The organism is Amedibacillus sp. YH-ame10 (assembly GCF_053848885.1).
Window position 1 is genome coordinate 1 of record NZ_JBSPFA010000019.1, and the last position, 57,671, is coordinate 57,671.

Consider the following 57,671-nt stretch of genomic DNA (forward strand, 5'->3'; position numbering starts at 1 on the left):
AAAGGAACGTCCCATTAGGGTGCGTTCCTTTTTGTATTTCTTATGCTTTTTCTTCAGAATTTAAGAACTTCCAAACGATTGCCGCAATAGCAGCTCCAACTAATGGTGCTAAAATAAACACCCAAACCTGAGCTAATGCTTCTCCACCAGCTAATAAAGCAGGCCCTAAGCTTCTTGCAGGGTTTACAGATGTTCCAGTGAATGGAATACCTAAAATATGAATCAAGGTTAATGTTAACCCAATAACTAATCCCGTTGTAGATGCATTTTCGCTTTTACTAGTAACTCCAAGGATTGCTAGAATAAAAGTAAATGTTAATACAATTTCTACTACGAAGGCTACCATCATTTCCGTATTTAATGCACTAGCAGCTCCAAATCCATTGGTTCCTAATGAAGCATTTGAACCAAAGAAGAAACATAACAATCCAGCACCAGCAATACCACCAAGTACTTGCGCAACAACATAACCAACGAAATCTTTGGCATCTAGTTTTTTAGAAATAAACATTGCTAGAGATACCGCAGGGTTGATATGACATCCAGAAATATTCCCAATAGAATACGCCATTGCGACAATGGATAAACCAAATGCAAATGCAATCAATAACGTTGATAATGCCAAAGGTACCTCCGTACCAATTTTTGAAACTAGAGTATTGGCAGCCACTGCACTACCACAACCAAATGTGACCAAAACAGAAGTACCAATAAATTCAGCTACATATTTTTTCATACATAATCCTCTTTCTTTCTATTCATCATGTATCATGACGAAAACAATATAGCACACAATTTCACATAAATGTAAAATTCTTAAAAAAAAGATCTTTCACAAGATCCTTTACTTAAAACATTTCCCTACCATTGCTTTCCCCGCTCCATTAAAGAACGATTTGGCATCACTTTTCGCTTTCCCTTCCATCTGTATTTCATCTACTATAATAATTCCTTGCTTTGCTCCAATTGCAAAGCCATTCTCTTGATACCCTAATACTTCCCCTGCCTTTTGCATTTTATCATTTTTCATCATTCGTACTTTATGAAATTTGACTTTTTTTCCATCCATAAGCGCATATCCACATGGCGTTGGTATTAAACCACGGATATGATTGTATACATCTTGTACATTCCTATGGAAATCGATCCATTCCTCTTCTTTTTGAATGGTATATGCAAAACTTGCCTGCTCTTCATCTTGTTCCACAAACACTGCACTTCCATCTATAATCAAAGGGATACTTTCAGACAATAAAGCAGCTCCAGCAACTGCTAGTTTCTCATATAGAGAGCCCATTGTATCCTCTTGTTCGATTTTCACACGACATTGAGACATTACGGCACCAGCATCCATTTTCGCTACCATGCGCATAATGGATACTCCACTTTCCATATCGCCATTGATAATTGCTTTATGAATAGGAGCGCCTCCTCTTAACTTAGGTAATAAGGATGCATGTACATTGATACTTCCAAAGGTAGGCATTTGTAAAAGTACATCTGGAATAAATTGTCCATACGCACACGTCACAATTAAATCTACATCCAACTTCATAAGCATTTGATAATCATCTCTAATTTTTATTGGTTGATACACTGGTATGTTATGTTCAAGGGCAACTTGTTTTACTGGAGACATTTGATATTCTTGTTTACGACCAACACGTTTATCTGGTTGTGTAACCACTCCAATTACTTCATATTCATCCTTCATCAATTGCTCAAACATAGAAACCGCAATCTCAGGAGTACCCATAAATAATATTTTGATTGACATTTCACTCACCTCAGCAAAAATTATAACATGTTTTTGTCAGAAAGGTGCGCTAATTTATAATTCCATCAAAGACTTCAGAAAAGGTCACCACAGTTCCTTTAATCGCATCTACCACAAACTCACTGCTTTTCTTTGCCAATTTCCCTGCAGCATTATCTTCAATATCATTTAATGTGCCACTATTTCTTTGGGTGTTGATTTCCTTTTGTAAGGCAATATCATCTTCAAATTGATCCACTTGTTTCTTTAGGTCATCTTGTGTAGGCGAATCATCCTTATGAAGCATATACGAACCAATTGAAACAAGCAAACAAATTAATAATGCATCCGCTAAAAATCTTTTCATAAGTATCCCTCCTAGTTTAAAAGATCATGGATTCCATCCGCAATATATCCAAGGGTATTGCTCACTTCTTCAAACGTATTTACATCCCCACCAACTTCCATAAGCACAACATTTTCATGGACTTCTTGATTATAAAACGCCTCTCTTGTCATTACTGACCTCATTATACCATTCAACTTTGTGTTCATAATGTCAGTTAATGTCGTTGAAGTTTTGGTAACATGTTCCGCATTTTTACCAAGCCCTCCCACCACCATCATGGCAGTCGCATATTGTTTTCCGTTCGCTTCGATATAACTAGCGGATCGTGGAATGCTATCACGATGCAAATCGATGCATAAATCAAATCCACCATAATTCACCAATGCATCATTCAAATATTTATAAGAAACAACATAGGACTTATTATAATCCAATCCTAAAGAATCTCTATATTTTACAAAATCATTCGTTTCTAAAATCACTTTAAAACCTTTATCTTCAAGGTGCTTTGCTAGAATGGCGCCTGCATCTAGTACTGTTTTACCACCTTCATACCCTTCTTCTTGATGCGTGTTATAAATATATATTTTCTTTTGGTTCGTCGTATCGCTATTGTTATCCTTCTCCGGTGTTTGCGTTGGTGGTGTAGGGACAACGGGTGGATTATCTTGCGTTGTTTCTACCTCGATATCTTCTTTTGGGATAGTCAAATTAGAATTGTAAGATAACACGTTTAAATGATCTTTCAAAGAAATGCTTTGATCCATGGTTTTTTGATGATAAACAAGTGAGTTCAACCAATCCTTCGAACTTACAAAGGTGCTTTTTAAACCATTCATAAAAGGTGTTAAACAAAGGAACAAAAAAATTACACATACTTTTATTATAATTTTTACTGATGATTTCAAAAAAACACCTCCCTTTTCCATCGTATGAAAAGGAAGGCTAATTCATTCTTATGACTACATTACAAAAATCGACATTAGAGGTTTTCGTAATCTGGATGAAGGAAATAATTCAAGCTTTCTGAAACAATATAAATCAAGTGTTTTAATTCATCATCCATTGTTTTTGGTGTTACTACAAGATCTAAATGCTTTGCATCATACAACAAATCCAGTACCCCTTCTTCTTGTATGTCACTTTCTTGTAATGCTTCTTTGATAATTGCCCCAACGCTTGTGACAGTGGCAACTCCAATGGCAATCACAGGAACATGCAACGTTTTTTCATCTAGTGAACGACGATGATTTCCCACACCACTTCCTGGTTGAATTCCAGTATTGTTAATTTGAACAACACGATTGATTCTTCCAATATTTCGCGTAGCCAATGCATCGACCGCAATAATTAAATCTGGTTGAAACTGCGTCGCAACACTTTCTATAATGCGACTAGATTCCAATCCTGTTTGTCCCATAACTCCAGGCTGTAACACCGCAACATTACGTGTTCCTTTTAATGTTTCATGATCTTCATTTTCATACAGATGTGCTGTAACTAGTATTTCATTCGCAACTCCTGGTCCTAGTGCATCAGAAGTAATAAAACGATTTCCTAGTCCAACAATCAATATTTTTTGAAGATTGATGTTCATATGATCCACCAATTCATGAAGACTTTCATCTATCGCTTCAATCATATGTAACCTTGCACTATGATCATTCAAATTTTTACATTCAATGGATACATAGTCACCTTTGCTCTTATGAAGCTCATTTTCTTCTTGTAAGACTTTAATATAATTACTTTTCACAAAATCATTTTGCTTTTCGATATGTTCAAATGTTTGTGAACGTACATCTTGCGTGATAAATTCATCCGCAAAATCGGAACGAATCTGATATTTATTCATCATTCTTTAACACCTCTTCCATAGTATGGATTTTTTTATAGTTATTATTGCTTTTTTAAAATGTTTTTGCTATAATTTAAAGGCAATTGAAAATTAGGAGGTGCGATATGCCACAGATCCAATCACAGAAGAAACGTGTAAAAACTAATAACAAAAGAAATTTGGTTGTAAGTGCTCAGAAGTCTTCATTAAAAACTGCTATCAAAGCTGTACTTACTGCTGTTGAAGCAAAAGATGCCGCTGCTGCTGCCACTGCCTTAAACAACGCAAATTCTAAATTAGATAAAGCAGTTGCTAAGGGTATTCACCACAGAAACTACGCTACAAGACAGAAATCACGTTTAGCGAAAGCTGTTAACGCGTTAGCTGCTTAATAAGCAATAAAGAAACAGGACGTTGTTCTGCTTTTTTTATACCCGCTCAAACAAAAACAAGCACGGTATTATTCGTGCTTGTTTTTTTAAAATAATCTAGTAATATCATTCCATGTCGCAAACAACATGATGCCTACTAACAAAACCAATCCTGCCATCATAACGGCATTTTGAACTTTTTCATTTAGCTTTCTTCCAATCACTGCTTCAATGAGAAGAATGAAGATACGTCCTCCATCCAAAATTGGAATTGGCAATAAATTAAATATTCCGACATTCACAGATAATAAACCTGTTAAAGCCACAATAGATAAGAATCCTTCTTTCGCAACATCTGCAGTTACCTTAAAGATTCCTACAGGTCCACTTAAGTTATTTAAGCCGATACCTTGTATCAATTTACCCAATGCCTCAAAAATCATAGAAACACTTGATACCATTTTTTCCGTACCATAAGGTATAGACTCTAATAATGTAATATCTTTTACAGTATAACTATTAGGATCTTGTAGTACACCCATCATATATTGATTGGTTTCTTTATCTAAATATGGAGTAAGCTTGAGTTCCACTTGTTTTTCATTACGTTCAACTGTGAAGGTCATTTCACCTTGATAATACACCAAGAATTTCGTGACATCACTCCAACTTTCAGGTGTTTCTATTTCATCTCCTTGTTGGATTTTAATGATTCGATCGCCTTCTTTGAATCCTGCTTTTTCAGCAGGTTTCCCTTCACTAACACCAGCTACTACCGGTTGTCCAGGAACAGATACTTGTCCTTGATAAGCAGTGATTCCAACAAATATCACCCATGCAAGTACCACATTCATAAATGCACCAGCAGCCATTACAACAATTTGTTTCCAACGCTTGATACCATTAAGGGTACGTTCATAAGGAATATTTAATTCTTCATCATCTTCCGTACTATCTTCACCTGCCATCGCAACAAAGCCACCAATTGGCAATACACGTAGCGACCAAGCAGTCTCTCCTATTTGTCGTTGCCACAACACAGGTCCCATACCAATTGAGAACTCTTTACAGTATACTCCAAAACGTTTTGCGGCAATTAAATGTCCTAATTCATGAACAATAATAATGGCGCTCATAATCAATACAAATACTATAATACTTATCACATTACCCATACTTATTTAAAACCTCCTTTTGATGCTTCTTTTACATATTCCCTCGCATTGCGATCACTTTCAATCAAATCATCCAAAGTAGGATTTTCTATAAAAGTTGCTTGTTCTACCGCTTCTATAACATATTTTTCAATATCTAAAAATGCAATTTTTTCTTGTAGGAACAAAGAAACCGCCATCTCATCAGCACCATTCATTACAGCACCCAGATTACCACCTTTTCTACCTACATGATATGCTAATTTCAACAAAGGATAGAACTCAAAATCAGGTTTTTCAAAATGCAACGTTGCATAATCACTAAAATTGAACGGTGTAGCATCATACATCGTTAGACGTTGTGGATAAGAAAGCGCATATTGAATCGGCAATCTCATATCTGCTGTTCCTAGTTGTGCAATAATCGCATGATCACGATATTGTACCATAGAATGAATGACACTTTCGCGATGTATTAACACATCAATATCATCGTAATCAATGTCAAACAAATAATGTGCTTCCATTACTTCAAATCCTTTATTCATCATCGTAGCACTGTCAATGGTAATACGGCCTCCCATATTCCAGTTTGGATGTGCCAAAGCTGCCTTAACAGAGACATTCTTCAAATCACTACGTTTCATATCTCGAAAGGAACCACCACTTGCAGTTACTATCAATTTATCAATCTCATGATGCGCATTTCCTTGTAAACATTGAAATATTGCGGAATGCTCCGAATCAATTGGATAAAGTGAAACTTGGTGTTTTTTTAGCGCTTCTTTTACCAATACTCCACCTGCTACTAAGCTTTCCTTATTTGCTAAAGCCACGCATTTATCATGTTCAATTGCCGTTAAGGTTGGAACTAGACCACGAAACCCTACAATCGCATTCACAAAAATATCATAGTCCTTCAAAGAAGCAAGTTCTTTTAACCCTTCTTCTCCAAAATAAAATTCAATATCTTGGTATTGATTTTGTAACTGTTCCATATCTTCTTTATCAGCCACACAAATGTGCTTTACATGAGGCATTCTTTTGATCAATTCATGAAGCATATCTATATTATGTCCAATACTAAACGCAATAATTTTAAATTCATCACAATGATGCTCAACTACATTTATAGTTTGTGTTCCAATAGAGCCACTTGCTCCTAATAATACTAAACGTTTCATAGAGATAACACCACCAATATCATATTAAAACATATAAAATTAAAGACTAAAGAATCTACACGATCCAATACACCACCATGTCCTGGTAACAAATCAGAAAAATCCTTTATATTGAAACTACGTTTGATAGAGCTAAATGCCAAATCTCCGATTTGTCCAGTCACACACATCAAACAACTTCCTAAAAGAATACTCATAACACTTAAATCAGGAATTAAGAAGTACGCAAAAGCAAAGGAAGCAATCGTTCCAATAAACCATCCTCCAATTGCACCTTCCCATGTTTTCTTAGGAGAAATGCGTTCATTAAGCTTATGTTTTCCAAGGAATCTCCCACAAAAATAAGCTCCTGTATCACATCCATAAGTAGCAATAATAATATACCATACCAACAATTTATTTGTTGTAAAAATATGAATAAATGCACTTGCTATTGCATAAAAAAACACAATATAGGCAATGCATAGAAACCCATCTTTCGCATGGAATTTCTGTGTAAACACAGGAATTGAAAGAAATATTAAACAAGCAAATCCTAAAATAGGAAATAAAAGCTTTCCTTGAAAGTATAGCATTAGAAAGACGAATAGAATTGCTAGTGGCTTTGCATAGATTGGCCACTTTCCTTTGTTCTCGCTTAATCCTAACAATTCAATCCCACCAGCAATCACAATGAATGCCAATAAGACTTTAATGAGCCATCCCCCATACACCAAAGGAGGCACTACACAGGCAATTATTAAAAGTGCCGTAATAATCCTAGTCTTCATGTTACAACCCTCCAAAACGTCTGTTTCGTTTGTTAAACTCATCAATGGATGATTGTAATTCAGCTTCTGTAAAATCTGGCCAAGCAACAGGAGTAAATATAAGTTCTGCATACGCTAATTGCCATAACAAGAAATTACTAATACGTTCTTCCCCACTTGTACGAATCATCAAATCCAAAGTTGGCATATGAGAAGTCATCAAATATTGATCAAATTCTTTCTCATCCAAATCATTTTCACGTTTGCCATCAAGAACCTCTTGTGCATACGTACGGGCTGCTATTGTAATCTCACGTTGAGAACCATAATTTACCGCTAAACACAAGATAAGTCCTGTATTCATTTTTGTTTTCTCAACAGCAGATTCAATTACATTTCTTACTTCATCTGGAAAACGTTCAATTTCTCCTAAAAATGTAACCTTGATATTATTCTTAATAAGTTCCGCTAGATATCTGTTAAAAAATAGTTTCGGGAGTTTCAAAAGATAGCTCACTTCATCCTCAGGACGTTTCCAATTCTCTGTGGAAAAAGCATAGCAAGTTAATGCTTCAACTCCTAAATTATTAGCTGCAATTGCAATGCGTCGAATATTCTCTGCACCTTGTTTATGTCCTGCTGTTCTAGGCAATCCTCGTTTCTTTGCCCAACGACCATTGCCATCCATGATGATTGCAATATGGCGAGGTATGACTCTATCTTCCATATATGAACGCCTCCTAATAAGCTATATTTTATATAATAACATTACTATTATACCATAATTTAACTTATGTTAAATAACATGCGTATAAAAAAAGAGGTATTTTATACACCTCTTCCTCATTGTCTTAAACTTTTAGAATCTCAGCAGATTTAGAAGCGACAGCATCATCAATTTTCTTACCATATTTATCGGTAATTTTTTGAATTTGATCTTGCATATCTTTACGATCATCTTCTGTTAATTCTTTATCTTTCTTCACTGCTTCATTTCCATCACGTCTTACATTACGAATCGCAATTTTTGCTTCTTCACCCATTTTATGAGCTTCTTTCGCAAGTTCTTTACGACGATCCTCTGTAAGAGTAGGCACATTCAAACGAATGCATTCTCCATCACTTTGTGGCACTAAACCAATATCAGACATTGCGATTGCACGTTCAATATCTTTTAAAGTTCCTTTATCATATGGAGTCACCATCAATTGGCGCCCTTCTACAACTTTGATTGCAGCCATTTGATTGATTGGTGTTGGACTTCCATAATATTCAAATGCAATATGTTCAAGAATAGCAGCATTTGCCATTCCTGTACGAATGGTTTTTAAATCTGTTTCTAGAACTTCAATTGCCTTGTCCATCTTATGTTGTACTGTTTCCATTACTCCCATGAATTATTTACCTCCCTTTGATATTACTGTTCCCGTAATATCTCCACTAACTGCCTTCAAAATATTACCATGTTCATTCATATTGAATACAACTAAATCAATATCATTATCCATACACATACTTGTAGCAGTTGTATCCATTACCGCAAGACCTTCTTGAATCAAATCCATATATGTGAGTGTATCATATTTCGTAGCTTCTGGATGAGTTTTTGGATCTGCATTATACACACCATCTACTCCATTTTTAGCCATCAAGATTACATCCGCATTGATTTCACTTGCACGAAGTGCAGCTGTTGTATCGGTTGAGAAATAAGGGTTTCCTGTTCCTGCCCCAAAGATTACAACACGTTTCTTTTCTAAATGACGATTTGCTCTACGAACAATGAATGGTTCCGCAACTTTCTGCATTTCTATCGCTGTTTGTACACGTGTAGGAACACCTTCTTGTTCCAACGCACTTTGTACAGCCAATGCATTGATAACTGTTGCTAGCATTCCCATATAGTCAGCTTGCACACGTTCAATACCCATCGTTTCAGCCATTTTCCCACGAATGAAGTTTCCTCCACCAACAACAATTGCCAAATCTACTCCTAATTCATGAACCTCTTTCAATTCTTTTGCTAAAGAAGCTAGAATTTTTGGATCAAATGAATTCCCTGGTGAAGATAATGCTTCACCACTTAACTTTAATAATACACGCTTATACATAGTCACGACCACCTTTTTTTATTTACTGTATATGCTACAGCCCTATCCTCTATATTATAAAGAAAAACCTATAAAAAAGGAAGAGTTAATGCAATTATTTTGTCATATAATGCTAGAAAAAAGGACACATAAGTGTCCTAGTTACCAAATGCTTGGCTCATTACTTCTTCAGCAAAGTTATCTTCACGTTTTTCGATACCTTCACCTACTGCATAACGAACGAAAGAAACTACATCAGCACTGCTTTCTTTTAAGTACTGAGCAATTTTTTGATCAGGGTTCAAGAAGAATTCCTGTTCAACAAGACATAAGTCTTTTAAGTTTTTAGAAACTTTTCCTTCAATGATACCAGCTAATACTTTTTCTGGTTTGTTCGCAAGTTTTTCATCGTTCTTAACGATTTCTACTTGAACTGCTCTTTCATGCTCAACAACTTCTTTTGGCATTTCATCACGGTTCACAAATTGAGGGTTCATACTAGCAACTTGCATTGCTAAGTCTTTCGCAACTTTTGCATCTTCTTTTCCTTTTAATACTACAAGTGCAGAAATTTTTCCACCCATGTGAATGTAAGAACCGAAGAATTCATCATCTGCTTTTTCAACAACTGCGATACGACGAAGAGAAATTTTTTCTCCGATTGTAGCAGTTGCAGTTGTTACGATATCCGCAACGCTTGTTCCATCTACTGTACAAGCTAATGCAGCATCTAAATCTGCAGGTTTCTGAGTTAATAAAACATTCTGTACAGTATCTAATAAACCTAAGAACTGTTCGTTTTTAGCAACGAAGTCAGTTTCTGAGTTTACTTCAAATACAACACCGACGTTTCCATCAGTAGCCACGCGAGACAATCCTTCTGCAGCAATTCTATCGCTTTTTTTAGCAGCTTTCGCAATACCTTTTTCACGAAGCCAGTCGATTGACTTTTGCATATCTCCATCACATTCAGTCAATGCTTTTTTACAATCCATCATACCTGCGCCAGTTGTTTCGCGCAGTTCTTTTACTTGTTGTGCTGTAATCATGTATATATCCTCCTATTTCTTATTCTGCTGATTCTACTGCAGGAGTTGCTACAGGTGCAGCAGTTTCTTCATTTGTTTTTACTTCAGCAGCAGGTCTAACGTTTTCACGTTTTTGGTAAGGAGCTCTAGGACCGTTTCCACGAACTGGACGGTTTCCCATAGGACGACGGTTACGACGTTCTTCATTTCTCTGACGACGACGTCTTTCGTTTTCAGCGATTTGTTCTTCAACGTTAACGATAACATCTGCCATTGTAACATCTGTTTCATTTTCATCGATATTGTGAGCAACGCTTAATAATCCACCTTTTGCTTCAACGATAGCATCTGCCATCAATGTAGTGATCAATTTTACTGAACGAATAGCATCATCGTTAGATGCGATTGGGAAATCTACAGTTTCTGGATCACAGTTAGTATCTACCATTGCAAATACAGGAATACCTAATTTCTTAGCTTCTGCAACTGCATTGTGTTCTTCTTTTGGATCGATTACGAAGATTGCATTAGGCAATTTCTTCATTTCTTTGATACCACCAAGGAAGTTTTCAAGACGAGCTTTTTGTTTCTTAACTTGTGCAATTTCTTTCTTAGGGTATAAATCTAAAGTTCCGTTTGCTTCCATTTCTTCAATTTCAACCAAACGTTTTACACGTTTTTGAATTGTACGATAGTTTGTTAACAATCCGCCTAACCATCTCTGGTTAACGAAGAATGAACCTGAACGTAGTGCTTCTTCCACTACAACAGCTTGCGCTTGTTTTTTCGTACCAACGAACAATACTTTACCACCTTTTTCTGCGATATCTTTCATTGCAGCATAAGCAGTATCGATTTGTTCCATAGATTTTTCAAGATTGATGATATATACACCATTTCTTGAAGCGTAGATATTTGGTTTCATTTTAGGATTCCATCTACGTGTTTGATGTCCAAAGTGCACACCAGATTCCAATAATTTTCTCATTGTAACTACTGACATTTTAAAGTCCTCACTTTCCGTTACGCCTCCATCATTTCTAACAACAGCAACTTATCATCGACGCTTTCAACGCATCTAAAGCACGGGCTGATGAATCCATGATGTGTGTAGTATGCGCGCATTGAATCGCGCACCGTAAAATATTATAACACAAAACTATACAATTACAACCGCTTTTCTTAAAAAACCAAATATAAAACACACCCTTAAGCTTTATTCATGAGCTCTTGGGTGTGCAGTTGTATACGCTTGTTTCAAACGTTCTTGTGTAACGTGTACATAAATCTGTGTAGTTGATAAGGAGGAGTGTCCAAGAAGTTCTTGTACTACTCGTAAATCTGCTCCATTATCTAACAGATGTGTCGCAAAACTATGACGAAACATATGTGGATGAATATGCACATGCAAATTACATTCTTGTGCTGCTTTATCCATAAGGTATTGTACTCCCCTTGTGGTGAGTTGTGTTCCTCTAGTGTTCACAAACACATAGCTATGGGATTCTTGTTTCACCCAAACACCACGCACATGGTCAATGTACTGTAATACCAAATTCCCTGCTGTGTGATAAAAAGGTACAAGTCTTTGTTTATCCCCTTTTCCCACAACACGAAGAATTTGATCATGAAAATCAATATCTTGAAGTTGTAAATTCACAACTTCACTCACACGTAAGCCACAGGCATACATAAGTTCAAACAAAGCACGATTGCGCAACCCTTCCATTTCATCCAAGGAAAAGGAACTTAAAAATAAATCCATTTCATCATAGAATAAAAATTCTGGAATACGTTTTGATTGTTTTGGTGTTTTAAAATATAAGAACGGATTATTTCTAACACCCACATATTCATTAAGGTATCGATAAAACGAACGAAGAGAAGATAACTTTCGAGCGATTGTAGAATTTTTTAATTCTTTCACCATACCCGTACGTGAACGAAGTTCACTTATGAAATTCATCACAACTGTACGATCAACAGAATCAAAATCATCAATCCCCTCTTCCTTTATAAAATCTATGAACTCTTGTATATCACGTTGGTACGCATCTTTTGTATGTGCACTTCCACTGTTAATTTGTGATATATAATTCAAAAAGCGAGTTAATAGTTCTTCCATAGTTAACTGAATTGAGCTGCGTATTCATCAATCACTTCTAAGGCTTGTTTTGCATACGCTTCTTTTCGATCTTTCTTTTTCACATTTACCGCAAGCTTCATAATCCCAAAGTTTGCGTTCATCGGTTGAAAGTATTTTGCACTTGCATGTGTAATATAATGTGCTTGAGAACCCATTACACAAGTATTCGGCAATACCACACATTCTTTCCCCTGTAGGTAGTTTGCCATATTCAAACCTGCAAGTAAACCAGAGGCAGCACTTTCCACATATCCCTCTACTCCACAAAGTTGTCCTGCAAAGAACAAATCATCACGTGTACTATGTTGGTAGGTTGGACGTAATACTTTTGGTGCACATAAATAAGAATTACGATGCATCACACCATAGCGAACAATGGATACTTGTTCAAGTCCTGGAATCATAGAAAGAATACGTTTTTGTTCTCCCCATTTCAAATGCGTTTGAAACCCTACTATATTGTAAAGGGTCGCAACCGCGTTATCTTGACGCAACTGTACAACTGCATATGGCATAGTACCATCTTCTTTTTCCAATCCAACAGGTTTCATAGGACCAAACAACAAGGTCTTCTCTCCACGTCGTGCCATTTCTTCAAATGGCATACACCCTTCAAAGTAAGTTTCTTCAAAATCGTGTAAATCTGCAGTTTCCGCATGGATTAGCGCATCATAAAAAGCATCAAACTCTTCTTTATTCATCGGACAGTTAATATATGCCGCATCTCCTTTATCATAACGAGATTTTATATAAGCCTTCGAAAAATCAATGCTTTCTTTTTCAACAATTGGCGCAGCAGCATCAAAGAAATGAAAATAATCCTCATGTGTATACTCACGAATCGCTTTCGATAACGCATCACTTGTTAAAGGTCCACTCGCAATGATACATGGTCCTTCAGGAATATAATCTACTTCTTCATAAACAACTTCCACAAGTGGATGGTTCTTTATTGTATCCGTAATCATTTTTGAGAAATTTTCTCGATCTACAGCAAGCGCACTACCCGCAGGAACACGTGTTTCATCTGCACAGTGCATAATCAAAGAATCTAAATGACGCATTTCCTCTTTCAAGATACCCACGGCGTTCAATAAGGAATCGCTACGTAAAGAATTGGAACATACAAGTTCTCCAAATAAATCGCTTGTATGTGCAGGTGAAGAAACCACTGGTCGCATTTCCACTAATTTCACAGAAATGCCACGTTTCACTAATTGCCAACATGCTTCACATCCTGCTAATCCAGCTCCTACAATTGTCACTTGACTCATGATTCATCCTCTTTCTTGCTCTTCTTCACTGTTTTCTTCACTACTTTTTTCGCAGTTTTTTTAGTTGCTTTCTTTGGTTTTGTTTCATCTTTCTCTTTTGCCTTTTTTGGATCTTTCTTTATATAACGGCATTTTGGATAATTGCTACAGCCAGTAAAGACTGTCCCAAAACGAGATTTTCTTTGTACAAGTTCATGCCCACATTCTGGACACATTTCACCAGTAGGAACAGGTTCTTCTTTTGGTTTATTACTTTTGATAGTTTTACATGTAGGATAATTACTACATGCCATAAAGGAACCATAACGTCCTTTTTTCATAACCATCTTATTTCCACAGTTAGGACAAATTTCATCACTCACAGATGGTTCTTCATCCTCACTCTTTGTATAGCGACATTCAGGAAAGTTAATACAAGAGATAAATTTTCCATAGCGTCCCACTCGGTAGACAAGTTCCTTGCCACATTCTGGGCACATATCTCCAGTTTTCTCTAGTTCTTTCTTTTCCATATTTTCATACGCATGTTCCAACAATGGTTCAAATTGCGCATAGAACGTACGTACTTCTTCAATGTTATCACGATTACCTGATGCAATTTCATCCAAATGATGTTCCATATTTGCTGTATAGCTAACGTTGATAATATTAGAGAAGAATTCTTGTAATTTTGTATCCGTTAATTCGCCTTGTTCACTTGGAATAAATACCTTGGTCTTACTTCCTTCAGAACTACGTTCTAAAGATACATACCCTCTTGCTTGTAACGTATCAATAATAATTGCATACGTAGAAGGACGCCCAATTCCCTTTTCTTCCAAATCTTTGATCAAACGTGCTTCACTATAACGCAATGGTGGTTCCGTAAAATGCTGTTTCCCTTCTAGTTCAACATCTTTTAAAGTTTCTTGTTCTTCTAGAATTGGCAACATTTCATCTTTTACACTTTCATAGTCGCCATATATTTTTAAATACCCATCAAACGTTAAAATAGAACCATTGGCGCTGAATTCACATCCACCACTCACAATCATAGCATTCACAACATCAGACTTGCTAGGCGCCATTAAAGAAGCTAATGTTCTAGCATAAATTAGCTTATATAGTTTATATTGGTCATTTGTTAAGTATTCTTTGATTGCTTCTGGTGTGTTTTGTACATTGGTAGGACGAATTGCCTCATGCGCATCTTGTGCATTTTCTGAGTTCTTTTGACGCACGCGTCCACGATACTCTTTTCCATATGCAGATTCAATGTAATTTCCACAATCCATAACGAATTGATCACTCAAACGAGTAGAATCGGTACGCATATAGGAAATCAAACCTTCTGGTGATCCACCATGTAGTGCAATCCCTTCATATAGTTTCTGAGCAACTTGCATTGTTTTCTTTGCACCAAACCCTAACTTAGTACTTGCTTCCTGTTGTAGTGTAGAAGTAATAAAAGGCATCTTTGCTTCTTTTTTACGTACTTTCTTTTCAATAGAACGAACAACAAACTCATCACAACGTTCGATGATGGTATCAACATCTTCCTGTGTTTTAAGTTCTACTTTCTTTCCATCCACTTTATTTAAAGAGGCACTGAATGTTTTTCCATCTTTATCCACAAGTGCCGCAAGCGTCCAATACTCTTCACTCTTAAACGCACGAATTTCATTTTCTCTTTCCACAATCAAACGTAACGCAACGGATTGCACACGACCTGCAGATTTTGATTTAATCTTACTTTGTAATAATTTTGATAATTTAAACCCAATGATACGATCAATCATACGTCTCGCTTCTTGGGATTTCACCATTGGCATATCAATTGTTCTAGGCGCATCAAAAGCTTTCGTAACTGCACCTTTCGTAATTTCATTAAAGATAATACGATTTTCATCCGCTACATCCAATTCAAGAATTTGCGCTAAATGCCATGCGATTGCTTCCCCTTCACGGTCAGGGTCACTTGCTAAAAAAACATGGTCACTCTTTTTCGCAAGTGCTTTTAATTCTTTTACAACTGCTCGTTTATCTGTACTTACCTTATATGTAGGTTCAAAATCATGATCCACATCAATTCCAAGCCCACCCTTGCCTGTTGTCGCTAAATCTCTTATATGTCCCTTAGAAGAAACCACATGATAATCGTTTCCTAAGTATTTCTCTATTGTTTTAGATTTGGAAGGTGACTCCACAATTACTAAATTTTTCATTCATTACCTCCTATTTCGAATAAATCACGTATCCTATTATTTGCACATTTTTTTAATTTGTCAAACATTTTATGTTAAATCATGTAAATATCTTCCTCATCTACTAGGATATTAGCACCCTGTGAGATGAGTAGATTACATCCTACTCCATCGATTGAACCAAAATCATGTGGTACACAATAAATTGCTCGATCTAAAGAAATTGCTTCATTTACAGTTAGCATCGTTCCACTTCTTTTCCTAGCTTCTATTACAACAATAGAATCACTCAATGCAGCAATCAGACGATTCCTCCACGGAAAATGATAGGCATAGGGTTTGGAATTGGGTGGATACTCACTGATGATCAAATGATGCTTTCGCATACATTGGTATAGTTGTGCATTTTCTTTAGGATATATCACTTGTAAACCACACCCTATCACACCAATGGTAGACGCATCCAACGCACATTTATGTGCAAGCGCATCAATACCCTTTGCTAATCCAGACACAATCACATACTTTTGTTTTAGGATGTTGGTAACCTGAGTACAGTATTGCATACTTTTTACTTCCGCAATTCTGCTACCAACAATACCACAACTTCTCTTAGTACACAAGCTTAAGTCCCCTTCATAAAACAAAATCCAAGGAGCGTATTCCAAATCCAACAATCTTTTGGGATAATCTTCATCTACAATCGTCACATACCTACCATCATATGGCACATTCTCCCATGCCTCTTTGTTTTTCATGGCTCGTTGTATCTTCTTCCAATCCCCATCGTACTTCCACGCATAATACAAAATAGCTTCTCTCATATAAACTACCTCCTACTATACCTATACGAGATAAACTTGAAAAATCCTAAAAAAAAAGACAGAAATATTTAATTTCTATCTTTTTTGTACTTATTTCTTAGCTTTTGTAACAGTTGCGATGGTTTCTTCTAAAAAATCTTTTTGTGCATCATCCACTAAGATTTCTCTAGCACTTGTTAACATACTTGCCATATTTTGCAAATCACTAGGCACGATCAATTTCGTTGCTTTTCCATCTGCTATCTTTTCATATGTTTCAAGACCCTTCAAACTTAAATACTCTTTTGTAGGATGTGCATTCTTAATCATTTCAATACCACGAGCTTGTGCTTGATAGATTCTCTCCATCGCTTGCGCTTGCCCTTCTGCTTCCGCAATCATTTTCTCTTTTTGCGCAGTTGCACGTAATACGATTGCCTCTTTTTCACCCTCAGCAGTTAAGATATTACTTCTCTTTTCACCTTCTGCACGTAAAATAGATTCACGACGTTCACGTTCTGCACGCATCTGTTTCTCCATTGCTTCTTGAATATCACGTGGAGGAATGATGTTTTTAACTTCCACACGACTTACTTTAATTCCCCATGGATCTGTTGCTTCATCAAGAATTGCACGCATTTTTGTATTGATAATATCACGAGATGTTAATGTTTCATCAAGTTCCAAATCACCAATGATATTACGAAGTGTTGTTGCTGTTAAGTTTTCAATCGCTGTGATTGGTCCAACAACTCCATACGTATAAAGCTTAGGATCTGTAATCTGGAAATATACAACTGTATCAATTTGCATTGTTACATTATCCTTTGTGATTACAGGTTGTGGTGCGAAATCTTTCACCACTTCTTTTAATGTTACTTTGTTACTTACACGGTCAATAAATGGAATCAAAATATGAATCCCAGTATTCCATGTAGAATGATATGCCCCCAGACGCTCTATAACGTAAGCTTTTGCCTGAGGCACAATGCGAATTAGGTACGCTAAAATACCAATGACAACCAATACACCTACTACAAGTCCAATAATTAAGAAAACGTTCATGTTTACCCTTCTTTCTGTATATGTTAGATTACTCGTTTAACGAGTAATTTAGCACCCTCAATTGCGATTATTTTTACTTTTTCTTCTTCTTCAATAACTTCATCATCTACTGGGACAGCATGCCATAAAGAACCACTCACTTTTACTTCTCCCCATTCTTCCTTAGATAGTTTTTTTGTCACTACCGCAATGGACCCAATACAACGATCTGCATTGGTCGCAATTACATTACCACGTAGATAACGTGTTGCTACAGGGCGTACGATTAACATACTCACAAGTGATACTACCACAAAGCATACGATTTGTGTCCAAACAGGTAAATGAATCAAGGCAGCGATTGCTCCAATAGCTCCACCTACCGCAAACCAAATACTCACTAGAGCAGTCGGTGTTGCTAGTTCAATTAAAACTGCCGCAATACATACTATAACCCAAATTAATACCATAGACATTTCATGTCACCCCTTACTTGCACTTAATTCATGCAAATCTGCAATCAGCATATTTTGTTTCTCATCAAACACAGCGTTGATTTTCAAACCATCGATTGGCTGATCAATCATGGCAGATAATTCCTCGATAATCATTTTGTTACTGATTCTGGCATACCCTTTACCAACAGATATCTTATGCAGTTGTGCAAGTGGTACCAGATTGAGATCAATTTCACGTTTAGTAACAGGACAGATACCTAATTGACTATGTGTCTTATCAATTCCTATCATCACCCATCGTACATCTTGAAATATAGATGCAGCGCTACTATTCAACGTTATATTGTTTGGATATAGTGTCAAGATCATGGTATATACATTACCTTTTACCCATTCAAACATTCTGCCACCGCCTTTCTTACTTACATTATATTATTATTCTTATTTTTTTGCAATACTTTTCTTAATTATTATTCATTTTCTTATTTTTCTTATAATTATTATTAAAAAAAGCGGCAATTGCCGCTTATATATCCAATGCTAATTGCATCTGATCCATCTCTGCTACTGGAGCATAAGAATGTCGATAGATATGATCAATTACTCCATATGTATGCATCGCTTCCATGTGTGCTTTGGTAGGATACCCTTTATGTTTTGCAAACCCGTATTGTGGATACAATACATCATACGCCATCATGATATGATCTCTTATCACTTTAGCTAAGATACTTGCTGCCGCAATACTTACACTTTTTTGATCCCCTTTCACCAAAGGAATCACATCCATACTACATTGTGGCAAAGGCATCGCATCACTCAACACGCCATCCGCTTGTTCAAACATTTCTGTTAATTTCTGCATCGCATGTTGTGTTGCACGATAAATGTTTTCTTCATCAATAACTTTAGGTTCAATAATCAAGATATGATATTCACTAGCCAGTTCTATAATTTCCTTAAATAAGACTTTTCGCTTCTTTTCACTTATCTTTTTAGAATCATATATTTCTTCATGTTCAAATCCAACAGGAAAAGAAACTGCCGCCACCACCAATGGACCCGCCATTGGACCACGTCCCGCTTCATCAATCCCAATGATTTTTGTTTTTCCTTCACTCCACCATTGTTTTTCATATTGATTCTCAGTTTTCATCTGGTAGCTCCCAAGTAATACACCCTAAACGATCATCACGCAGTTCACGTAAAAATGTTTCAATCGTACGTTTAAAATCAATATCTTCTTTATTTCTTAAAAACCCTCGTTTTCTCGCAATCCTTTCAAACATTACATAAGGATCACTATCTATTTCTACCTCATATCGATTCACAATTTTTTGCGGATCATTTTTCAACAAAAACTCCATTGCCCATACTGATATTTCTTCAAGCGGTAAAATTTCATCGCGAATAGCTCCCGTTACCGCAAGTAAAACTCCCACTTGCTCATCCTCAAACTTCGGCCATAAAACTCCTGGCGTATCTAACAATTCTAAGTCTTGATGTACTTTGGACCATTGCAAAGCTTTTGTAACCCCTGGTCGATCTCCCGTTACTGCAATTTTCTTCTTTGATATCTTATTTATAAAAGTAGATTTCCCTACATTCGGCACACCTACCACCATAGCACGCAACGCTCTAGGACGAATCCCTCTTCGAATCATACGATCGATTTTAGGTTTCATCAATTCTCTAGAAGCTGCAACTACCGTTCCTGTAATATTTTCCTTTGGAATATCCAACGCCAATACCTTAGTTGTTTCATTACTTAATGCTTTCATCCACTTTGCTGTCGCTTGTGGTTCTGCTTTATCTTTTTTCGATAGAATAATTAAGCGTGGTTTATCTTTACTTAATTCATCAATCATAGGGTTCTTCGATGCACAAGGTATTCTAGCATCGCGAAGTTCTATAATCATATCCACCATTTTCATCTTATCTTGCATTTCCCTTTTGGCCTTCGTCATATGACCAGGAAACCATTGAATTTGAATCTTACTATCCGCCATTACCAATATACCTCATTTCTTGTATTGGACTTATCACCAATACACCCTTTGCGATGATTTGTTCTCGTTTAAACGCACCAACACTTTCATTTCTAGAATCCAAAGAATTCACGCGATTATCCCCAACCAAAAGATATTCATCTTCTCCAAGCTTTTCTGATACGAAATCATTCGTAAAGTTCACTCGTTCTCCTTGTGCCTTCATAGACTCGACATAAGCCTTATCCAAAAATGGTTCTTTCACTTCTTTTCCATCGATATATAAGACATCGTTCTTATACTCAACTGTTTCATTTGGTAAACCAATAACACGTTTCACCCATAACGCATCCGTATCGTAATTTTTTGCCACAACAACATCAAAGCGTTTGATACTTGTTGTATAAGATGCCGCAACATTGATAAATACCGTCTCATCATCTTTCAACGTTGGATACATCGAAGTACCTCGTACCGTCTCTTTACGTGCAATGAACACAAAAAACAACGAAACTATCACTCCACATATAAAAAACAAACGTATCGTGGAAACAATATTATAAAGAATATCAATTTTATCTGTAGCTTTCTTTTCTTTCATCATTCCGTAACCCTCATTTTACCAAACGGCAAGAATACCACTGCACCCTTTCCTATGATATCAGAACGTTTGAATGGTCCCAGTTGCACAGAATCAATAGATACATATCGATTATCTCCCATCAACCAATATTCATCCTCGCCTAAGGTAACTTTATCAAAATCTTTTGTAAACACTTCGTTTGCATATAATATATTTCGCGCAAAATCATTATCCAAATAGGGCTCTTCAATTGCTAATCCATTTACATACACTTGCTCATCTTTCGCATATACTGTATCTCCAGGTAATGCAATTACCCGCTTGATTACATCTTGATGTAAGTCCGCAGAATAAGCACTTACAATATCCCCATAATCTATTCCACCGAAGTGCCCTGAAAATGCATTTGATAGAATAAATTCTCCACCTTTAAGCGTTGGAAGCATACTGCCTCCATTCACACGCATTGGATGAACTACATAATTGAAAACAAAATAGACAAGAATAAAGCACACTAAAACAATTTTCAACAAAGATAACACATTTGATAAAATCACTTTACCAAGTGTTTCTTTGGAATCTTGTGTATGCTTACTTCTCGCAAGATCATCCATTATGTTTTACCTCCCCATTGTCTAAAATATATAAGAAAAAGCCGAGTGTAACTACCCGACTTTATCAGTTTAACGAATTTCTTTAATACGTGAAGCTTTACCTGAACGTCCGCGTAAGTAGAATAATTTGTTTCTTCTAACTTTACCATGACGTACAACTTCAATTTTCTCAACAATTGGAGAATGCATAGGGAATGTTCTTTCTACACCAATCTGGTTTGAAATTTTACGTACAGTGAATGCTTCACTGATTCCACCACCATGTTTTTCAATAACCAAACCTTCGAAAACCTGAATACGAGACTTGTCACCCTCTTTAATCTTAACGTGTACACGTACCGTACTTCCTGGCTTGAAGAATGGAATATCTTTCTTCAACTGTGATTTTGTAACTTCGTTTACTAACTGCATGTTCATAATTATGGCGCTCCTTTCGCTTGTGTTAAACGACAGGCTCATGAATCTAGAAAATGTTCAGCGGAACCGCGTTGCCAATAGGCCTAATAATAATAGCATAAAGGAATGTGGTTTGTAAAGTCTTTTCTCATAATTTTGCACCGTGTATATAAAATCATCAAATTGTGGAAAGCTCGGGTACTTTCCGTTATTATCATACCATTTTTTCGTTCATTTTGGAAATGAAAATCAGAATATTTACATAATTTCTCTTAAGATTTTCGCATCTCATCTTCATGCGTATAAATACTATAAAAATAGAAGACTTATTGTTCATCTTCTATCTCTTTTAACAGTTTCTTTTCTTCTTTCGTATACACTCGATTGATTAATAAATCTGGTCTTTTTTGCATTGTTCTTTTCAAAGATTCTTTTAAACGCCATTTCTTGATATTGGCGTGATGACCACTTAACAAAACTTCTGGTACTTGCATACCATCGAATTCAACTGGCCGTGTATACTGCGGATATTCCAATAATCCATTTTCAAAAGAGTCATCCAAATGACTTTCTTCCTGAATTACTCCATCTAACAGACGTATCAAGGCATCACTGATTACAAGCGCAGCCCCTTCTCCACCAGTTAACACAAAATCACCTAGTGACACTTCTAAATCCACATAACTTCTAATACGTTCATCGAACCCCTCATAATGGCCACATAATAGAATGATATGAGAATGATGAATAACCAGTTCTCTTGCCATTTTTTGTTGGAAACGTTCGCCTTGGGGAGTCATCATAATGACAAATGAATCATCTCCACGAATTACCTTCAAGCAATCCGCAATCGGTTGTACAGACAACAACATCCCCTGCCCTCCACCACAAGGAGTATCGTCTACATTATGGTGTTTATCTAATGTATAATCACGAAAGTTTACACACTCTAATTCTACCAAACCTTTTTCTATTGCACGTTTCATAATGGAGGTAGATTGAAAACTTTCGAAGAACTCAGGAAAAAGTGTTAGAATCGTTATTTTCATAAACCTTCCATCATTTCTACGTGCATAATTTTCTTTTCTTTATCAAATTCTTTCACAAAATGTTTTACAAAAGGAATCAGTTTCATGTCTTCTCCATTGACTACACGAAGAACTACATTTGCGCCTGTTTCAATGATTTCACTAACTTTCCCAATGTATTGATTTGATAAATCGTAGACTTCACTATCCATCATTTCATAAAAATATGCTTCATCATCTTCTAATTCATGAAGTTGTTCCTCATGTATGTAAAGAGTACTCCCTTTCCAAGACTCAACTAGATTAATATCTTCATACCCATTAAACGTAACAAGTAACATATCTTTTTGCACACGAACTGTCTGAATCGTTAACTCGATACTTTTTTGGTTAACATCAATATATACATTTGCTTTTTTCGCAAAGCGTAATTGTGGAAAATCCGTCAATGGTTTTACTTTTACTTCCCCTTTTAAACCATGGGTATTTACCAAAACCCCTACCTTTATTGTTTTCATATAAAAGCCCTAAAAACAGGCATTCAACTCCTTCCTATGTTTTTTATTATACCATGAAAAAGGATGTGTATGCCACATCCTAATATGCTTCAAATTTAATGGTAACTCGTTTATCTTCTTTTCTTGATGCTACAGACATCATTTGACGAATAGAAGCAGCCATTGCGCCTCTTCTTCCAATCAAACGAGCAACGTCATCACTATTTGCATATACATACAATAAGATTTCATTGTCTTCTAATGTAGGCATCATTTTCACAGATACATTGGTTTTATCTTCAACCATCGGTGTTACAAGATCCAACAAAGTTTTTTCGTAATCCATACTGTTTTTTATTTCGCGTGTTTTTCGTCGTGTAAACGTTTCATGATACCCTGTTTTGAAAGGATATTACGAACAGTGTCAGAAGGCTGAGCGCCATCTTTCAACCATTTAACAGCTAATTCTTCATTTACAGTTACTGAAGCAGGGTTTGTTGTTGGGTTGTAAGTTCCGATTGATTCAATAATACGTCCATCTCTAGGTGAACGAGAGTCTGCAGCTACGATTCTGTAGAAAGGTCTTGCTTTTGATCCCATTCTTTTTAGTCTTAATTTAACAGCCATGTGTTGATTCCTCCTAATTAATATTACGTTAGTAGTATACCATAATTTATACAGGTGTCAAGTACTTTTACTTGACACTTAAATTTTCTAACAAATTCTGTAAGCATCTTCCTCATGTTCATAAAACGCCTTACAACTAAGCATAGAGTTTACGACCATATCTTCACTGCTCTCTTCTGTTAAAAAAGCCATATGAGGAGACATGATCACATTATGAAATCCATTAAGTATCGACATTTCTCTTTGTTTAGAAATATAGCCTTTACGATTGTTATAATATATTCCAGTTTCTCCCTCCACTACATCCAGTGCAGCACCAGATACTTTTCCTTCTTCAATCGCTGTTATCAAAGATTCATTATCCACTAGAGCACCTCTTGCAGTATTGATTAAAACTACACCATCTTTCATTTTATCGATTGATTCTTTACAAATCATATGACGTGTTTGTTCATTCAATGGCACATGTAATGTAATGATATCACTCTCTTGATATAGCGTATCCAAATCAACAAAAGTTGCGTATGGCAATAACGTTTCTTTCTCATGTGGGGCATGTACTAAAATCTTACATCCAAACCCATATAAATGAGCAATCAAACAACTCGCAATATTTCCCGCACCGATCACACCCACGCATTTCCCTTTAAGATTTCTACCTTGTACGCACTTAAATGAATAGTCTTGTGAAATCGCGCTTTGCATAATCAACTTCATCTTACGAAGTGTCATCAATAATAACATGATTGTATAATCCGCAACACTCTCTGGTGAATAGGTTACATTGGAAACATGAATCCCTAATCGTTTACAAGTCTCTATATCAATATGATCAAATCCAATCGTTCTAGTCGATATAAAACGAACACCTTGTGCGTAAAGTTCTTCAATCAGTTCTTTGGGTAATGGTGTAGATAGCACCGAGATACAAGGATACCCTTTTGACAAATGTGCATTTTGCATCACTGCTTTGTTAGGGCAGGTTTCTATTTCCATAGAAAAACGTTTTCTACATTCTTCAAAATATCGTTCTTCTTCCACTCCACATCCATATACAAACACCTTCATACGCTTACCTCCTTAAGAAAAACAAGGCATTTGCCTTGTTTAGAATTTTCTCCCTTTGCCACCACGCATCATTTTATTCATGTTGCGCATATTTTTCATAGCACCCAATCCAGACATATTCCCCATACCATTTTTACCCATGCTTCCCATTTGTTTCATAACCGTCTTCATTTTTTCAAAATCATTGATTACACGATTTACATCCGCTACTTGCGTTCCACTACCTTTCGCAATACGGTTTTTTCTAGAAGCACGAAGAATTTCTGGGTTTTCTCTTTCTTCTGGTGTCATACTTAATATAATGGCTTCACTTTTCTTCATTTTGCTATCTGCTTTTGCTTCATCTAGCTGTCCAGCCATTTGACTCATACCAGGAATCATCTTCATAATTCCACCTAATGAACCCATTTTCTTAAGCTGTTGAAATTGTGATAACATATCGTTTAATGTAAATTTACCACTCATCATACGATTGGCTGCTTTTGCGCTTTCTTCTAAATCCATTTTTTCTTGCGCTTGTTCCACCAATGTCATGATGTCACCCATACCAAGAATACGATCTGCCATACGATCTGGATGGAATACATCTAAATCTTCAATTTTTTCACCAAGACCAACAAACTTCACTGGTACATTGGTAATGGTGCGTACAGATAAAACACCACCACCTCGAGAATCCCCATCTAATTTTGTAACGACCAATCCAGTAACAGATAGTTGTTCATGGAAACTACTTGCGACATTAACGATATCTTGTCCTGTCATCGCATCGACCGTTAATAAGATATCATCTGGTTGAACTTCTGCCTTGATATCCGCTAATTCTTGCATCAATTCTTCATCGATATGCAAACGACCTGCCGTATCGAACAAGACCGTATCATATCCTTTTTCTTTCGCATATAGCATTGCTTTTTTTGCTGTTTCTAAAGCTTTCGTTTCTACCCCTAAAGAGAATACTTCTACACCGATACTTTCTCCTAAGGTCTTTAACTGCTCAATTGCCGCAGGACGAATCACATCGCATGCAACAAGCAATGGGTTTCTATTTTGCTTACGCTTCATTACACTGGCAATCTTAGCCGCAGCTGTTGTTTTACCAGTTCCTTGAAGACCTACCATCATAATGGTACTAATACCTTCTTTTTTATAATTTACAGGTGCATCTTCACTACCTAATAAATTCACGATTTCATCATGAACAACCTTCACAACCATTTGTCCAGGATTTAAGGAACTCATAACTTCCTCGCCTAGTGCTTGTTCTTTAATCTTCGCAATGAAATCTTTCACAACAGCATAATTTACATCTGCTTCTAATAATGACATACGTACTTCACGCAACATGTCATTCATGTTTTTTTCTGTAAGTTTACCTTTCCCCGTTATATTCTTAAACGCCTTCCCTAAACGTTCGCTTAATGATTCAAATGCCATACCAAAAACCGCCTTTCCATTCCTTTGTTTTGTCCATTATATCATATGGATGAATTGTTGTAAAAGGTTCATAATCGTGTTTATAGACTTTTATTTTCTATATACTTCGATATGAAATTGTACACGTGTAGAAAGTTGTTGTAGCTCACGAAGTCGATTACTTCCCTCTTTTGGAGATTTCCAAAAATAAGGAGTCATTTGAAACAAAGCCCAAATATCATCATGTCCATCAATACATGTTTCATAATCCACATAATACTCTTCTTCAAAGGTAAACATACTTTGTAAACGTTCACTCTTTTCATTCTCATATACTTCTTCGTATAAGACATTTTTCATATCCATTAAATGCTGAGGACCAGGCCCAACCTTAATAAATACACCGTGTTCTTTTAGTACACGAGCACACTCTTCCTCATCAAAAGGAGCGAAGACCGACAATACCACATCTGCACACGCATCTGCTAAAGGTAAATGAAAGACATTCGCAACTCCATATACTGCACTTGTATGAGCTTTGCACGCTTCATCTACTCCATGTTTTGATAAATCAAAGCCATATACTTCACATTCTTGAAGAGCCTTCGTAATCTGATTTGTATAAAACCCTTCACCACATCCTGCATCCACAAGAGATGTTGGACGAAGTTCTTTAACAATTTCTATTAATTTATCACAAAGTGGTTGATAATAACCGTGCGATAAAAATCTTGTTCGAGCGATGATCATCTCTTTATCATCTCCACTTGTTTTGTGATTCCCTAACAATAAATTTACATACCCACGTTTTGCGATATCAAAACAGTGATGATCTTCACATATATAACTAGAGCCGTTCTTTTGTAATAGACCCTTACATTTCGGACATACCAACATACTATCACCTTCCAATTTAAAAATTATAGCATAATTCCTTTCAAAACATGATGACAATCGTAAATAATTATATAATTCTATACGATATAAGAAAAGACACCACAATGGGTGTCTATCAATTCGCAGAATTAACGTTCGTTATTCTTTTGGTTGTTGTTACGTTGGTTACGATTTTGGTTGTTACGGAGCTGGTTATTGAAGTTTTCTTTGAAATCTTCGCAAGAATTTTCTTTGTCATATTCTGACTCATGATTTCTCTTCTGATTTTCCAGTTCAGCACCTAATTCGATACCCATTTCGTACTGGTAAAGATCTTGTTCAACCTGTTTTTCGTTAAACTGTTTTCTTCTTTCCATTTTTCTCACCTCAAGTTTAGTATGCCTGAGGATTTTTACTTTATACTAGAAAATATCTTCATCCACCTTAACGCTAGGATATATATTGATACTTTCTGTTTTCTCAATACACTCATTTAATAAAGTCTCAAAATCGAATCTAGATTCCAAACGTTGTGCTCTATGTAGCGTTGGTTTGGTCACTGGATTTTTAGGAGTAAAAATCGTACAACAGTCTTCAAATGGTAAAATTGATGTCTCGTACGTATTGATTTTCTTTGCCAAATCAATAATTTCTAATTTATCAAGACATGCGACTGGTCGAATCACTGGCATTTGTGTAACTTCATTGATTGTTTGCATACTCTCTAAAGTTTGAGATGCAACCTGTCCAATACTTTCTCCATTTACAATCGCAAGACAATTTTGTTTCTCACAAATGCGTTGCGCAATACGATACATCATACGACGCATAATGGTAATTGCATAACTCTCATCACAGTGCTTATAAATTGCCAATTGTAGTTCTGTAAAAGGAACTACATGTACACGTATATGTCCTTGATAAGGAGCGATTGCTCTAGCAAGATCCAACACTTTATCTTGTGCAGCTTTGCTGGTATATGGAGGTGATGCATAATGAATGCATTCAATGGAAATCCCACGTTTCATCATTAGATAACTTGCTACAGGGGAATCAATTCCTCCTGATAACATCACAAGTGCTTTTCCACCAACTCCTACTGGATATCCACCAGCACCAGGGATTTTATTTGTCATAATATAGGTATGATCTTCATGTAATTCTACTTGAATCCTTAAATCAGGAGTCTTTACATTCACTTTCCATTCCGTATTCCGCAAGATTTCTCCCGCCAGTTCCCGATTGATTTCATCTGAAATCATTGGAAACAATTTATAACTACGACGACTTTCAATTTTAAAAGTATCGCCACTTGTTTCTTTCGCAACCATGAGGGCTGTTTTCTTAATTTCTTCAATATCACTTGGAACTTGTATTGCAAAAGAAAAAGAAGAAATGCCAAATACCTTTGCCAGTGGTTCGCTTACCTTTTTAGGATCTTCTCCATTTAGCATAATATACATACGATCATGTGTTCTTTCGTACGTTAAAGCCTCGAATTCTCGCAATGCGTTTTTCATATTCGTTAATAAACGTTTGATAAAATCTTTTTTATTCTTTCCTTTTGTGGATAGTTCACCAAAGCGGACCAGAATATGGTCATAAACAATGTTATTTTGTTCGATAGTCATGAGCAATCTCCTTCCATGCACGTATAAATGCTTCTACTTCTTTTTGTGTTGTCAAATGCGATAATGAAATACGTACGGCATGGGTAGCACGTACTTCTCCTAATCCCATAGCTAACAACACTTGTGATATCGCCTTACTCTTTGATGAACAAGTACTTTGCGCCGAAACCGCAAACCCTTTTTCGTTCAATGCATTTAGCATAATTTCACTTCCCACCTTCAAACAAGAAACATTAAGGATATAGGGAGAGCCTTCAGTATCACTATTGATACACACATCCTTCATCTTCCCCAGTTCTTCTCGAAGATAGTTGTTTAGTCTTTTTACATACTCGTAATTGTTTTTCTGTTCTTCCAAAATCAAACGTAATGTTTTCGCAAACACAATATTGGTTGGAGCGTTGCTAGTTCCTGCTCGATAACCATTCTCTTGTTGACCACCACTGATCAATGGAAGGACTTCTATATTCTTTTGTTTATAGAAGATTGCACTTCCTTTTAAACCATAGATTTTATGAGCAGAAAACGTAGCCATATCCACCCAAGATAAATCGAGTTCAACCTTACCTAATGCTTGTACCCCATCCATATGAAAGGCAGCTCTACTATGTTCATGTACGTAGTCTGCACACTCTTTGATCGGGTTAATCGCTCCCGTTTCATTATTTACCATCATCATTGATACAAGAATTGTATCTTTACGTAAAGCATTTTTCAAATCAATTAGTGAAACAACTCCTTTTTCATTCACGGGCAAATATGTGATATCAAACCCGAAATGCTCTTTTAGCTGTTCACATGCCATATGAATACTAGCATGTTCTACACAAGTCGTAATAATATGTTTTCCTTTATAATCATTTTTCCAAGCATATCCCTTGATTACATAGTTATTTGACTCACTTGCACAAGAAGTGAAAAAAATTTCATCTGAGCGAACATGGAAAAGCTGTGCAACGGATGCACGGCTTTGTTCCATTAGTTTCGCACTTTCACGACCTATATCGTGTAAGGAGTCACTATTTCCATAATACTTTGTAAGTAACATTGTATATGTATCCAACACCTCTTTACGAATTGGTGTCGTAGATGCATAATCTAAATAAATCACGTTATTGCTCCGCGTTCATAATGCTTGGATCTTTACGACTAATCAATTTTTCATAGGAACCTGGATGCATTTTTTCAATACATTGGATACCAATTTTCAATGCTTTTGTATATTGTCCATTTCTGAAACATAACTCAGCACGTGTTAACTCGGAATCAATTTCAGGATAAGAAGAACGATAACGGTTTCCAAATACAATTGTATTTTCTACCATAATTGCCATTCCTACCAAATTGTTCACGTTGTTATATAATGTATAAATAAAATCAATCGCATCACGTAACTCATTATTCAAACGTTTTACATCCAAAGGAGAATTATCAAGGATGACATGAATATCTTTAATCATCGAATTTCCTTTGTATAAATCTTCTTCATATTGCACCGATACATTCGGTAAACGATGTTTTGACATCTTTACACGAATTTCATTCAAAATCAATTGTAGTTTGATAAGTTGTTTCTTCGCACGTTCCTCATCGCTACAAGCGCTGTTTAGTTTCTCCATCATCGCAGAAACATCGCTGCGATAACTTGATGCGCTTTGTTCTAGTTCTTTATAAGCAATTAAAATCGTAGTATATGGAACTTTATGTTCTCCAACAATTTTATCTAATTTACGTTGCATATCATTCAAAGCTTCTAATCTATGATCTGCATCCTTCAATTTTTCAGTCCAATTTTCAAATCCGAATCGTTCATAAACACGATTGTACAATTCATGAATGCTTTCTACACTTTGGTTTACTTCACGAATATCCTTAAACAAGATATCAACATTGTCATCTACTTCACTAAAGGCACGCTCTTCCATACTGATTTGTTCAGAAAGTTGAGCAATCCTTGTTTCACAATCATCCAAATCCTCTTTTACGTTTTCAGGATTTCCGTTACGAAGTTTATTTAAATCAGATTTCAACATATCACTGATAACATCTAAGTTCTTACGAACTTCTAAATGTTCAAGATAAACCCCTTTGTTCTTTGCTTGTGCAAATGCATATCCTACCTCATCAATCGCTCTTGGTAAAGCACCTTTTGCACGTTCATAAAGAGAAGGTAAAACTTGTACGATATCTTCTAAATGACGAATGGATTCTCCAATTTCTTTTTGTTCATCTGCAGCTTTGTTAAACTCTGAGGCAAACATCCATTCTTCAAACTTAGAAAACATCTTTTCAATCGTGATGACTTCCGTTTCTAAATACTCATAGCTTTGTGAGTAGGAAGTACGATTATCATTAATTACTTTTTTAATAGCACGAAATTGTTCTTTCAATGCATTGATATGTACTCGTTGTTCATTCTCTTGTTCTAAGATGTCATCCAAGACCATATTGATTTTTTTCGCATCCGCTTCACACAACTCTAAATCGAATACCAAAGAATCCATTTTGCGTTTTGCGCCTTTGACTTTATGTCCATAAATCATATCATCAATTTCCGCAAGCTCTACACTACAGTTTTTAAGCTTCTCTTGAATCTCATCAAAGTCTGCTTTACAAATATCTACTTGCGCACTCATATCTTCGTTCACACGAGATAACGCAACAGCCTTGTTTAATTTAAACGCAAGAGGTATTCCTTTCAACGAGTTATACTGAAGTTCTAATTCTTCCAATTGCTTCGTAGCCCGTTTTTTACGAATCACCAACATTATAATTGTAAGCAATATAATCGCAACAAGCGCAATCACAATATAAATCAAAACATCCAAGGAAACAATGTTTTTTATACGATTGATAAAATTATCCATATAGGCACCTCTTTCACTGATTTTCACTGTATATATTGTAACATAAAACACTAAATTAAGAAATTATATTTTCGTAAGTTTTCATAGTTTTTATTAGGATATATCATCATCTTTTCAAACACTTTGCACGACCACATCAATTCTTCGACTTGTAACAGGAAAAGAAAGTTCTGATTGACATCTTTAGGCATGTTTGGTATAGTATAGTGGCAATAAAATGGATAGCGGAATGTAAAGTCTTAGAAAAAGCGTTTCTTACGTAGATTCTACGGTATCGCGAGTACCCCTTTCGCTAGGGTGAAAGCATCATGGAAAGAAACACAGTTTAAGATGTTTGCATCGTTATTGTTTTGTAGCTGAAACAATAAGGAGGACATATAATGTCAAGAGTAAAAGGACCAGTTTGGAAGACATCCCGTCGTTTAGGATTCTCTATTCTAGAAACTGGAGAAGAGCTTCAAAAACGTGCTTATGCACCAGGTCAACATGGACCTACAAAACGTATCAAACTTACAAACTACGGATTACAGCTTCGTGAAAAACAGAAAATTCGTTTCATGTACGGATTGAATGAACGTCAGTTCTACAACACATTCACAAAAGCTAGTAAGATGAAAGGTGTTAAGGGTGACAACTTCTTATGCTTGTTGGAATCTCGTTTAGACAACCTTGTATATCGTATGGGATTTGCTCGTACTCGTCGTGCTGCTCGTCAGCTTGTTAACCACGGACACATTTTAGTAAATGGTAAAAAAGTGGATATTCCTAGCTACGTTGCAAAACCAGGAACAATTATTGAAGTAAAAGAAAAATCACAAAGTATGAAAGCAATCAATGAAGCTTTAGAAGCAACATTGAACACAGTAGCTTTCGTAGATGTAAACAAAGATGCTAAAAAAGGTACTTACCTTCGTCTTCCAGAACGCAGTGAGTTGAATGCAGAAATCAACGAATTGTTAGTAGTAGAATTCTACAACAGATAGTCATAAAAAAAGTCCAGTGCAAACTGGATTTTTTTATACTTCTTTTTTTGACAAGAACGAAACATTTTCTGCAATCAAGTCATAAGAACGATGTGTTAAGCCATCATTCCCTTCAAATGTATGAGATTGTAATCTACCTTTGATTGCGACTTGATCCCCTTCATTTGCAATTTGGGTCGTAGTTTCCGCAATCCCTTTCCACAAGGTAAAGGTTAAATCATCTTGTTCATACACTCCATCACTATTTGGGAATGGACGACCAACTCTAACCACCATAGTGGCAAACTTATTTCCTTGCGCAGATTCACGTAACTTTGGTAATTCAACAATTTGTCCAACAAATGCTACGATATTCATAGTATCGACTCCTTTCTTTGTTTTTTATTCCAACGCTCACCTACCGCATAGGCATCCCTCCCTTATTGCTTATATTATCCGTAAAATATGCAATCTTCACAAACTCACTTATTTGTAAATTCATTGATAAAATATGATATAAAATATAAAAAAGAGGCTCAAGTGGCCTCTTTTTACACTTCCTATACAAATACGTACAAATTTACTCCTATTTTTCTGGCTTTAATTCTACCTTACAAACATCGACTCCATTAAGACATGCACATGCTTCGATAATATCTTCTTTGTTGATATCATACAACACATCCATAGCTTCAAAGAAATCCAAGCCTTCAAAGTAATTGCGTACAAAGGTAATCGCAATATCATCAAAACTATTCAAGCTTCGAATAGATTGTCCAAAATAGCGACGCTTTAAACGTTGAAGCACTTCATCACTAACACTTGCATTCGCAATCGCTTCTACACTTTGAGATACAATCTTTTCAAATGCTTCTTCATCTCTTGTTTCTCCATAAAACATCAACATTCCATGATCTTCTCCAAGATCCACTTCACATCCCACATAATCATTGATGATTCCTTGATCAATCCAATCCTGATAGAGTGGATTTAATGTCGAAAAACAAGCGTCCAGCATCGTTTTCAAACACCATTCTCTTCGTGCACGATCTAGTGCATTTTTTACACCTTCAAGTTTATATGCATACGCAATTTTAGGTATAGATACATCCATCGTAAAGCTATAATTTTTACGATGTACTTCTTTTGGTTCTTCATACTTCAAACGATGTACATTTGATATTTCAGGAAAATCTTTCTTCTTTTGATTTTCCTTAATAGCCTCTAGTACCTTTTCAGGATTTTGATTGGTTACTCCTACAAGTACCATTGTACTTGGATGATAATTCATGCGATAACATTCTTCCAATTGTTCCAATGTAATAGAATTTACACTTTCATCATCTCCACCAATATCATATTTTAATGGGTGATTTTTATAAAGCGAAGAGAATGTTTCCATCAATAATCGATTATCTGGCATTTGTTTATACATATTCAATTCTTGTACAATAATACCCTTTTCTTTCTCAACTGATTCTTTCGTTATTTGCAAAGATTGTACAAAGTCTAATAAAAGATCCAATGGTTTATAAATATCATTGCTTGTAGAAAAATAATATGCTGTTTCACTATAGGAAGTGAATGCATTTACATTCGCTCCCATTTTTGAAAACAAATCCATGACATCTTCTTCACCCATTTCAAACATCTTATGTTCAAGAAAATGTGCAATCCCTGCAGGAAAATGATATTCTCTTCCTTGTTCATCTACTTGTTTCAAATCCATGGCACCAAGTGGCGTTGCCATCATGAACAAGCTTTTTTCATAATCTTGTTTTTCCCATATAACCACATGCAAACCATTCTCTAGAGTTTCTTCTACATAACTCTCTTGATAACGATCATTCTTAATTTGTTTCATGATCATCACCTCCCTGTGTCAATACAAATGTCATCTTTAACTCGCACTTTTTCATCATAGTAATCACTTGTTCGCGTGTTACTTCTTGTACCTTTTGAATAATGTCTTCTGTTGTATCATGACGATTTAACACATCATTTTGAAACTGTAAAGCAATCAAAGAATTCATGTTATCTTTACTTGCTTTTAAGGAATTGATAATCATCTGTTTACTTACATCAAGTAATGCATCATCGAATTCACCATTTACAACTCGATCAAACTGTTCGCGAATAAGCGCAATCGTTTTCTTGATGTATTTTTTTTCAACACCCGTAGTTACTCCTAAGGCACCATCATAAGAAATAAGATTCGAAAAGATAGAGTAACACAAACTATTCTTTTCACGAACTTCTTGAAACAAGAATGATGTGGAATATTGGCCAAAGATTGCATTTGCTACACGTAATGCATAATAATGTTCATCCATCACACTAGTATTACTAAACCACACCATCATGATACTCGTCTGAGAAATATTCTTATAAGCTTCTTTATATTCATCATGGATGGAATTTGATACTGTATAATACGTTTCAACGGATGCATTTCTATCCTTACACGGTAAATGCTTCTGCACCATCTCACGAATTTCTTGTTCTTCTACATCTCCACAAACAATCATATGAATACTATCTTGTTCTATCATTTCATGATAAGCATCTTCTATATCTTGTAGCGTTAATGCCATTACATTCTCTTTTTCACCTAGTGCAGACAAAGAAAGAGGCGTGCCTTTTCCTGCTTGTTTTAAGCCTTGTGATATTGCATATTGTGCAGGATCATCTTCATTTCGTTCTATCTTTGCCAACAACATACTCTTTGCTTCTTCAAACACTTCTTGTTTGATTAACGGTTGAAATAAAATCTCATGTAGAAAAGAAAAAATATCACTCATCAATGCATCCCCATCACTTGCGTACTTTGGATTCATTGTTTTCATACGTACTTCCATGACTTGAGATTTTCCATATCCCATCGTTTGTGCTGAAAGAGATGCCCCATATAAAGTATCCAAATGAGAACTCACTTTTTGTTTAGTATCATATTTTGCACAACGATCACACAACAACAATGCCAACAAAGATCTTGCAGGTGCTTTTTCTTTATCCAAAGTATTCATAAAACGAATGCTTATTCCAATGTCTTTAAATTTCTTTGTAGACAATATATGCAAATTAACTCCTTGATTTATTACCATAGTGTTACCTCCATAACATTAGTATGTTCCTATTTACAAATGCTAAAAACTGTTTTTATACATACTGTATTATTGTACCATATTTTATATGTAAAGACGAGAATGCAACTCTAATATACAAGCATCTCATTCGCAAAGTAACTTTTAACTAAAAAAATTAACAATCCTTTTATGTTGTGATACTTGTTAAACGTTACAATGATACCTTCTTACGTACGAATTCAATTAATATTATATGTAATCACAATATCTATCCTTCGTATAATAGTTTCGTAAAGTTATATAACCTTCATACACTATACGCAACAATCAAGTAATAAATTTAAAATATTCATTTATAAAAATAAGAGTTTCTTTAAAATACATAAAGTTTACTTTTTAATAGTTCATCTATTATGAAATGTAGTTTTGCTTTATCATACAATTGTATAATCGTACATATTTTTTGTCCAGCATCTTTGCTAGAGCTTCCACATACATAAAACTTTTCATTATCAGTGCCATAATCAATCACAATAAATCGATCATGTACTTTATCTGTGTATCTTATAGATAAAGATGGATATTGAATATTAAATTTCTTTACTTCATTCTTTGATAATTTAGGTTCACTTTTATTCCCAGTAAAGATCGTTATATCAACATTCTTTTGTTTGTGCGCTAATAAACTTAGTGTATTTATATTTATGTAGTCGTCTATTATATAAATGTTTTTATTAGCTTGTTTATATATCATAATATAAGCTTCTACTGCATCAAATACTTGCCCATTTAAAAATAGTTTCTCTTTAATTTTTTTGTCATCAATAAAGTTTTCCATAATTTTATCAATGTCCGTTTTAGTAGCCATAGTAGTTTCAATACCTGTAATTCTTTTATCTTGATCAATAATATGATTAGATAATTTTAGTATTTCTTCATTGCCAATAAATTGCTGATTTTCAACAATATAGTGCTTCATTTCTTTAAACGATCTCATAATATAAATACTTTGTTGTGTCGCTATTTCATTTTTCAGTATAGTTGCCACCATGTATACTCCCTGTTCAGTAAAAACATAGGGTGCATATTTAATGTTTTTACCTTGTTTGTTCAAGGTCACATTTTGTGACCTTGCACTCTCGTTTGCCTCACTCATAGTTAATTGAAACATGAAGTCATCAGGGAACTTATCAATATTCCTCTTTACTTGTTGTATTAGTTTTTTTACTTCTGTACCATACAATTTTGCTAAATCACTATCTAGCATCACTTGTTGCCCACGAATAACATGTACTAAATCTTTAAATTCTCTATCTTTGGTAATTATTTCATTCATACAATTACCTCCCTTCATTATATATATACGAAAAAAATATATTAAAACCCTAAATATTTTGAAATATTTTTTTAATTTCACCATCTATAATAAATCGTTATAAGATAAATCACTTAACCACTTCACTATATTCGTCTTTACATCTAACAAACATTTCATACTCACAGAACAAAAATATATCACTTAATACAAAGTGATGTAAAGAATTTTCAATCTCCATTATCTTGCTTTTATTCCATTCAAATAAAATTTTAAATTATCACATATGCCATGTAGTAATTGCATATGAAAAGAAGATAGTCTCTCAACCATCTCCTATTCATTAATTTCATAATGTTTTTATTCACTCACATTAAATTTCAAAGAATAATTCACAACAATCTTTTAATTATCGCTTACCTGAATCGTAAATTTCTCCAGAGGCTTTAGGTCCAATAGATTTTCTTGCGAATAGGATTAGTGCGACAATTGTTAACAGATATGGTATTGCGTAAAAGAATTCTGATGGGAATCCGCTCAAGAATGGAATGGATCCAGAATAATTTGACAATACTTGTGAGAACCCAAAGAATATTCCTGCCCCTAAACATCCTAATGGTTTCCATTTACCAAAAATCAAACATGCCATAGCGATAAACCCGACACCATGAATAGAACCAACAGTGAATTGAATATCCATGGATAACACCATGATTGCCCCAGCTAAACCACCAAGAGCACCAGAAGTTAATACTCCAATATAACGCATCTTTTCAACATGGATACCCATAGAAGCACTCGCCTGTGGAAATTCACCACAAGAGCGTAAATGTAATCCAAATTTCGTACGGAATACGACAAAGTACGTGATAGCCACTAAAGCAATTGCTAAATAAAACGTTGGATAAATATTTGTAAAGAATAAATCACCTATAAAAGGAATATCCTTTAGCACAGGTATATCTATACGAGAGAATGTTTGTGTAAAGGTAGGTGTACGTTGTTGATCAAATATAATTTGACATAAGTACACAGTTAATCCAGTTGCCAACATATTGATTGCAGTACCACTAATAGTTTGATCTGCTTTCAATCGTATAGATGCAAATGCATGAATCCAAGACATGGCAATACCACTTACCATACCGACTAAAATAGATACCCATGGAGCTAAACTACCTAATGATTCTGCAGTGAATACACATGTCGTTGCACCAAAGAATGCACCCGTCAACATGATTCCTTCTAATGCAATGTTTACTACTCCACTTCTTTCAGAGAATAAACCACCTAAAGAACAAATAATAATTGGAGTTGCAACCCCGAGGGCTAATGGAAACATTTGATAAAGCAAACTCATTTGGAGTCACCTCCTTCATCTACTTTTGACTTCCGCTTATAAAGCTTATTCATTAACATCTTAATTCCATATTGCATTGCGACAAATAATACGATAGAAGCAGATATAATTTCTCCAATTTCCTTTGGAATACCTGCAACCTGCAAGATCGGTTGTACTACTTTTAATAAACCAAATAGTAATCCAGCCAATACAATTCCAACCGCATTACATGCTCCTGTAAGAGCAACTGCAATACCATCAAAACCATAATTTTCAAACGATGATAATACACGTCCCATATTGAATGTACCCAATGCTACTATCGCACCAGCTAAACCAGCAAGCGCACCAGCAATCATCATAGAATACACGATGTTTCGATCAACTTTCATACCAGCATAGCGAGCACCTTCTTTATTAAACCCAGTCGCACGCAAACTATATCCAAAGCTTGTTTTTTCTATAATGAACCAATACAATAAAACCGCAATAATAACGAATATAATTCCCCAGTTCAATCTAGAATTCTTCGTAAGACTTTCCAACAATTCAGAACTTAAAGAAGCTGATTCCGGAATGATCGGTGTCTTTGATACCGTTGCATTTGGCATTTTTTGAATCATCCAGTTCGCAAAATACATACCTGTATAATTCATCATAATACAAATTACAACTTCATGAACATTGAATTTACTTTTCAAAATACCTGGTACAAATCCCCAGATAGCTCCCGCTACTGCACCTGCTAATACTGCAACAATTGCATGAAGTACTGGAGGAAGAGGTACTAAGAATGCCACAACAATGGAAGCCATTGCGCCAACCATAACCTGTCCCTCTGCACCAATATTAAACAAACCTGTACGATAAGCAAACCCTACGGAAAGACCAGTTAATATGATTGGCATACTAGTTACTAAAAACTCGCCAAGATATCGTGGATTAAATCCTGTTCCATATTCTGGACTGATACCTGTTATACCTTTTAATAATGCTTTGAATAGGTCCATAGGATTTTGTCCGGAAACAAGCATTATGATAATCCCTAACAATAACCCTAGTCCAATTGCAATCAGAGATATTTTTAATGTATCACGATTCTTTTTCATGTACTAAGCACTCTCCTTTCGCTTTGAACCACTCATCATCAATCCAAGTTCTTTTTCATTTGTAGATTTCGCGTCCATTTCACCACACATACTACCTTCATAAATAACAGCGATGCGATCAGATAAATCCAACACTTCATCTAATTCTAATGAAACAAGTAAGATTGCACGACCATTGTCACGTTCACTTACGATTCTTTTATGAATATACTCAATCGCCCCAACATCAAGTCCACGTGTTGGTTGTACAACAATCAACAATTCTGGACTACGATGAATCTCACGAGCAATGATTGCCTTTTGTTGATTCCCTCCTGACATACTTCGTGTAGGTGTATTCTTTCCTTCTCCACTACGAACATCAAATTCTTGAATAAGTTCTTCGGCATATGCATCGATTGGTTTTACTTGCATAATACCGTGCTTACAAAATGGTGCTTCATTATATGCATGAACGATAAAATTTTCTTTCAACATAAAATCCAAAATCAATCCATGTTTATGACGATCTTCAGGAACATGTCCCATTCCTTCTTTACAGCGCTGTTTCACACTCATGTTTGTAATATCTTTACCATCTAATAAAATCTGTCCACTAGAAGTTTTGATAAGTCCTGATAATGCATAAACAAGTTCTGTTTGCCCGTTTCCATCAATTCCAGCAAGCCCAACGATTTCACCTTTTCGCACTTGGAGTGAGAAGTCATTTACAACAGGCAATCCTGACCCATTTTTAACAGTAAGATTTTTAATATCTAGTACCACATCACCTGGCTGTGCTGGAGCCTTGTCAATATTGAAATTAACACTTCTACCAACCATCATATCAGCCATTTCTTGTTCAGATGTATCCTTTACATTTACAGTTCCTATGTATTTCCCACGGCGTAATACGCTACACTCGTCTGCTACTTGTTTAATTTCCTTTAATTTATGCGTAATAAGCAAAATACTTTTTCCTTCTTTGATCATCAATTGCATAATTTTGATAAGCTCTTCGATTTCTTGTGGTGTAAGCACCGCTGTAGGTTCATCAAAAATCAAAATATCCGCATTTCGATATAACATTTTTAAAATTTCTACACGTTGTTGCATACCTACTGATATATCTGATATCTTTGCATTTGGATCTACTTTAAGACCGTATTGATCACTTAGCTTCAAAATATCTTTGGTTGCTTTTTTAATATCCACCATTCTGTATTTTGTAGGTTCCATACCCAATATGATATTTTCAGTTACTGTAAAACACTCTACCAATTTAAAATGTTGATGAACCATCCCAATACCTAAATCCGTTGCTACGTTAGGATCTTGTATCTTCACTTCTTTATCATTGACTTTGATGATTCCAGATGTTGGCTGATAAAGCCCAAACAGAATCGACATGAGTGTTGATTTTCCTGCACCATTTTCACCAAGCAGTGCATGGATAGTACCTTTTTTCAAGCGTACCGTCACATTATCGTTTGCTCGAATACCAGGGAATTCTTTCGTAATGTTTAGCATTTCGACAGCATATTCCATAATGTACCTCCTTATATATTTTTCTGTTTTAATTATATCACAAATTCAGTTGTTTTGAGATGTTAAAAAATACAATTAAAGCAAAAGAAAAGATAGCTAATTCGCTCAGCTATCTAATCTAATTTTACGAATTATTTAGTTGACCCAGTTGGGATTGAAGGTGTCTTAGAAACTTCGATTTTACCATCTTTCATTTCTTTGATAGCTGTTTCTAATTGAGTCAAGATTTCTTTTGATAAGTTAGGATTTTCTGCAGGCATTCCTACGCCATCATTCTTGATGTCAAAAGTTACAGTACTTCCACCTTTATAAGTTTTATCAACAACAGACTGAGCTGCATTGTATGTAGCTGTATCTACTTTTTTAAGTGCTGAAGTTAAGATAACTGATTTTTTATCTTTACCATAAACACCATCTGTATATTGGTCACGGTCTACACCGATAACCCAGACTTTTTCACCTTTTTCAGCACGAGCGATACCAGCTTTAATAACTCCACCACCAGTACCACCAGCAGCATGATAAATAACGCTTACGCCAGCTGCATATTGTTTTTCAGCTAATGTTTGTCCTGTATCTGGTTTGTCGAATGCTCCAGCATAGTCGATTGTAACTTTCATGTTAGGATCAACTGCTTTTGCTCCTTGTTCAAATCCAGCTTGGAATGCTTGAATCAATTCACTTTCCATACCACCAATGAATCCAACATTGTCAGATCCTTGAGATTTTGCTTGTAATGCAGCTGCCATACCTGCTAAGTAAGAACCTTGTTCAGCAGCAAATACACCACTTTCAACATTATCTTTTGCTACAACTGTATCGATAACAAAGAATTTTGTATCTGGATAATTGTCAGCAACTTTTGTCATTGCATTATCAAATAAATAACCTGCCGCAACAACTAAATCGAACTTATCTTCTGCCAATTGGCTCAAGTTTGGTTCATAATCAGATTCACTCTTAGATTGTAAGTATTTAATACAACTTTCATCTAAATTATTATCTTTTGCATATTTTTTGATACCTTCCCAAGACCCCTGATTGAATGATTTGTCATCAACACCACCTGTATCTGTTACGAAACCGATACGAATAGAACATGTTGAATCATCTTTCTTGCTGTCACCACTACTACCGCAACCCGCAAGTGTAGTTGTTGCTAATGCAGCAACTAAAGCAAATTTACTGAATTTGTTCATAATTTCCTCCATCTTGACCTTTCCTAATGGTCCTATAGAAATTTTACATTTTTTATACGTATTTGTCAATAATTAAAGCCCTTACATCAAGAAAAGGTCATAGTTATATCACAACATTTGTAGTATTACCTAGTATTTTGCAAATATTCACAAAACGAGCAATATATTCTTCACTCACATTTACATTCCCCAATGCTTCAAGACCTTCTGTTCTTACACCATATTTGCGATAGCGTATGAGTTTATATCGAACATTATCATGAATAAGTGAACTTACATAGCGTACCGTCTTTTCATTTTGTTCATCTTGATTCGGCAAAATTACAGTTCTTACCTCTTCCAGTTTTCCTTTTTCTAACAAGAACGATAAGTTTTTTAATACTGTTTGATTATCACAACCACACAACATTTTATGAAAGACAGAATCAGATGCTTTCACATCGAGCATAACTCCATCACATACGTCTAATAGTTCTGGATAGGACTCGAAATCATGGTATCCATTACTATCAATCAAACAAGTTAAACCCATAGCTTTTACTTTTGTGAACAATTCTAACAAGAAAGGAGCATGATTCATACACTCTCCCCCACTTACTGTAATCCCTCTTAAAAAAGCTTTCTTTTTTTGAATGATTTCTACAATTTCATCCACACTCATGTTCTTTATTTTAGGCGAAGCCAAATGTGTACACGTTTGAATACACTGATCACAATTCACACAAATTGATGCGTCCCAAACCACCTTTTGTTCTTCCATTTTTAGCGCATGTACAGGACAAGTTGTAATGCAATCACCACAATGTTGACACATATGTATCGTTTCAGGATTGTGGCAATATAAACAAGAAAATGGACAACTTTGAAAAAAGATGGCACAGCGATTTCCTGGACCATCTACATTTGAAAACGGAATGATTTTATTTACGGGAGCTCTCATCATATATTCTGCGATCCAATGCATTCGCAGTATTTCTAGCACCTTGTCCAAATACAGTAACATTATTTAAACTAGCTTCCTTGTGATCTAGTTTTTCGATTTCGCTCTTTTTCACTAAGTATCCCGTAACACGAACAACATCATTGTCTGCATTATACCCTGTAAAGTATCGCATACCTTGTTCAAAAGCACCCTTGATAATATCAAGTAATGCATCTTGCGTATTGTTCCATGTATCATCAAATTTGAAGATATCCCCGATACCAGATACAAAGTATTTATGAAAATTACATTCCACTTCAATATGATCGCTTAAATCAGGCTCGATACCAATTGGAATACGTGCTCCTGGTGAATTTTCACGTCCATCAGAATCAATTCCTACTTGTGCATGTAATACGTATTGATTATTGCAACCTTCACAATACATACCATGGTGATTTTTCACCAATGATTCTACTACATTCATCACTTCAATACCGAATGCAGTTGCCTCTTCACTTTTTCCATATCCAAGACTAGGATCTTTTATTCCAAGCAAGTAATTACAACATTCCGCTAACCCAACAACACCAAACATTCCTGTAAAGTTTTCTTGTTTTACAAACCCTTCTTTTGCAAGGAAGTTTGATTTGAAGAAATTGCTTTCTTCTACGATATAACGTATACGTGCATCCATATTTCTCAACATAAGATTTACATAATATGGTAAAACGTTGTTTAAGAAATCTTCTTTTCCTTTCGATTTTGTCGCTACATTGAACAAACGGATACGAGGTAATGTGTAACCTCCACCTCCAACTTTCAACGCATTATAACAACTTGCAATTCCATATTCACCAATGCCATCTCCACGATACATTACATCATTGGCAAAGCTTGGTTTTGATGTTGCTAGCATACAATCCACACATGCTTTCGCAAAATCATCACTTGTACGATTTGGATCATAAAGTAATGTAATATTAGGGATTGCCAATTGCATCTCCTTCGTTAGTTCTAAAATGATTCTAGAAACACGATTATCTACAGGTCCAATATTCGCATGAACAAAGGAATCTGTTAATGTTTTATCGATATGTAACAAGAACAAACGCAATGCTTTCTTTGTTGTTTCTTCATCTACATCAAATGGTTCTAAAAGTTCAGAAAAATTGCCCAACCATACAGGGAAAGACGTAATACTAGGAACATGCTTATACATAATCAATAGATTATTGCATGCTTCCCATATGTCTGTAGCAGGTTGTAGTCCTAAGAATGAACATCCTTTTTCCATCAAAATACGATAATCAGGTAAAATATAACGTGGTCGATAAGGAGCTCTTCCTTCATTCAAATCGCAAAGAACTTCTTCATCTAATGCCTTTATGAAATCCGGTTCTAAATATAATGAATCATCATCACTTTCTGCCAAACGAGCCAATGCCAGCACTTCTTGCTGGTAGGTTAGTGTAGGATCGCTAATAATGTCTTTTACTCTACTCATAATACTCCTCCTCATTCTTTATATAAACTTCTCTAGGTTTACTTCCTCTAGCTGGACCTATGATTCCATTTTCTTCCATGGTATCAATCAGTCTTGCAGCACGTGCATACCCAATACTAAACTTACGTTGAATAAGGGATGTACTTGCTTTTCTAGTAGAAATGATAAACTCTTTTACTTCATCATACAATGGGTCTCCAGCTTGCTCACTACTACTTGCAATTCCAACACCTCCATCCAACATTTCTAGTCGTAAGAAAGCATCTTCATATTTTGGTTTTGCTTGTTTGGATACATAATCACAGATATCTTGTACTTCCCCATCACTCACGAATACACCTTGTACACGAGTCGCATGAGTTTCACCAATTGGTGTATATAACATATCTCCATACCCTAGTAGTTTTTCCGCACCCATTTGATCCAATATCGTTCTTGAATCCACCGCACTACTTACCGCAAATGCAATACGTGATGGAATGTTTGCTTTGATTACTCCAGTAATGACATCAACACTTGGTCGTTGTGTAGCAACAATCAAGTGAATTCCAGCAGCACGCGCTAACTGTGTAATCCTTTGAATACTTGCTTCGACTTCTTTCGCCGCCACTAACATCAAATCTGCTAACTCATCAATAATTACAACAATCCAAGGAAGTTTCTGTAACCCATCCTCTGGATGATTTTCAATATATGTATTATATCCTGCTATATTACGTACACCTGCCATAGAGAATAATTCATAACGATTATCCATCATAGTAACGATTACTTTCAATGCACGATTGGCTTCTTCTCCATCCGTAATAACTGGACCAATCAAATGTGGAATTTCTTTAAAAGGTGTAAACTCTACCTTTTTAGGATCCACTAACAACATTTTTACTTCATCTGGTTTTGCACGCATTAAGATACTTGTAATAATAGAATTCACACATACAGACTTTCCACTACCAGTTGCTCCCGCAATCAATAAGTGAGGCATCTTGTTCAATTCTCCATATACGCTATTTCCCATCAGGTCTTTTCCTAATGCAAACAACAACTTACTATCATCATACTTCTCAGGAATACTTTTCATCAATTCCTTCATAGTTACATTGGTTTTTTCTACGTTTGGAATTTCAATTCCAACCGCTGACTTTCCAGGAATAGGTGCTTCGATACGAATATCTTTTGCGGCCAAAGCCATCTTAATATCATATTGAAGATTACTAATTTTATTTACACGCACACCTAAATCTGGTTTCACTTCAAATTTTGTAACTGCAGGTCCAATATGTGTCGCAATCAACGATGCTTTTACACCAAATTGATCCAAAATTTCAATCAAACGTCTTCCACAATCATTTGCCGCATTGATGTTACTTACAGAACGATTCTTCTTACCTATATCATTCAATAAGGTTTGACGTGGTAAACGATACTTCGAATAATCTTCTATGTAAGAAGACACAAAGGTATCTTTACGACCAATTGTTTCTTCTATGATACGTGTATTTTCATCAGCTTTTATAGATTGTGAATTACTTGTTGGTGGTGTTTTAAATCCGATCTCCAAATCATCATCAACAATTACATCTTCATCTTTTTTAAGTTTGTCTATGTTTTCATATTGTGTTGTTCTAGCATCACTTGTAATATCAAAATCGTCATCGATATCCAAGAAAGACACTTGCCCAGGTTTCACTCGTTGATCTAAATCAATACGTTGAAACATCGTTTCTTGTTCTTGTTTTAATTTTTCTTCTTCTGCAGCATTTCGTTGTGCTTGTTTTACTTCTTTTTTCTCCGCGCGTTTAACGCTTCGCTTCGCGCTATTTTCCTTCATCAAAGCAAGCGGACGTTTCAAAGAGGCAAACCCTTTCTTAACATACTCGAATGCTTTTCCATTCAACATCAAAATAGCACCTAACAAAACCAAAACACCAACAATGATCCATGTCCCCATATAATCAAATAAGAACGTACAAATGGATACTAAGAAGGCTCCAATGAACCCTCCCCTCGCGGCCACTTCACTCTTGAAAATCAAAACCGAATCACTTAAATACTTCGAAAAGATATCCATTCCTTTTAAGGTTTGATCCTTTGGAATTGACATCGCAATTAACCAACCTAACATAATCACTATAATACCAATGATATATTTAATTGGTATATCACGAATTGATTTCTTCATCATCAACAATATACAAAATACAATTACAACACCATAAATGACACCATATAAATTTCCAAAAATATATTGAATGAAGCTTGTCGTTAGTTCTCCAATAAATCCTATTTTCAAACCGCCTATGATACATAGAGCAATCAAGACGAGAGAGTATATATATACCAACACTTCATTTTCTAATGCTTGTTTTTGTTTTTGCGATTTCCTCTTCTTTGCTTTCGCCATGACTTCCTCCACTCCTCAATACAGTATTACAGATTTATTTCTAAAATCACAGGAAGAACCATAGGGCGTTTCCCTGTCTCTTTCACTAAATACTTCGTAATCTTATCTCTTGCTTCTGCACGCACCGTTAAATTATCATAACGATGTTCTTTCACTGCATTCGCAATGCAAGTTTCCATAATATTTCCAACTTCTTTAATAATATAGTCCGCATCTTTCAAATAGATTAGACCTCTAGTTTGAACGTCTGGTCCATTGATAATTTCTTTGTTTTTGAAATTTACCCCAACACCAATCACCATAACACCATCTGTTGATAAAACCTCACGGTCTTTCAACACAACACCTGTAACATCCCAATTTTCTTTTCCATCAATCAAAGTATCTTCTAGTTCTAATCGTTCTGCAACAGACTTTAAAATACGATCTTTAAACAAGGCAACCTGTCCATTATCTAATATCAAGATTCGATCTGCAGACAATCCCATCTTCATTGCCAAATTCGCATTGGTAAATAAATGACGGTATTCTCCTTTGATAGGAATGTAATATCTTGGTCTAAACAAATATAACATCATTTTAAGATCTTCACTGCTTGGGTGCATAGATAATACTGTTTTAGAATCTAATGTAAAAATCTTGCCACCTTCACGGTAAATATCATTTTCCATATTGTTCGCTTCTAATTCGGTACCTGAAACAATCGGTGAAGCAACAATAATGGCATCACTTGTACGGAAAGATACATATTTATCTTCATGATTTGCTATATTAGACATCGTACGGAACAAATTCTTTCCATCCCCACTAATCAATACCACAACATCTTCCATATCATCTTTAAATGTCTTCTCAGTAAGTTCCATTTCTCTAGGAACGTTATAGTACTTCACCAATTCTAATTGTCTTAACAATTCACGCATTCCCTTATCATGGAAAAATATTTTACGATTGTATTTCTTCGCAAGTTCAATAATTTCAATAATACGGAACAAACTTTGTGCATAACAAGAAATTAGAATTCTTGTTGGACTGCTTTCAAAGATTGGTTCTACTAAATTGGTAATGCGATGATTAGGAGCTGTATGTCCACTTCTATCTGCTGATTGAGATTCACTCAATAAACATAGAACTCCTTTTTTACCGATTTCACTCAATTCATTAATATCACATAAGTATTCATCTTGTAACATATCGTAATCGATAATAAATTCACCAGTATATACGATATATCCTTGATCTGTTGCAAGTGCTAATCCAAAGTTATCTGGAAAAGCATGTGTCATAGGGAAAGTTCTAACTTTTACTCCATTGATTACTTGCTTACTCGTTCTTTTCATACGATGAATTTTCGCATTCTTAATGCCTTCTTTTTTCAACATATCATGAACGATATTCGCTGTTAAATTTCCTGTGTAGATTGGTACATTTACCTGCTTTAAAAGGTAAGGTAACGCTGCCACAACATCGTCATGAGCATGCGTAATAAAGATACCGGCAATGCGGTCCTTGTTTTCTACTAGATATGAGAAATCTGGAATAATAAATTCCACTCCCAATTGTCCAGTATCGGGATATTTTAATCCCGCTTCAATAATAAATATGGCTTCATTGATTTCTACGATATACATATTTTTACCGTTTTCGTCTAATCCGCCAAGCGCAAAAATGCGTACTTGATCCATAATTATACCTCCATTAACTTTATTGTTATTATGTTATGTATCGGAAAGCTTGTAACTTGTTCTCAATTCACATGATAAACTATTGATATTATACCATTACTAAGCATAAAATAACACGATAATGCGTTATTTTTTTTATTTTTGTCCAAAATAAAGAAAGTGATTTCTCACTTTCTTTAGCACTCTTCTCCATCCATTGAAAATGTTTTACAAGCAATAATTTTTACATTTACAATATCACCCTGTTTTGCATTTTTCGCTTTGAAATTTACTAATTTGTTAGTTTCTGTATATCCACAAAGAATATTTTCGTTTTTCTTACTTACACCATCTACTAAGACTTTTACAACTCTTCCTAAATATGCTTCATTCTTCACTTTCGCATAAGCGTTCCAACGCTCATTCAAAATCGCTAATCGCTCTTGCTTCTCCGCAAGTTCTACATTATCTGCCATAGCTGCAGCAGGTGTTCCCTCTCTTGGAGAGTATATAAAGGTAAACGCATTATCAAATTGGCATTCATCCACTAATGATAACGTGTTTTCAAACTGTTCTCTTGTTTCATTTGGAAACCCTACAATGATATCCGTAGAAAATGCGCAATCTGGCATTTTCTCTTTGATTTTATGGAAGAGTGTTAAATATTGTTCACGTGTGTATCTTCGTCCCATGATTTTCAAGATATCGCTATCTCCACTTTGTACAGGCAAATGAATAAAAGGCATGATGTTATCGTATTTTGCAATTACATCAATCATTTCATCTGTAAAGTCCCATGGATGAGAAGTCACAAAACGAACACGTTCTATCCCAATCTTCGCACTTTCTTCCAATAGTTTCGCAAATCCACCTTCTATATGAGCATCTTTCCCATAAGAATTTACGTTTTGTCCTAATAAACTTACTTCTTTAAATCCTTCTTCTTTTAAAACTCTTAATTCTTCTAGGATATCTTCCATGGCACGTGAGCGCTCTTTCCCTCTTGTATAAGGTACAATACAATAGGTACAAAACTTATCACAACCATACATGATATTCACCCATGCTTTATGTTTACCAAAACGCTTCACCGGAAGATTTTCAATGACATCTCCCTCTTTAGATAGTACTTCTACACTGCGTTTTCCACTCATCATTACATTGTGTAAAAGTTCTGGCAAACGATGAATATTATGCGTTCCAAAGATAAGATTTACATGGCGATACTTTTCTAATATTGTATCAATGACTTCTTCTTCCTGTGCCATGCACCCACAAATTCCAAAGATCAAGTCAGGTTTATTTTTCTTTAAGCGCTTCAAAGAACCTAATTCTCCTAATACTTTATCTTCTGCATTTTTACGAATCGCACATGTATTCATTAAAATAAAATCTGCTTCTTCAGGAGATTCACAAGCAGTAAACATCATATCTTCTAAGATACCTGCCAATGTTTCACTGTCACGTTCATTGGCTTGACATCCATAAGTACGTAAATAGTACTTCTTCCCTAAACCAATCTGTTTCATTTCAACCGGTAATTGAAAAAGTGACTTTTCGATAACGGCTTCTTTTGTTGTTCTTTTTTGTGCTTCTTTCAAATTGGGTAGTGCCCAACCTGGCTGTTTTTTTACCATTTTCATACTCCTTCACATCTATAGAACATCCAAACGGATGATTTTTTACTTAAAAAAACCAAGCATTGCTTGGTTTACTGAGAGATTGCTTCAACTGGACATGCAGAAAGGCATGATCCACAGTCGATACAAGTTCCTTCATCACAAACTGATTTGGAATCTGCGTCCATTGATAAAGCTCCTACTGGACAAACTCCAACACAAGCACCGCATCCGATACAAGTATCTGCATTAACATTAACTGGCATTCTAAATTCCTCCTTTTTTACAACCACATCTATTATAACATAACGAAACACATCTGCAAGTAGTTAACACGCAAAACTTGACCACTTTTTCACAATTTTTTAAATTACGTTTATTCTATGCCCGCAAAAAGATTGTTCGTCGTGCTATCATAACCCACAGAAGATTCATATAGACCAAACAAACGACAATCACCAACCCCAAAATCTTCAACTGCTAATGCATACTGATGTTGAGATTCATGTTTTCCATAAGCGGAAGTCGCTACTTCAAATGGTGAACGTCCTTGTAGTGCATCCATCTTTTGATGTACATCAAGCATAATTTGGTTTTTACCATACAAATGGAAATACGTCTTCTTTGGTGCATGCGTTCCATAAGCTTTATAAGAAGTTTCATCATAACTAGCATCCTTCGCCAAATGGATAGAATCCTTTAATAAGTCCGTATTTAACATATGCACACCATGACCATATTCTCCATTTTCATCATGTCCGATTACAATAGCAGGTTGAAATCTTCGAATATTGGCCACTTGAAATTGTTGTAAAGCTTTTGTATCATATACAGATTTCGCATGTGCTAAATCACGAGATGCAATATCTGGAAACTCCCCAACAATTGGATAGGCACGTAATCCCATCTCCCACATACCATCCAACATTTCATGTTGTCGAACATCTACATCCGTTGTATTTGCAGCACTATTGGAATTTGTAAGAAAGGCAAGCTGAATCTTCTTCCCTTTTGCGGCATACTCACTAATCAGTGCACCTAGATATAAGGTATCATCATCCGCATGCGTTGGAAATGCTAAAATATCACTTTTCTTATAAGGTTTACTCCAATCTTGCACATCATTTGGAAGTTCCCCTTTTGAATAGACAACGATTTCTTTCATATCATTTCCATCCAACTTAGAAAGTTCAATCTCTTTCGTATTTTTATCTACTTTGATTAACTCATGAAGAAAGCCATCACTTCCTTGTTTGGTAGTTTTCTTATTGGCTTTCATTGCGTAACTATTCACGTTACTCCCCCATGTAATATAGAGGTAACCAATTTCTTGTTCACTTTGAATACGTAAGGTATCATTTCCTTTAAAGGTGTACCCAGTAGAACGATTATTATCTACACATGCATTATCAAGTGTAGCATTACCTATTGATAAAGAAGGAGAGATACGTAAAGCAACAGGACTCTCTTCACTTTTTACCTCTTCCTTTGAAATATGTTCCATATCAAATACACGATAACCATATACTGTATTAGCGACATACATCCGATAATCCATTGGGAACTCTTTCTTATCCCCATTATCCGCTGTAATATAGTACGTTAAATGTACGTCATAAGAGTAAATGTAATCATAATATTGAATTGGATTACCAATACGTATCTCACCAAATGTATCCGCTACACTAACTTCTCCCCATGTGTTCGAATAAGAAGTTATCAAACGTCCCAAATTTGAATTGGGCATCACATGTTGTAACACCGCTCCAGAGCCAATTCCACGCAATGTTGTATAGCGTGCATACTCCTGAGAAAACTGTGTTAACATAGTTTTTATATTGGAACCTATCGTATCTGGAATACTTGGATAAAAAGATATATCAAAACCAGTACTATCCACAATTTTTGTACAAGGCTTTCCTTGATAGGTTGCGCTCATATTCTCAATAGCAGAAAAGCTATCATATGCATACGTATAAGTCTTTATTTCATTATATCCAATCGAAGCAAATTGCGTACTAGTGCTTGTTTCTTTTCCTTTTTTCGAAACATCCTCACCATTTACAGATAAAGTTGTATTCGCAAAGTAGTGAATACGATAAGGAAACGTTGGATAATGTTCAATGCTTTTCACACGCAGCTTTTGAATACCAAACCATGCTTTATCTTTTAATCTCTCAATAACTACAGTGGATAATTTTTGATTATTATTTACAACTGTGTATTCAATTTTATCCTTATCTTCAAAACTTTGATAAGCAAATAGCTTATCTTTTTTTAGCACCTTTGGTAATGCATTCTTCAAATCTTTTCGTTGACTCTTCTCACTCTTATCCAAGATAAAATCTAATTCTTTCGTTTTGTATTCTTCCATTATGGAATCTACCAAATATTTGGGATGATTATGTTCATATGTATATAAATACACGCCCAATACCACAGTTAATAGAATACCAATAGAAGCTAGCGTTGCGATTACATAAAACAACCCTCTCTTAAATGTCATTGGTTGTTTTATACGTTTCTTTCTATTCATGTTTGCTACCTCCTATTTGTAATAAAACGCTGTTGGAACTGGTCGTTCCCCAACTGCAGAGGATAGCGAGTTGATACGTTCTTCTTTTTGGTATAACACAGAGGAAGACCCTCCATCTAAGTTTCCTGCATTGATTGCTTCATACTTTTTCATCAATACAGCAAGATCATTATATGTTGCGCCTAAACTATGTGGTTGACGTCCATCAATCACAAGCAGCAAAATAGCTCCATCTTTTCTTTGCCCAATCGCGCTACGAGGATTAAAACCTCCCCCTGAACCAGCTTGTGGTACCACTTCTCCATTTTTCACAAGAACTGGCCCAAAACTAACGGCATCACGTATCCCCATATTCAAAGCTTCTTCTGAAGTACACTCTCCAACAAACAATTGATTGCTATCATCTAATCCAATCAACACAGGATGCTGACTGGAATATCCAGTGATAACCTTATGATCCTTAATCACTGTACCTAAAGGTGTACTTCCATCTCCACTTCCATTGATATCCAAGAATGCTCCGCCATTCACACCTATTAATGCTTCATTTTCTTTCATAACTTCAAGAACTGTCTTGCCACTTCCACCCGTATTTGGATTTGAAGCAAATAAATGCAAACGAGATGGATCTTTTAAAATTACCATTTTGCCACTAAAAGTACTTCCTTGTACATCTTCGATCACAACATCTTTTTGTGATGAAGACGTAGATCCATCGATTTTAATATTCTCTTTATGTACTTTCGCTATATATTCCTTTACTTCTTTATCATTTCCTTCTGTAATTTGTTTAATTTCTTTTTCACTGAAATATATCTTCGGGATAAATTTCAATGCACTTGTTTCCATAAGTGTACTTACCATTATATTTGACATCTGTGTAGAAGGTCCTTTTAACAACATTGTCACTAGTACTATCAACACAATGCATAATGTTAGTACAACAGATAAAATAGACACCAATACTCTAGAAAGAATACGAGCGATTGTACTTTTTTCTTTTTTTGTCTCCTGTGATTGAAAAACCCAATTTCTTTGAATCTTATAGCTAATAAAAAATAAAAATGTATCTACAAGAATTTTCACCAACACGGTAATTTTAGGTAATGGCACAGTTAACAACATAATCAATAAGGATGATACCATAATCTGCGCTATACATAACAAATAATATCGTACGATAGAAGAACCTGTATTGGCACCAGATTTAAATACTATCGTCTTATTCGTATAAAAATTAACTAAAGATGAGATTGCACGAGAGATCAATACCGCGAAGAATATAATTAGATTCTTCTCGGAAAAAGGTAAAATAGCAATCAAAAGAGTAAATAAAGAAATATCAATTATGAATGATAAAGCAGAAGAAAAAACAAACTTAAATATTTGACGATATATTTTAATAGAATCTCGAACTGGATGAAAATGAGATTTGGAGTTTTCATCCATATAAATAGTTTTAATAGTAACTTCTTCAATTTTAATCTTTAATTTCTTTGTATTTAATAACATATTTGTTTCGTATTCAAAGCGTTCTCCTTGAACACCTATTAACAATTTCATATGTTGAAACGAAATTCCACGAAGTCCTGTTTGTGTATCGCTAATTTTAATACCACAAAAAAGCCCAAATATACTATTGGTAATTTTATTTCCTATTTTGCTTTTTGGTGGAACATTCTTAGAATTAAAATCACGTACACCCAATATCAAACTATCTGGATGTTCAATTAGTTTTTGCGCACACTGAACAACATCATCAATGGCATGTTGACCATCATCATCAAGTGTAATTATACCTACATGATCCAATGGTTTTGTCCCAAAATAAGACATTGCACTTTTTAATGCTCTCCCCTTCCCTTTATTTACAACGTGTCTTAAAACAACACATTTAGGATTACTTTTAATCACATCAAAAATCGGATTGTAGGAAGCATCGCTTCCATCATTTACAACAATGATTCTCTCAAACCCTGCTGTGCACAATTGTTCAACAGTCTGCAAAATCTTCCGTGTAGGATTTAATGTTGGAATCACTGCAGTTACATTCATTTTATCCCCTCAATTCTCTAAGGATAATTTTAACATTCGTAGAAGCTAAATGCAATTTTCCAAGAGGAACTTTCTGTTTTTATTCACTTATTTTTACATTTTCTTTAGAATTTGATTAAGAAACATTTTCTAGCTTCATTTCAAAACAAAAAAAGAGCAGAATCTTAGATTCCACTCTCTCACTATTCTATAGGACGAATTTGAATTCGTTCAATATTTGTTGCTTTGTTTGTTTGCTCATCAATTGTTACAATTGCCCCACAGAATATTGCAGGTCCTGTAGCAATTTGAAACTTTGTTTTTTCATCTGTAGTAAAGCGTGTGACAATTTCTTCTACATCTCTACCCAACACACTGCAATACGCTCCACACATCCCTAAGTCTGTAATAGCCGCTGTACCGTTCTCAATACGTTCATCTGCTGTTTGTACATGTGTATGTGTTCCCACAACACACTGTACTCTGCCAGCAAAAGCATACGTAAATGCAATCTTTTCTGAAGTAGCTTCACCATGAAAATCAACGAGGTAAATATCCGCATCAATATCTGCTAAGATATCTTCCATACAGAAGAAAGGAGAATCTACCACGTTATTCATCCAAACTTCACCACTTAAATTACTAACAGCGATGCGTTTGCCATTCTTACGAATAACAACCGTATGTTGTCCATAATCTAAAGGTTCCATATTTGCAGGACGAACCATTTGATCAGCTTCATCAATGAATTGATATATATCATTCTTGGAAAATGTATGATTTCCCATCGTAACAACATCAATTCCATAGTCTAATAACTGACGATAAATTTTACGTGTAATTCCTTTTCCATGCGCTGCATTTTCACCATTGGCAATAACTACATCCAAATTGTATTGTGCTTTTAGTAAAGGTAGTTGTTCCCGCACGATTTCTCTTCCAGAAGATCCAACGATATCACCTATAAAGAGAATTTTCATATTACTTCGCTAATTCACAAGCTCTGGTTTCTCGGATAACCGTTACTTTAATTTGACCTGGATATGTTAATTCAGCTTCAATTTTATCTTTGATATCACGTGCTAACTTATGACAAGAAACATCATCTAATTTTTCTGGAATTGCCATAACACGAACTTCACGTCCTGCCTGAATTGCATAAGCAGAATCAACACCATCAAATGATTTTGTAATCTTCTCTAATTCTTCTAAACGATTAATATAGTTTTGAAGTGCCTCATAACGTGCCCCTGGACGAGCAGCACTGATTGTATCAGCCGCAATGACCAAGTTAGAAATCAAGAATTCTGGTTCTACTTCTCCATGGTGAGATTGAATTGCGTTTAACACAACATCTCTTTCCCCATGTTTCTTACAGAATTTATATCCAAGCTCAATATGACTTCCTTCAACTTCAAAATCTAATGCTTTTCCAATATCATGTAACAATCCTGCACGTTTTGCAAGTTGTTGGTTCAATCCAAGCTCCGCTGCCATCATTCCTGTTAAATGTGCAACTTCCATACTGTGTTGAAGTGCATTTTGTCCATATGAATAACGATACTTCAAACGTCCAATCAAACGAATAATCTCACGATCAATTTTACCAATACCTAATTTGAATACAGTGTCTTCCCCTGTCTTCATAATATTAGTTTCCATTTCAGCTTTGATTTTATTTACTACTTCTTCAATACGTCCTGGTTGAATACGTCCATCTTTTATCAGCTGTTCTAAAGCCAGTCTAGCTGTTTCACGACGAATTGGATCAAAACAAGAGACGGTGATTGTTTCTGGTGTATCATCAATAATCAAATCGACACCAGTTGCCTGTTCGATTGCTTTGATATTACGACCTTCACGTCCAATGATTCTACCCTTCATCTCTTCACTAGGAAGGGATACAACAGATACTGTACGATCCACCGCTTCATCCGAAGAGATACGTTGGATACTTAAAGCAACGATGTTCTTCGCCACTTCATCTGCTGTTGATTTTGCTTCTTCTTCACGTTCCTTAATATAAGAAACGATCTCTTTTTCCATTCTTTTTTCAGTGATTGCAAATAATTCCGCCTTTGCTTCACTGGTAGACATTGCAGCGATACGTTCAAGTTCTTCAACTTGCACATCAATCTTCGCTTGTAATACCCTATCTTTTTCATCTAGCATTGCCATTTTATCAGCTAATTGTGCATTTTTTAAATCGATCTGTTTTTCCTTGCTTGTAAGTGTTTCATCACGGAAATTCAAATTGTCTTCACGTCGTAAAAGTTTATTTTCCTGATCGGTAATTTCCTGTTTACGCTCTTTTATTTCTTTTTCTGCCGCAAGTTTCAATTCATGAGCTTGCGTACGACCATCTAATACTGCCTGCTTTACAACAGAATCGGCTTTTGATTCTGCTTCTTTTAGCATTAAAGAGCCT

56 protein-coding genes (1 of these 56 running past the window's edge) are annotated in these 57,671 nt (G+C 35.4%); 2 read left to right on the forward strand and 54 right to left on the reverse strand.

The features are described from left to right. Positions 1-40 precede the first annotated feature (40 nt). The 5 genes from ACWG42_RS09265 to gpr form a co-directional block, all read right to left on the reverse strand. Complete coding sequence (locus tag ACWG42_RS09265; protein ID WP_455791777.1) at positions 41-736, reverse strand: MIP family channel protein; 696 nt, start codon at positions 734-736, stop codon at positions 41-43. A 108-nt stretch (positions 737-844) separates the two neighbouring features. Beyond that, entirely contained in the window at positions 845-1,777 is a 933-nt protein-coding gene (gene fmt / locus ACWG42_RS09270) for a methionyl-tRNA formyltransferase (protein ID WP_455791779.1), read from the reverse strand. Positions 1,778-1,826: 49 nt separating this feature from the next. Next, positions 1,827-2,123 (reverse strand): hypothetical protein, encoded by a 297-nt coding sequence (locus ACWG42_RS09275; RefSeq protein ID WP_455791781.1) that lies wholly within the window; start codon positions 2,121-2,123, stop codon positions 1,827-1,829. 11 nt (positions 2,124-2,134) lie between these two features. Further along, entirely contained in the window at positions 2,135-3,013 is an 879-nt protein-coding gene (locus ACWG42_RS09280; protein ID WP_455791783.1) for a stage II sporulation protein P, read from the reverse strand. A 74-nt stretch (positions 3,014-3,087) separates the two neighbouring features. Further along, positions 3,088-3,963, reverse strand: a complete 876-nt coding sequence (gene gpr, locus ACWG42_RS09285; protein WP_455791784.1) for a GPR endopeptidase — start codon at positions 3,961-3,963, stop codon at positions 3,088-3,090. Positions 3,964-4,067: 104 nt separating this feature from the next. Here gpr and rpsT point away from each other — a divergent pair, with 104 nt between their 5' ends. Next, complete coding sequence (rpsT, locus tag ACWG42_RS09290; protein WP_455791786.1) at positions 4,068-4,334, forward strand: 30S ribosomal protein S20; 267 nt, start codon at positions 4,068-4,070, stop codon at positions 4,332-4,334. 86 nt (positions 4,335-4,420) lie between these two features. On the opposite strand, the gene rseP is transcribed toward rpsT, so the two are convergent. From rseP to ACWG42_RS09445, 31 genes are all read right to left on the reverse strand, one after another. After that, entirely contained in the window at positions 4,421-5,488 is a 1,068-nt protein-coding gene (rseP, locus tag ACWG42_RS09295) for an RIP metalloprotease RseP (protein WP_455791788.1), read from the reverse strand. A 2-nt stretch (positions 5,489-5,490) separates the two neighbouring features. Beyond that, entirely contained in the window at positions 5,491-6,651 is a 1,161-nt protein-coding gene (locus ACWG42_RS09300) for a 1-deoxy-D-xylulose-5-phosphate reductoisomerase (RefSeq protein ID WP_455791789.1), read from the reverse strand. After that, on the reverse strand, positions 6,648-7,421 hold the full coding sequence (locus ACWG42_RS09305) for a phosphatidate cytidylyltransferase (protein ID WP_455791790.1): 774 nt from the start codon (positions 7,419-7,421) through the stop codon (positions 6,648-6,650). The genes ACWG42_RS09300 and ACWG42_RS09305 overlap by 4 nt, the downstream gene beginning before the upstream one ends. A 1-nt stretch (position 7,422) precedes the next feature. Continuing rightward, entirely contained in the window at positions 7,423-8,127 is a 705-nt protein-coding gene (locus ACWG42_RS09310; RefSeq protein WP_455791792.1) for an isoprenyl transferase, read from the reverse strand. Positions 8,128-8,251: 124 nt separating this feature from the next. Continuing rightward, a complete protein-coding gene (gene frr, locus ACWG42_RS09315) occupies positions 8,252-8,794 on the reverse strand; it encodes a ribosome recycling factor (RefSeq protein WP_455791794.1) in 543 nt (180 codons plus the stop codon). Between the two features lie 3 nt (positions 8,795-8,797). After that, complete coding sequence (pyrH, locus tag ACWG42_RS09320; protein WP_455791796.1) at positions 8,798-9,511, reverse strand: UMP kinase; 714 nt, start codon at positions 9,509-9,511, stop codon at positions 8,798-8,800. Positions 9,512-9,648: 137 nt separating this feature from the next. After that, complete coding sequence (gene tsf, locus ACWG42_RS09325; protein ID WP_455791797.1) at positions 9,649-10,539, reverse strand: translation elongation factor Ts; 891 nt, start codon at positions 10,537-10,539, stop codon at positions 9,649-9,651. A 19-nt stretch (positions 10,540-10,558) separates the two neighbouring features. Then, on the reverse strand, positions 10,559-11,521 hold the full coding sequence (gene rpsB, locus ACWG42_RS09330) for a 30S ribosomal protein S2 (protein ID WP_455791799.1): 963 nt from the start codon (positions 11,519-11,521) through the stop codon (positions 10,559-10,561). Between the two features lie 213 nt (positions 11,522-11,734). Further along, a complete protein-coding gene (gene xerC / locus ACWG42_RS09335; protein ID WP_455791801.1) occupies positions 11,735-12,643 on the reverse strand; it encodes a tyrosine recombinase XerC in 909 nt (302 codons plus the stop codon). Positions 12,644-12,645: 2 nt separating this feature from the next. After that, on the reverse strand, positions 12,646-13,938 hold the full coding sequence (trmFO, locus tag ACWG42_RS09340) for a methylenetetrahydrofolate--tRNA-(uracil(54)-C(5))-methyltransferase (FADH(2)-oxidizing) TrmFO (protein WP_455791802.1): 1,293 nt from the start codon (positions 13,936-13,938) through the stop codon (positions 12,646-12,648). Continuing rightward, complete coding sequence (topA, locus tag ACWG42_RS09345; RefSeq protein ID WP_455791804.1) at positions 13,935-16,142, reverse strand: type I DNA topoisomerase; 2,208 nt, start codon at positions 16,140-16,142, stop codon at positions 13,935-13,937. Before topA ends, trmFO begins: the two co-directional genes overlap by 4 nt. Before the next feature lie 74 nt (positions 16,143-16,216). After that, a complete protein-coding gene (gene dprA, locus ACWG42_RS09350; protein ID WP_455791805.1) occupies positions 16,217-16,945 on the reverse strand; it encodes a DNA-processing protein DprA in 729 nt (242 codons plus the stop codon). A 90-nt stretch (positions 16,946-17,035) separates the two neighbouring features. After that, positions 17,036-17,989, reverse strand: coding sequence for an SPFH domain-containing protein (locus tag ACWG42_RS09355; RefSeq protein ID WP_455791807.1), 954 nt, complete (start codon positions 17,987-17,989; stop codon positions 17,036-17,038). Between the two features lie 23 nt (positions 17,990-18,012). Then, positions 18,013-18,444, reverse strand: coding sequence for an NfeD family protein (locus tag ACWG42_RS09360; RefSeq protein WP_455791808.1), 432 nt, complete (start codon positions 18,442-18,444; stop codon positions 18,013-18,015). Between the two features lie 6 nt (positions 18,445-18,450). Further along, positions 18,451-18,828: a hypothetical protein gene (locus tag ACWG42_RS09365; RefSeq protein WP_455791810.1), complete on the reverse strand. Its 378-nt coding sequence runs from the start codon at positions 18,826-18,828 to the stop codon at positions 18,451-18,453. Between the two features lie 124 nt (positions 18,829-18,952). Beyond that, entirely contained in the window at positions 18,953-19,582 is a 630-nt protein-coding gene (locus ACWG42_RS09370) for a ribonuclease HII (protein ID WP_455791811.1), read from the reverse strand. Beyond that, a complete protein-coding gene (gene ylqF, locus ACWG42_RS09375; RefSeq protein ID WP_455791812.1) occupies positions 19,572-20,435 on the reverse strand; it encodes a ribosome biogenesis GTPase YlqF in 864 nt (287 codons plus the stop codon). Before ylqF ends, ACWG42_RS09370 begins: the two co-directional genes overlap by 11 nt. Continuing rightward, positions 20,425-21,018 carry a signal peptidase I gene (lepB, locus tag ACWG42_RS09380; protein WP_455791813.1) on the reverse strand — a complete coding sequence of 198 codons (594 nt, stop codon included), beginning with the start codon at positions 21,016-21,018 and terminating at the stop codon, positions 20,425-20,427. The genes ylqF and lepB (ACWG42_RS09380) overlap by 11 nt, the downstream gene beginning before the upstream one ends. Continuing rightward, positions 21,015-21,611, reverse strand: a complete 597-nt coding sequence (gene lepB, locus ACWG42_RS09385) for a signal peptidase I (RefSeq protein ID WP_455791815.1) — start codon at positions 21,609-21,611, stop codon at positions 21,015-21,017. Before lepB (ACWG42_RS09385) ends, lepB (ACWG42_RS09380) begins: the two co-directional genes overlap by 4 nt. 69 nt (positions 21,612-21,680) lie before the next feature. Beyond that, a complete protein-coding gene (gene rplS / locus ACWG42_RS09390) occupies positions 21,681-22,028 on the reverse strand; it encodes a 50S ribosomal protein L19 (protein WP_455791816.1) in 348 nt (115 codons plus the stop codon). A 305-nt stretch (positions 22,029-22,333) separates the two neighbouring features. Then, complete coding sequence (gene trmD / locus ACWG42_RS09395) at positions 22,334-23,056, reverse strand: tRNA (guanosine(37)-N1)-methyltransferase TrmD (RefSeq protein WP_455791818.1); 723 nt, start codon at positions 23,054-23,056, stop codon at positions 22,334-22,336. Beyond that, on the reverse strand, positions 23,053-23,553 hold the full coding sequence (rimM, locus tag ACWG42_RS09400; protein WP_455791820.1) for a ribosome maturation factor RimM: 501 nt from the start codon (positions 23,551-23,553) through the stop codon (positions 23,053-23,055). Before rimM ends, trmD begins: the two co-directional genes overlap by 4 nt. Positions 23,554-23,632: 79 nt before the next feature. Beyond that, positions 23,633-23,878 carry a KH domain-containing protein gene (locus ACWG42_RS09405; RefSeq protein ID WP_455791822.1) on the reverse strand — a complete coding sequence of 82 codons (246 nt, stop codon included), beginning with the start codon at positions 23,876-23,878 and terminating at the stop codon, positions 23,633-23,635. Between the two features lie 8 nt (positions 23,879-23,886). After that, on the reverse strand, positions 23,887-24,159 hold the full coding sequence (gene rpsP / locus ACWG42_RS09410; protein ID WP_455791824.1) for a 30S ribosomal protein S16: 273 nt from the start codon (positions 24,157-24,159) through the stop codon (positions 23,887-23,889). Between the two features lie 87 nt (positions 24,160-24,246). Beyond that, positions 24,247-25,227: a D-isomer specific 2-hydroxyacid dehydrogenase family protein gene (locus ACWG42_RS09415; protein WP_455791826.1), complete on the reverse strand. Its 981-nt coding sequence runs from the start codon at positions 25,225-25,227 to the stop codon at positions 24,247-24,249. Between the two features lie 39 nt (positions 25,228-25,266). Further along, entirely contained in the window at positions 25,267-26,664 is a 1,398-nt protein-coding gene (ffh, locus tag ACWG42_RS09420) for a signal recognition particle protein (RefSeq protein WP_455791828.1), read from the reverse strand. A 90-nt stretch (positions 26,665-26,754) separates the two neighbouring features. Next, positions 26,755-27,540 carry a putative RNA methyltransferase gene (locus ACWG42_RS09425; RefSeq protein ID WP_455791830.1) on the reverse strand — a complete coding sequence of 262 codons (786 nt, stop codon included), beginning with the start codon at positions 27,538-27,540 and terminating at the stop codon, positions 26,755-26,757. 128 nt (positions 27,541-27,668) lie between these two features. Then, positions 27,669-27,896: a hypothetical protein gene (locus ACWG42_RS09430; protein ID WP_455791832.1), complete on the reverse strand. Its 228-nt coding sequence runs from the start codon at positions 27,894-27,896 to the stop codon at positions 27,669-27,671. 45 nt (positions 27,897-27,941) lie between these two features. Next, the gene (gene thiI, locus ACWG42_RS09435; protein ID WP_455791834.1) at positions 27,942-29,150 is read right to left on the reverse strand and encodes a tRNA uracil 4-sulfurtransferase ThiI; all 1,209 of its coding nucleotides are present in this window, start codon (positions 29,148-29,150) and stop codon (positions 27,942-27,944) included. Further along, positions 29,131-30,261 carry a cysteine desulfurase family protein gene (locus ACWG42_RS09440; RefSeq protein WP_455791836.1) on the reverse strand — a complete coding sequence of 377 codons (1,131 nt, stop codon included), beginning with the start codon at positions 30,259-30,261 and terminating at the stop codon, positions 29,131-29,133. The genes thiI and ACWG42_RS09440 overlap by 20 nt, the downstream gene beginning before the upstream one ends. A gap of 1 nt (position 30,262) precedes the next feature. Further along, positions 30,263-32,017 carry a septation ring formation regulator EzrA gene (locus ACWG42_RS09445; RefSeq protein ID WP_455791838.1) on the reverse strand — a complete coding sequence of 585 codons (1,755 nt, stop codon included), beginning with the start codon at positions 32,015-32,017 and terminating at the stop codon, positions 30,263-30,265. Positions 32,018-32,397: 380 nt separating this feature from the next. Between ACWG42_RS09445 and rpsD the strand changes: the two genes are divergently transcribed. Next, complete coding sequence (gene rpsD, locus ACWG42_RS09450) at positions 32,398-33,000, forward strand: 30S ribosomal protein S4 (RefSeq protein ID WP_455791840.1); 603 nt, start codon at positions 32,398-32,400, stop codon at positions 32,998-33,000. 33 nt (positions 33,001-33,033) lie between these two features. Here the strand turns inward: rpsD and ACWG42_RS09455 are convergent, their stop codons facing one another. The 18 genes from ACWG42_RS09455 to rny form a co-directional block, all read right to left on the reverse strand. Then, positions 33,034-33,357, reverse strand: coding sequence for a single-stranded DNA-binding protein (locus ACWG42_RS09455; protein WP_455791842.1), 324 nt, complete (start codon positions 33,355-33,357; stop codon positions 33,034-33,036). Between the two features lie 208 nt (positions 33,358-33,565). Then, a complete protein-coding gene (gene yfmH / locus ACWG42_RS09460; RefSeq protein ID WP_455791844.1) occupies positions 33,566-34,843 on the reverse strand; it encodes an EF-P 5-aminopentanol modification-associated protein YfmH in 1,278 nt (425 codons plus the stop codon). Continuing rightward, positions 34,830-36,083: an EF-P 5-aminopentanol modification-associated protein YfmF gene (gene yfmF, locus ACWG42_RS09465; RefSeq protein ID WP_455791846.1), complete on the reverse strand. Its 1,254-nt coding sequence runs from the start codon at positions 36,081-36,083 to the stop codon at positions 34,830-34,832. Before yfmF ends, yfmH begins: the two co-directional genes overlap by 14 nt. Positions 36,084-36,438: 355 nt before the next feature. Further along, complete coding sequence (locus ACWG42_RS09470; RefSeq protein WP_455791848.1) at positions 36,439-37,401, reverse strand: ORF6N domain-containing protein; 963 nt, start codon at positions 37,399-37,401, stop codon at positions 36,439-36,441. 388 nt (positions 37,402-37,789) lie between these two features. Further along, on the reverse strand, positions 37,790-38,740 hold the full coding sequence (locus ACWG42_RS09475; protein WP_455791850.1) for an ABC transporter permease: 951 nt from the start codon (positions 38,738-38,740) through the stop codon (positions 37,790-37,792). Then, on the reverse strand, positions 38,737-39,831 hold the full coding sequence (locus ACWG42_RS09480) for an ABC transporter permease (RefSeq protein ID WP_455791852.1): 1,095 nt from the start codon (positions 39,829-39,831) through the stop codon (positions 38,737-38,739). The genes ACWG42_RS09475 and ACWG42_RS09480 overlap by 4 nt, the downstream gene beginning before the upstream one ends. A 3-nt stretch (positions 39,832-39,834) precedes the next feature. Then, complete coding sequence (locus ACWG42_RS09485; protein ID WP_455791854.1) at positions 39,835-41,358, reverse strand: ABC transporter ATP-binding protein; 1,524 nt, start codon at positions 41,356-41,358, stop codon at positions 39,835-39,837. 131 nt (positions 41,359-41,489) lie between these two features. Continuing rightward, positions 41,490-42,557, reverse strand: coding sequence for a BMP family lipoprotein (locus ACWG42_RS09490; protein ID WP_455791856.1), 1,068 nt, complete (start codon positions 42,555-42,557; stop codon positions 41,490-41,492). A gap of 103 nt (positions 42,558-42,660) precedes the next feature. Then, positions 42,661-43,500, reverse strand: coding sequence for a YjjW family glycine radical enzyme activase (locus tag ACWG42_RS09495; protein WP_455791858.1), 840 nt, complete (start codon positions 43,498-43,500; stop codon positions 42,661-42,663). Further along, entirely contained in the window at positions 43,478-44,986 is a 1,509-nt protein-coding gene (locus ACWG42_RS09500) for a YjjI family glycine radical enzyme (RefSeq protein WP_455791859.1), read from the reverse strand. The genes ACWG42_RS09495 and ACWG42_RS09500 overlap by 23 nt, the downstream gene beginning before the upstream one ends. After that, complete coding sequence (locus ACWG42_RS09505) at positions 44,979-47,390, reverse strand: DNA translocase FtsK (protein ID WP_455791861.1); 2,412 nt, start codon at positions 47,388-47,390, stop codon at positions 44,979-44,981. The genes ACWG42_RS09500 and ACWG42_RS09505 overlap by 8 nt, the downstream gene beginning before the upstream one ends. Before the next feature lie 26 nt (positions 47,391-47,416). Beyond that, positions 47,417-49,075 (reverse strand): ribonuclease J, encoded by a 1,659-nt coding sequence (locus ACWG42_RS09510; RefSeq protein ID WP_455791863.1) that lies wholly within the window; start codon positions 49,073-49,075, stop codon positions 47,417-47,419. Positions 49,076-49,251: 176 nt separating this feature from the next. Further along, positions 49,252-50,691, reverse strand: a complete 1,440-nt coding sequence (gene miaB, locus ACWG42_RS09515; RefSeq protein WP_455791896.1) for a tRNA (N6-isopentenyl adenosine(37)-C2)-methylthiotransferase MiaB — start codon at positions 50,689-50,691, stop codon at positions 49,252-49,254. Positions 50,692-50,765: 74 nt separating this feature from the next. Continuing rightward, the gene (locus ACWG42_RS09520) at positions 50,766-50,966 is read right to left on the reverse strand and encodes a 4Fe-4S binding protein (RefSeq protein WP_455791864.1); all 201 of its coding nucleotides are present in this window, start codon (positions 50,964-50,966) and stop codon (positions 50,766-50,768) included. An 83-nt stretch (positions 50,967-51,049) separates the two neighbouring features. Beyond that, positions 51,050-53,209, reverse strand: a complete 2,160-nt coding sequence (locus ACWG42_RS09525) for a PIG-L deacetylase family protein (RefSeq protein WP_455791866.1) — start codon at positions 53,207-53,209, stop codon at positions 51,050-51,052. Positions 53,210-53,221: 12 nt separating this feature from the next. Continuing rightward, positions 53,222-55,264 carry a phosphodiester glycosidase family protein gene (locus ACWG42_RS09530; protein ID WP_455791868.1) on the reverse strand — a complete coding sequence of 681 codons (2,043 nt, stop codon included), beginning with the start codon at positions 55,262-55,264 and terminating at the stop codon, positions 53,222-53,224. Positions 55,265-55,446: 182 nt separating this feature from the next. Next, a complete protein-coding gene (locus ACWG42_RS09535) occupies positions 55,447-56,223 on the reverse strand; it encodes a TIGR00282 family metallophosphoesterase (RefSeq protein ID WP_455791870.1) in 777 nt (258 codons plus the stop codon). Position 56,224: 1 nt separating this feature from the next. Beyond that, a protein-coding gene (gene rny, locus ACWG42_RS09540; RefSeq protein WP_455791872.1) for a ribonuclease Y crosses the window boundary here: on the reverse strand, positions 56,225-57,671 show its 3' portion. Its footprint extends 107 nt past the window's final position; only the last 1,447 of its 1,554 coding nucleotides appear in the window; its start codon lies off the right edge, out of view; the stop codon is at positions 56,225-56,227.

Coding starts and splice junctions, on each gene's coding strand:
- lepB (WP_455791815.1), bottom strand. CDS start 21,611: ATGGATGATCTTGCGAGAAGTAAGCATACACAAGATTCCAAAGAAACA.
- ACWG42_RS09475 (WP_455791850.1), bottom strand. CDS start 38,740: ATGAGTTTGCTTTATCAAATGTTTCCATTAGCCCTCGGGGTTGCAACT.
- frr (WP_455791794.1), bottom strand. CDS start 8,794: ATGGGAGTAATGGAAACAGTACAACATAAGATGGACAAGGCAATTGAA.
- ACWG42_RS09265 (WP_455791777.1), bottom strand. CDS start 736: ATGAAAAAATATGTAGCTGAATTTATTGGTACTTCTGTTTTGGTCACA.
- fmt (WP_455791779.1), bottom strand. CDS start 1,777: ATGTCAATCAAAATATTATTTATGGGTACTCCTGAGATTGCGGTTTCT.
- trmD (WP_455791818.1), bottom strand. CDS start 23,056: ATGAAAATAACGATTCTAACACTTTTTCCTGAGTTCTTCGAAAGTTTT.
- rpsT (WP_455791786.1), top strand. CDS start 4,068: ATGCCACAGATCCAATCACAGAAGAAACGTGTAAAAACTAATAACAAA.
- ACWG42_RS09480 (WP_455791852.1), bottom strand. CDS start 39,831: ATGAAAAAGAATCGTGATACATTAAAAATATCTCTGATTGCAATTGGA.
- rpsP (WP_455791824.1), bottom strand. CDS start 24,159: ATGGCTGTTAAATTAAGACTAAAAAGAATGGGATCAAAAGCAAGACCT.
- ACWG42_RS09355 (WP_455791807.1), bottom strand. CDS start 17,989: ATGAACGTTTTCTTAATTATTGGACTTGTAGTAGGTGTATTGGTTGTC.
- ACWG42_RS09485 (WP_455791854.1), bottom strand. CDS start 41,358: ATGGAATATGCTGTCGAAATGCTAAACATTACGAAAGAATTCCCTGGT.
- xerC (WP_455791801.1), bottom strand. CDS start 12,643: ATGGAAGAACTATTAACTCGCTTTTTGAATTATATATCACAAATTAAC.
- yfmH (WP_455791844.1), bottom strand. CDS start 34,843: ATGAAACAAATTAAGAATGATCGTTATCAAGAGAGTTATGTAGAAGAA.
- dprA (WP_455791805.1), bottom strand. CDS start 16,945: ATGAGAGAAGCTATTTTGTATTATGCGTGGAAGTACGATGGGGATTGG.
- ACWG42_RS09365 (WP_455791810.1), bottom strand. CDS start 18,828: ATGTTTGAATGGGTAAAAGGTAATGTATATACCATGATCTTGACACTA.
- yfmF (WP_455791846.1), bottom strand. CDS start 36,083: ATGGTAATAAATCAAGGAGTTAATTTGCATATATTGTCTACAAAGAAA.
- ACWG42_RS09275 (WP_455791781.1), bottom strand. CDS start 2,123: ATGAAAAGATTTTTAGCGGATGCATTATTAATTTGTTTGCTTGTTTCA.
- thiI (WP_455791834.1), bottom strand. CDS start 29,150: ATGACTATCGAACAAAATAACATTGTTTATGACCATATTCTGGTCCGC.
- ACWG42_RS09490 (WP_455791856.1), bottom strand. CDS start 42,557: ATGAACAAATTCAGTAAATTTGCTTTAGTTGCTGCATTAGCAACAACT.
- lepB (WP_455791813.1), bottom strand. CDS start 21,018: ATGATGAAAGAAAAGAAAGCTACAGATAAAATTGATATTCTTTATAAT.
- miaB (WP_455791896.1), bottom strand. CDS start 50,691: ATGGTAAAAAAACAGCCAGGTTGGGCACTACCCAATTTGAAAGAAGCA.
- ACWG42_RS09470 (WP_455791848.1), bottom strand. CDS start 37,401: ATGAATGAAATAATTACCAAAGATAGAGAATTTAAAGATTTAGTACAT.
- ACWG42_RS09445 (WP_455791838.1), bottom strand. CDS start 32,017: ATGGATAATTTTATCAATCGTATAAAAAACATTGTTTCCTTGGATGTT.
- ffh (WP_455791828.1), bottom strand. CDS start 26,664: ATGGCATTTGAATCATTAAGCGAACGTTTAGGGAAGGCGTTTAAGAAT.
- ACWG42_RS09525 (WP_455791866.1), bottom strand. CDS start 53,209: ATGAATAGAAAGAAACGTATAAAACAACCAATGACATTTAAGAGAGGG.
- topA (WP_455791804.1), bottom strand. CDS start 16,142: ATGAAAAATTTAGTAATTGTGGAGTCACCTTCCAAATCTAAAACAATA.
- ACWG42_RS09405 (WP_455791822.1), bottom strand. CDS start 23,878: ATGGATTACGAAAAAACTTTGTTGGATCTTGTAACACCGATGGTTGAA.
- rimM (WP_455791820.1), bottom strand. CDS start 23,553: ATGAAAACAATAAAGGTAGGGGTTTTGGTAAATACCCATGGTTTAAAA.
- rplS (WP_455791816.1), bottom strand. CDS start 22,028: ATGAACATGCAGTTAGTAAACGAAGTTACAAAATCACAGTTGAAGAAA.
- ACWG42_RS09530 (WP_455791868.1), bottom strand. CDS start 55,264: ATGAATGTAACTGCAGTGATTCCAACATTAAATCCTACACGGAAGATT.
- ACWG42_RS09500 (WP_455791859.1), bottom strand. CDS start 44,986: ATGAGTAGAGTAAAAGACATTATTAGCGATCCTACACTAACCTACCAG.
- ACWG42_RS09455 (WP_455791842.1), bottom strand. CDS start 33,357: ATGAATATCGTAGCATTTGTTGGACAAATTGTTGAATTACCAAAGTTA.
- ACWG42_RS09425 (WP_455791830.1), bottom strand. CDS start 27,540: ATGTTGGTATGTCCGAAATGTAAGGGTCTATTACAAAAGAACGGCTCT.
- ACWG42_RS09510 (WP_455791863.1), bottom strand. CDS start 49,075: ATGGATCAAGTACGCATTTTTGCGCTTGGCGGATTAGACGAAAACGGT.
- gpr (WP_455791784.1), bottom strand. CDS start 3,963: ATGATGAATAAATATCAGATTCGTTCCGATTTTGCGGATGAATTTATC.
- ACWG42_RS09305 (WP_455791790.1), bottom strand. CDS start 7,421: ATGAAGACTAGGATTATTACGGCACTTTTAATAATTGCCTGTGTAGTG.
- ACWG42_RS09415 (WP_455791826.1), bottom strand. CDS start 25,227: ATGAAGGTGTTTGTATATGGATGTGGAGTGGAAGAAGAACGATATTTT.
- ACWG42_RS09370 (WP_455791811.1), bottom strand. CDS start 19,582: ATGAAAACTGAGAATCAATATGAAAAACAATGGTGGAGTGAAGGAAAA.
- pyrH (WP_455791796.1), bottom strand. CDS start 9,511: ATGTATAAGCGTGTATTATTAAAGTTAAGTGGTGAAGCATTATCTTCA.
- trmFO (WP_455791802.1), bottom strand. CDS start 13,938: ATGAGTCAAGTGACAATTGTAGGAGCTGGATTAGCAGGATGTGAAGCA.
- ylqF (WP_455791812.1), bottom strand. CDS start 20,435: ATGGCGGATAGTAAGATTCAAATTCAATGGTTTCCTGGTCATATGACG.
- ACWG42_RS09430 (WP_455791832.1), bottom strand. CDS start 27,896: ATGGAAAGAAGAAAACAGTTTAACGAAAAACAGGTTGAACAAGATCTT.
- rseP (WP_455791788.1), bottom strand. CDS start 5,488: ATGGGTAATGTGATAAGTATTATAGTATTTGTATTGATTATGAGCGCC.
- ACWG42_RS09360 (WP_455791808.1), bottom strand. CDS start 18,444: ATGTCTATGGTATTAATTTGGGTTATAGTATGTATTGCGGCAGTTTTA.
- rpsD (WP_455791840.1), top strand. CDS start 32,398: ATGTCAAGAGTAAAAGGACCAGTTTGGAAGACATCCCGTCGTTTAGGA.
- ACWG42_RS09495 (WP_455791858.1), bottom strand. CDS start 43,500: ATGATGAGAGCTCCCGTAAATAAAATCATTCCGTTTTCAAATGTAGAT.
- ACWG42_RS09505 (WP_455791861.1), bottom strand. CDS start 47,390: ATGGCGAAAGCAAAGAAGAGGAAATCGCAAAAACAAAAACAAGCATTA.
- rpsB (WP_455791799.1), bottom strand. CDS start 11,521: ATGTCAGTAGTTACAATGAGAAAATTATTGGAATCTGGTGTGCACTTT.
- ACWG42_RS09310 (WP_455791792.1), bottom strand. CDS start 8,127: ATGGAAGATAGAGTCATACCTCGCCATATTGCAATCATCATGGATGGC.
- ACWG42_RS09535 (WP_455791870.1), bottom strand. CDS start 56,223: ATGAAAATTCTCTTTATAGGTGATATCGTTGGATCTTCTGGAAGAGAA.
- tsf (WP_455791797.1), bottom strand. CDS start 10,539: ATGATTACAGCACAACAAGTAAAAGAACTGCGCGAAACAACTGGCGCA.
- ACWG42_RS09300 (WP_455791789.1), bottom strand. CDS start 6,651: ATGAAACGTTTAGTATTATTAGGAGCAAGTGGCTCTATTGGAACACAA.